Below are 56875 nucleotides of genomic sequence, written 5' to 3'. Positions count from 1 at the left end.
CGGGGCCGGTGGTGCCCGCCTCGGCGGTGGAGGACCTGTGGTCGTCCCCGCTCGCGTCGACCGCGCCGCCGTCGTTCCCCTCGGCCTGGCCGGACCCGCCCGCGATCGACCCGTGGACGCCGCGCCGGCTGGAGCCGGTGGAGAACACCCAGGCCCTTCCCGTGGTCGAGGTGCCGCCGACGGAACCGGAGCCCGAGGAGTTCCTGCCGATCTTCGAGGCGGTGGGATCCGACTGGTTCCGCCGCAGCGCGCCCATCACTCCGGAGCCCGAGCTCGAGCCGGAACCGGAGCCGGAGCCGGAGGTCAAGCCGCGGCCGATGGAACAGCGGGTGAGGCGGGGTCCGCAGGGCCTGGAGACCCAGAACATCCCGCAGATCACGCATTCCACGCCGCCGCCCGCGCAGCAGGCCCAGCCGTTGCCGCAGCGGACGCCGCAGCAGCCACAGGCGCAACCACTGCCGCAGCGGACGCCGCAGCAGCAGGGGCAGCCGTCGCGGCCGGCCGAGCCCGCGGCCGAGAGGCAGCCGTGGAGCACCCCGTCCGACCAGGGCTGGGCCGCCGCCGAGGTCGCGAAGAAGCCCGTCGAGGGTGGCGTGACCGGAGCGGGCCTTCCCAAGCGGGTACCCAAGGCGAACCTTGTCCCCGGAGCCGCCTCGGCGGCCCAGGCGGCTCCGGCCCCCCCGATGCCGCCGATATCGGCGGAACGGGTACGCAGCCGTCTGTCCAGTTTCCAGCAAGGCGTACGGCAGGGGCGCGCTGAGATGAGCGAGCGAGCCAACGCCGTCGAGGGAGAGAACCAGCAGTGAACAACCAACTCAGCCAGGCCGCTCGCGGCTTCAACTGGCTGATCACCGAGTTCGTGAAGGAGATGCCCGGAGTCGCGCACGCGGTGATCGTCTCCACGGACGGACTCCCGCTGGCCTACTCCCAGGGTTTCCCCAAGGACAGGGCGGACCAGCTCGCCGCCATCACGGCCGGTCTGATCAGCCTCACCCAGGGTGCCTCGCGGGTCTTCGAGGGCGGTCCTGTGGTACAGACGGTGATCGAGATGCAGCGGGGCCTCCTGCTGACCATGTCGATCAGCGACGGTTCCGCGCTGGCCGTGCTGGCCGCGCCGGATTGCGACATGGGCCTCGTGGCCTACCAGATGACACTGCTCGCAGAGCGTGCCGGCCAGGCGCTTACGCCTGCGCTCCGGGCCGAGCTGCAGTCGGTTCAGCGATAGGGGGGTGATATGGACGCACCAGGTTGGCGTGGTCCGGGGGACGACCCCCCGAGCACGCCTCAGGCCAAGAGCGGACGAGATCGTTTGATTCGCCCGTACGCTGTGACCGGGGGCAGGACCGCTCCCCGGATGCAGCTCGCTCTCGAGGCGCTGGTTTCCTCGGCGACGTTCGCGAGCGTGGACCCCACCACGCTCTCCACGGAATATCAGGCGATCATCTCGCTGTCCCGGCAGGTGCGCTCGGTTGCCGAGCTCTCCGCTCTGTTGCGCATGCCTCTCGGCGTGACCCGGGTGTTGATCGCGGACATGGCGGCCGAGGGCCTGGTGCAGATCCACCAGCCGTCGCTGGATGCGGGTAAGCCGGATCTCAATTTGCTTGAAAGGGTGCTCAGTGGGCTTCGCAGGCTCTGACGCCGGAATGACGTCGACGAAGATCGTTGTTGCCGGCGGGTTCGGTGTCGGCAAGACGACCTTCGTCGGTGCGGTCTCCGAGATCATGCCGCTGACCACGGAAGCGGTGATGACGGAGGCGAGTGCGGACGTCGACGACCTCTCGCACATTCCCACGAAGCGGACCACCACGGTCGCGATGGACTTCGGCCGTGTCTCGCTGGACCGTGACCTGATCCTGTACCTGTTCGGTACGCCGGGTCAGCACCGGTTCTGGTTCATGTGGGACGACCTCGTGAAGGGCGCGATCGGTGCGATCGTGCTCGTCGACACCCGGCGGCTGGCCGACAGCTTCCCGGCGATCGACTACTTCGAGGAGGCCGGCCTGCCGTTCGTCGTGGCCCTCAACGGGTTCGGCGGATCGCACGTCCACGGTGAGGAGGAGGTGCGGGAGGCTCTGACGATCTCCCCGCACATCCCCATCGTCCGGACCGACGCCCGGTCCCGCGACGCCGTGAAGTCGACCTTGATCACCTTGGTCGAGCACGTCCTGACGCTCAGGGTCTGACGTCACCGGTGCGGGCCTCGTCCCTTCGGGGGCGGGGCCCACACCCGTCTTCGCCCGCGGTCCGACGGCACGCGCCGTCAATCGCTCATGTGGCCACCGATTTCACGGTGGTCATTTTCTTTTTGTGCGAAAAACGGCGCCGGACGAAAGCCGGGCGGTGCGAAAGGCGGGTCATATGACGGTGATCCGGATGGGAAGGGCCTCGCGCGAAAACGGCCTGCGAAAACGATCCCGGGTGAAAGGCGGTCGCGGGTGGAAGAGGTTCCACCTGAAAGGCGGACAAAACAGCGACGGCCGGTGGCGTGAACCTCACGCCACCGGCCGTCGTTCGCATTCCTACATCGGCAGAGCCTCGATGATGGAGGAACCGGCGGTGAGTTCTATCTGCCGGTTGAGCCGGAAACCCGACTTGCCCAGGAGTTCCGCGTACTCGTCGGTGCTGCGTTCCATCCCCTCGCCGAAAAGGGCGAGCATCCGCATGTCGACGTCCTTGCTGATGTGCGGCCGGTCGTCGTCCGGGACCACGAACTCCACGATCAGCACCCGGCCGTCGTCGGGGATGACCTCCCTGATGCTGCGCAGGATCCGTACGGAGTCCTCGTCCGACCAGTTGTGGATCACGCTGCTCAGCAGGTAGGCGTCCGCGTCGGCGGGCACGGAGACGAAGAAGTCGCCCTCGACGAAACTGCACCGATCTTCAAGACCGGCCTCGGCGAAGAACCTGCGAGCCCCGCTGACCACGCGTTCCCGGTCGAACAACACCCCGCTGAGATCTGAATACTCCTTCAGTACCGCGGCCAGGATGTGCCCCTTGCCGCCGGCCACGTCCACCAGGGTCCGCAGGCCGGAGAAGTCGTAGCGGGAGGCCACCGCGTCCGCGAACGGCTGTGCCCTGGCCACCATGTAGTCGTCGAACAGCGCGCCCGCCTCGGGGTGGGCCCCGAGGTATTCGTAGAGGGGGCCGTGCCGCTCCACGAAGGCCGACTTTCCGCTGCGAACGGTCTGCGGGAGCTTGCCCATGCCGTACCAGAAGCCGTCCTCGGCGATCATCCGTACGGCGGAGCGCAACGAGCCGGGTGTGTCCTCGCGGAGGACGGCACCGGCCTCGGTCAGCTCGTACGTGCCGGGCGCGACCGTCGTGACCATGCCCATGGAGGCGAGCTGGCGCAGCACCCTGCCCAGCGCGGACGCGTCGGCGCCGCAGCGCAGCGCGAGCTCGTCGACGGTGAGGGCGCCGTCTCGCAGGTGGTCGGCGCAGCCCAGCTCGGCCATCGCGGCCAGGGCGGCGAAACGGGATACACCGCCGATCGCATCCCAGACCGGTGCCTGTGGGTCGCTCATGAGAATCCTCTCTTCTCCGGGGTGGGGCCGGAGGGGGAGCCGTGTTTGCGAAGGTCGTGTCGTCTTCAGGAGGCCGAGGCCGACGGGCTGCGCATGCCGCGCACCAGACGGCCGACCTCGGCGCGCAGGTGTACGAAGTCGGGGTGCTCGCGGGTGGTGATCTGGTCGCGGGGGCCCGGCAGATCCACGCGCAGGTCGCCCACGATCCCGGCGGGGGCCTTGGACAGGACCACGACGCGGTCACCGACGTAGACGCTCTCGTCGATGTCGTGGGTGATCAGCACGATCGTCATGTTGTGCAGGCCGCGAACCCGCAGGGTGAGGTCCTCCAGATCCTCGCGGGTCTGGGCGTCGACGGAGCCGAAGGGTTCGTCCATCAGCAGCAGGGCGGGCCGGTAGGCGAGCGCGCGGGCGATGGACACCCGCTGCTGCATGCCGCCGGAGAGCTGCCACGGGTATTTGGCCGCGGCGCCCCGCAGGCCGACCTCCTCCAGCGCCTCCAGCGCCGACTGCCTGCGCCGCTGCTTGTCCAGCCCCTTGCGGCGCAGCGGGAGCGAGACGTTGTCGGCCACCGACATCCAGGGGAACAGGGACCGGCTGTAGTCCTGGAACACCACGGCCAGATCGTCGGGGGTCCGCTCCACGCGGGCGCCGTTGAGCGTGACCTGGCCGCCGCTGGGCCGGAGCAGCCCCGCGATGGAGCGCAGCAGGGTGGACTTGCCGCACCCGGAGGGGCCGACGACGCACACCAGCTCGCCCTGGGCGACCTTCAGGTTGATGCCGCCCAGCGCGTTGTGCGCGCTCGGACCGCTGCCGTAGGTATGGGACAGGTTCGTGATTTCGAGCACAACAGGTCCTCAGGTCGTCTGCTTGGCGGATCGGTGCCAGGACAGGGCACGTCGCTCGGCCGCGAGGAACGCCGAGTTGAGCGCGTATCCCAGGACGCCGAGCACCACGATGGTCGCCCACACGCCGGGGAAGTCGTACGACCTCTGGGCGTCCAGGAGCTGGAAGCCGATCCCGTCGACGCTGCCGATCAGCTCGGAGAGCACCATGAGGATCAGCGCGAGCGACAGGCTGACCCGGAGACCGGCGAAGATCTTCGGCATCGCCGAGGGCAGGATGATCCGGAACAGTCGCTCGCGGCCCGACAGCCCGAAGACGCGCGCGGTGTCCAGGTGCTGACGGTCGACGTGCCTGGCGCCGTCGCAGGCGTTGATCAGGATCGGCCAGACGATGCCGAACGCGATGAAACTGATCTGCATCCGGGGGCCGATGGCGAACAGCGCCAGGAACAGCGCGAGCAGCATGGGGGGAGGGATGGCGCGGGCGAACTGGACGAGCGGATCGACGAGACGGAAGAGCAGCGGGGAGCGGCCCAGGGCGACCCCGAGGCCGATCCCGACGATCCCGGCCAGCACCCATCCGGCCAGCAGACGGCCGACGCTCGCCGGGAGGTTCTCCAGCGCCGCGTCGGTGAGCCAGAGCTGTTCCGCGGGGCCGGTCAGCCACATCGTGTATCCACTCGCGGCGATCTGCGACGGGGGAGGGAAACTCAGCATCTCCAGGTAGCGGGTGACCAGCTCCCACAGCAGCACGACGACCGGCACCGGCCACAGCCGGCCGACGGCACGCATCGCGCCGTTCATCACACCACCTCCGTACGGGCGGTGTGCCAGCGGAAGAGCCGCCGCTCGGCGAGCACGAACAGGCCGTTGGTGACCACCCCGATGACACCGGCCCAGATGGCGGCGGCGATGACGTACTCCGTCGTGTCCACCGCGCCCGCGCTCTCCAGGACGTAGCTGCCGATGCCGTCGGAGCCACCGCCGATCAGCTCCGTGCTGATCGCCACGATGAGCGCGATCGCCGACGCCAGCCGGACACCGGTGGCGATGAACGGCGCGGTGCTCGGCAGGGAGACCCGCCACAGCACGGCCGGCTTGCCGAACCCGAAGCTGCGGAGCGTCTCCTTGGCGAGCGGGTCGACGTCCTTGAGGCCGTACATCGTGTTGATCAGGACGGGCCAGGTCGCCGCGTAGACGACCAGGGTGACCTTCATGTCGAACCTGTCGGAGAACACGGCGAGCGCGAGGGGGATCAGCGCGATCGACGGGATCGGGCGCAGGAACTCCACGATCGGCCGCAGCGCGCTCTCCACGCGGGGCAGGCTGCCGAGCAGGAACCCGGCGGGCACCGCGATCGCGACCGTGAGCAGCAGCCCGGTCGCCCACGCGCCGAGGGTCGAGGCGACGTCGGAGAGGAACTCCCCGTCCGTCACGAGAGCGGCCGCCCGGACGAGCACCGTGGAGGCGAGCGGGAACGCGAGCGGGTCGATCAGCCCGGCCCGGCCCGCCGCCTCCATGACGCAGAACAGCCCCGCGACGCCGAGGGCGCCGCAGAGCAGTCTGTTGTCGAGCGGGTTGCGCCGTGTCACCCGAGGTTTCCGGGAAGGATGGACTTGGCCTGGATGGGGCTGGTGAGGTAGCCCTGCTCAAGCATGAGGTCGGCGACCCGCTGCAGGCGGGTCTCGTCGAGGCTCGTGGGGAAGGACCCGAGCGTGATGACGGCCGCGGTCGCCGCGTCGATCTTGGTGTAGGTCGGCAGGATCTCCTCGACGGCCTTGCGGTCGGTGGCGGCGATCTGCTGGGCCTTGGCGATCGCCCGCTGGAAGGCGGCGACCGTCTTGGGGTTGTCGGCGGCGAACTTCTCGGTGACGGCCACTCCCGCGATGGGGAAGTCGGCGGTGGAGTCGACCATCGTGTCGGCGAGCTTCTGGGCGCCGATGACCTTCTGCGACGCGGTGAGGGCCGGCTCCGTCATCCAGGCGGCGTCGACGACCCCGCTCGCCAGCTGGGCCCCCATCTCGGGGAAGGGGAACTCGACGAACTCCACGTCCTTCTCGGAGAGGCCGTGCGTCTTGAGCACCGTGGTCACCGCCAGGGTGCCGATGTTCTGCTTGCTGTTGACCGCGATCTTCTTGCCCTTGAGGTCCGCCGGCGTCTTGATCGTGGAGTCCTTCGGCACCATGAGGTTGAAGGAGTTGGGGGCGGCCTGGTAGAGGTCAGAGATGATCTTCATCTTCTGGCCCTTGGAGACGGCGAGGAAGGTGGAGACGTAGTTGGTCTGCGTGGCGTCCAGGCTGCCGCCGATGAGGCCCTGCTGGGCCTGGGCGCCGCCGGGCACCGGCTCGATGTCGACGGTGAGCCCCTCCTCCTTGAAGAACCCCCTCTTGTTGGCGATGTAGAGTGCGGCGGAGTCGGGAATCGGCAGCGCCCCCATCTTGAGGCTGGTCTTCTCCAGGCCACCCGCGTTCGCCGCGGTGGTGTCAGTGGGGGTGTCAGATCCTCCGCAGGCGGTGAGCACGAGGGCCGCGGCCACTCCCGCGACGACGGCCCGGCTCGCAAGTTTGAACCTCATGGGTCTCCTTAGCTGCGTTTGACCGCCCTTGCCGGAACTCGCGATAACTCAACGGGCGACATGGAGAGGGTCCCGGGAGGCATGTTGGTCAAAGGGGGGTATGCCGACCGCGGATCAGAGTAGCGGAGTAGATCAGTCAAATTACAAATATCACCTCTTTCGCCCCTATCGCCCCGAAGCCACAAAGCGGTCATAGCTGTCTCGGTTGTCACATGCGTATCAATCAACCGGGTGAGCGGATGTAGCGGGCATAGCGAAAGATGTCAATAAATATGTTTGGCAACTTTGTGGAAGTTTGCGGTTACAGGGCGGAGAGTCATCGCCCGGTTACGGGTGCTGTGTACCCGTTAAGTGAAGAATGCGAGTTATGTGCTGTTGGCCGAACTGATCCGGCTGTGCTCCAATAACCCCTACCCCATGGATGCGTCGGCGTCACTCGCACATCATTTGCGTGACGCGATCCCCTCCAAGCAGACGATCCGAGGAGAGGCAGCGGAGGCCAGTGAGGACAGCGTCAATCCCCAGCGAACGCGAATCCGGGCCGGCACCTGCCCTGGGATTCGACAACCAGGGGGGGCGGCCGCGGAGCGGCCCGGGTCAGGACCTCGACGGTCGCGACTCCGAGGAGTCCGCGAGAAACGGCAGCAAGCTAGCGCTCAAGAACTGGCGGGTGAGGTCGCGGCTCATCGCGCTCATCGTCGTTCCCACGGTGGCCGCGATCGTGCTGGGAGGCCTGCGGGTCACCGGCTCGATCAGCAGCGCCGCCGACTACGAGCGCGTGCGCACCACCGCCGAGCTCACGGCGGGTCTCAGCGACCTGGTCGACGAGCTGCAGCTTGAGCGAGACCTGTCGGCCAGGTTCGTGGCGCAGGGCCGTCCGTCCACCGGCAAGCCGAACCTGCGCAAGCAGTACGAAGAGGTCGACGAGGCCGTCGGGCAGGTGAGCCCCCGCGTCAACGCCGCGATGGCCGACAGCGGTCTGCTGGAGACCCTCGGCACCCGGGGCGAGACCGAGCTCACCCAGATCCGCCGTCGCATCGACGAGATCAAGAGCGTGCGCGAACTGGCCTCGGGGGAGAACACCCAGCTGCCGGCCCAGCCCACGATCGCCATGTACTCCCGTACCATCGCCGACCTGCTCGCCCTGCACGACGAGATCATCCAGGGCGTCTCCGACCAGGAGCTCGCCGGTGGCGCGGTCGCGTTCGCCGCGCTGGCGAGGGCGAAGGAACAGGTGTCCAGGGAGCGGGCGAACCTCGCCGTCGCCCTCGCCGTCAGGGGGTTCAGCGCCGAGGGCCTCAACGCCATGCTGGCCGCCCGCGCGCAGTTCGACGGAGAGCTCGCGACCTTCCGCTCCGAGGCGTCGGTCGAACAGCGCCAGTTCTACGACGACACGGTCAGCGGCCAGAAGAAGGACCGCGCGGCGGCGATGCGCGCCCGCGCCGTCTTCATGGCGCTCAACGGCCAGCCGCTGAGGAACGTCGACGTCTCGAAAAGCGCGCTCACCGATCAGGCGACCTGGCTCGACGCCTCGAACCACGTCGTCGAGCGCATGCGCACGGTGGAGGAAGAGGTCGCCGGCGCCCTCATCATGCAGAGCGAGGTCCTGCAGGCGACCGAGCAGCGCGGCGCGTTGATCGCCGCTGGGCTGAGCGGACTGCTGCTCCTCCTGGTCCTGATCATCACCGCCGTCATGGCGCGCTCGCTGGTCAGGCCGCTGCGCAGGCTCCGCACCGAGGCGCTGTCCATCGCCGGCCAGCGTCTTCCCGAGACCGTCCAGACCATGCGCGAGAGCGGCGAGGTCTCGACCACCGACATCACCCCGATCGGCGTCGCCTCCGACGACGAGATCGGTGAGGTGGCCCGGGCCTTCGACGAGGTCCACCGCGAGGCCGTGCGACTGGCGGGCCAGGAGGCCACGCTGCGGAGCAACGTCAACTCGATGTTCGTCAACCTCTCCCGGCGCAGCCAGACCCTGGTCGAGCGCCAGCTCTCCCTCATCGAGAGCCTGGAGCAGGGCGAGCAGGACGAGGGCCGGCTCGGCAGCCTTTTCCGCCTCGACCACCTCGCCACCCGCATGCGCCGCAACTCCGAGAACCTCCTCGTCCTCGCGGGCCAGGAGCCCGCCCGCCGGTGGAGCCAGCCGGTCCCGCTCATCGACGTGGTCCGCGCCTCGCTGTCGGAGGTCGAGAACTACGAGCGGGTCGACCTGCAGCTGTCCGCGGGAGTGTCCGTGGCGGGCACCTCCGTCAACGACGTCGTCCACCTGATCGCGGAGCTCGTGGAGAACGCGATCTCCTTCTCCCCGCGTGAGACCAAGGTCATCGTCTCCAGCAACCGCATCGACGGCGGCGGGGTGATGGTCTCGGTGACCGACATCGGCATCGGCATGACCGCCGAGGAGCTCTCCCAGGCCAACTGGCGACTGGCCAACCCGCCGGTGGTGGATGTCTCCGTCTCCCGCAGGATGGGCCTGTTCGTGGTCGGCCGCCTCGCCCTGAGGCACGGCATCCGCGTCCAGCTCAGGCAGCAGGACAGTGGCGGTCTGACCGCGATGGTCCTGCTCCCGGAGAACCTGCTCGCCGTCGCCAACCGTCCGGGCGGACCTCCCGGTGGCATGCAGAGCGGCGACTGGGCGGGGTCGATGGCCTCCATGGACCGCCCGCCCGTGCTGGCCAGCCCCGCGGCCCCCCCGATACCCTCCTTCGCCTCGTTCGAGGCCGCCCACCAGAACTCGTTCGCCTCCTTCGACCTGGGGCAGCAGTTCAACTCCTTCGACGCCTCGCAGCCTCCCCTCGGAGGCGGCCAGTTCGGGCAGGCGCCCGTCGACACCCCCTGGCCGGGACAGGTACCGCCGCCCGGCGCCGATCCCAACGGCTGGCCGAACGTCTCCCAGCCCGACCCCCCGGGGTGGCAGGGACGGGGCGGACCCCGTGGCGAGGTGGGGACGTGGTCGGCGGGCCAGAGCGCGCCCGCGCGTGGCGACGCCCCCGTCTGGCCCGGCGGGCAGCAGAGCAGGGACAGCGGCTCCGACGTCTGGTCGGCCGCCTCGCGCGGCGACTCCGGGGGATGGCCGTCCACCGGCGACTCCGGACCGTTCGGGCGGCGCGTCTTCGACCCGGCGGACAACACCGGCCCGCTGCCGGTGATCCCCGACTCCTCGCCCATGGAAGAGGCGAAGGAGGAGTTCCTGCCGATCTTCGCGGCCGTCGAGTCCGACTGGTTCAGGAAGGTCGAGCCGGCTCCGGCCGTTCAGGAACGGGCCGAGGCGGCCCCCGAGACCCAGGTCGCCCACGAGACCGTCCAGCTCTCGCAGCCGGCCGCCCCCTCCCAGGGGAACGGCTGGTCGTCGCCCGCCGACGTGGGCTGGCAGGCGGCCAAGGCCGCCAGCGAACCCTCACTCGGGGGGATCACCGGTTCCGGGCTGCCCAAACGGGTGCCCAAGGCGAACCTGGTACCCGGTACGGCCGCGCCCGACCTGAGCGCGGCACCCCAAGCTCCCGTGCACCGGCCGACGATCTCCCCGGAGGCGGTGCGCAACAGACTGGCGAGCTTCCAGCAGGGAGTACGGCAGGGGCGCGCGGCCGCCAGGGGCGGAGCCGGAGACGGGCGGCCGTATCCCGACTTCGGCCGGGACGTTGAAGGAAACAAGGAGGACCGGTGAGCGAGCTCATCATGGTCGCCAAGGAGGATGACACGTGCGCGAAATGAGCCAGGCCGCCCGGGGGGTCAATTGGCTGATCACTGACTTTGTGAACAACGTCCCGGGTGTGGCGCACACGGTCGTCGTGTCAGCAGACGGTCTGCCGTTGGCGTATTCGGATGGATTCCCCAGGGACAGGGCAGACCAGTTGGCCGCGGTAGCGGCGGGTTTGATCAGCCTGACCCAGGGGGCGTCCCGGGTTTTCGAGGGCGGAGCGGTCACCCAGACCGTGGTGGAGATGCAGCGAGGGCTGCTTCTCATCATGTCGATCAGTGACGGTTCCTGTCTGGCGGTGCTGGCCGCCGCTGACTGTGACATGGGACTGGTGGCCTACCAGATGACGATGCTCGTCGAGCGGGCGGGCCAGGTGCTGACTCCTGCCGTTCGCGCTGAGCTGCAGTCTTCCCATTCACGGTAACGGCGATGACGCGAGGAGGCTGCCGTGGCAGGCCGTGGTTGGATCGGTGAGGGGGACCCGCACGGCGGGTATCCCTATCAATCAATGGACGACCCCCATCGGCAACAGGGCGGTCCCTATCAATCGATGGACGACCCCTACCGGAATCAGGGCGCTCCTTCGCATCTCATGCACCCGGCGCCGTCGGAGCAGAGCTCCCTCGTCCGTCCGTATGCGGTGACCGGGGGGCGCACAGCCCCCCGGACCCAACTCGCCCTGGAGGCCCTGGTCTCCTCGGCAACCTCCATACATCATGATTTATCCACCCGCACCCCGGAGTATCAGGCGATCAGCGGCCTGTGCCGGCAAGTGCGTTCGGTCGCTGAGATCTCCGCGATGCTCCGCATCCCGCTCGGCGTGACCCGGATCCTGGTGGCCGACATGGCCGCCGAGGGCCTGGTGCAGATCCACCAGCCGCAGCTGGACGCGGGTAAGCCGGATCTCAACCTGCTGGAAAGGGTGCTCAGTGGACTTCGCAGGCTCTAGCCGCGGCGGCGGCCTGACATCGACGAAAATCGTCGTCGCCGGTGGATTCGGTGTCGGCAAGACCACCTTCGTGGGGGCGGTGTCGGAGATTCTGCCGCTGACCACGGAGGCGGTGATGACCGACGCCAGCGCCGGGATCGACGACCTCGGCCTCACACCGAACAAGACGACCACCACGGTCGCGATGGACTTCGGCCGTGTCTCGCTGGACCGTGACCTGATCCTGTACCTGTTCGGTACGCCGGGTCAGCACCGGTTCTGGTTCATGTGGGACGACCTGGTGCGCGGCGCGATCGGTGCGATCGTGCTCGTCGACACCCGGCGGCTGGCCGACAGCTTCCCGGCGATCGACTACTTCGAGGAGGCCAAACTCCCCTTCGTCGTCGCGGTCAACGGCTGGGACGGCACCTACCTCCACGGTGAGGAGGAGGTACGCGAGGCTCTGACACTCGCGCCTCACATCCCCATCTCCCGGACCGACGCCCGCTCGCGCGACGCGGTGAAGGCCACGCTCATCACGCTTGTCGAGCACGCGCTCACCATGCGGATGGCCGTCCCCGGCTGGGGTCGCTGACCGAGGGAGGGCGTCAGTCGCACCTCCCAGCGGATAGGCTGGGAGGTCGAGTCGCAGACCTGTAGCGCAGAGGCTGGCCAATCACGTGTTCGAGACGCTTTCCGACCGGCTGACATCGGTCTTCTCCTCCCTTCGATCCAAGGGTCGGCTGTCCGACGCCGACATCGACGCGACCTGCCGCGAGATCCGTATCGCGCTGCTCGAGGCCGACGTCGCGCTGCCCGTGGTCAAGGCGTTCGTCGCCCAGGTCAAGGAGCGCGCCCGCGGCGTCGAGGTCTCCCAGGCGCTGAACCCGGCGCAGCAGGTCGTGAAGATCGTCAATGACGAGCTCATCGAGATCCTCGGCGGTGAGACCCGGCGGCTTCGCTACGCGAAGAACCCGCCGACCGTCATCATGCTCGCGGGCCTGCAGGGCGCGGGCAAGACGACCCTGGCGGGCAAGCTCGCCCGCTGGCTGCGGGAACAGAGCCACACGCCGCTGCTCGTCGCCGCCGACCTCCAGCGGCCCAACGCCGTCCAGCAGCTCTCGGTCGTGGCCGAGCGCGCGGGCGTCGCGGTCTACGCGCCCGAGCCGGGCAACGGCGTCGGCGACCCGGTCGCGGTGGCCCGTCAGTCGATCGACCACGCCAAGCGGCAGCAGCACGACATCGTCATCATCGACACCGCGGGCCGCCTGGGCATCGACCAGGAGCTGATGAAGCAGGCGGCCGACATCCGCGACGCGGTCTCGCCCGACGAGGTCCTGTTCGTCGTCGACGCCATGATCGGCCAGGACGCCGTCTCCACGGCCCAGGCATTCATGGAGGGCGTGGGCTTCGACGGCGTCGTGCTGACCAAGCTCGACGGCGACGCCCGCGGTGGCGCCGCCCTGTCGGTCCGCCACATCACCGGCAGGCCGATCATGTTCGCCTCCACCGGTGAGAAGCTCGAGGACTTCGACGCCTTCCACCCCGACCGGATGGCGTCGCGCATTCTCGACATGGGTGACATCCTCACCCTGATCGAGCAGGCCCAGAAGACCTTCGACGAGGCCGAAGCCGCCAAGATGGCGAGCAAGCTCACCTCGGGCGAGAACTTCACCCTGGAAGACTTCCTTGAGCAGATGATGATGGTCCAGAAGATGGGCCCCATCAAGAACCTGCTCGGGATGATGCCCGGTATGGGGCAGATGCGTGATCAGCTCAACCAGGTCGACGACCGCGACCTCGACCGCATCGCCGCCATCATCCGCTCGATGACCCCCGCCGAGCGTCACAACCCGAAGATGATCGACGGCTCTCGCCGAGCCCGCATCGCCAAGGGCTCCGGTGTGACGGTGACCGAGGTGAGCGGCCTGGTCACCCGCTTCTTCGACGCCCAGAAGATGATGAAGCGGATGGCCGGCGGCATGGGCATCCCCGGCATGCCGGGTGGTCGCAAGGGTGGCAAGGCCGCGCAGAAGAAGGCGGCCAAGGGGCGCAGGGTCAGCGGAGATCCGCGCAAGGCGGCGCTCGGCAAGGCCGCCCCCGGCAAGGCCGACGAGCCCGCGCCCTCCGCGGGCAACGGACTCCTCGGCAAGCTGGGCTCCCGGCAGCAGCTGCCGCCCGGCATGGAGCTGCCGCCGGGCTTCGACCCCTCGAAGTTCAAGTTCCCCGGCCAGAAATGAGCGACGACGGCTTCCACGCGCGCGCCAGGTGGATCTGGGTGATCATCGTCGGGGGGTTCATCCTCGTCGCCGTGCTCGAACTCCTCGGGGTACGCCCCAGATAGTGTTCCCACCTCGGCGCCCCGGCCTCCCCCTCGCGTGGTGAGTACAGCGGGAACGGCGGGGGGAGCGGCACAGGCGCCAACGGCGAGAGCGGGGGTGCCAGGGACGGCCAGGACGGCGGGGACGCGACTCGCGCGGGTGCCCCCGGTGGGATCGGGATACCCCACGGGGGCAGAAGCCCCAGCGGGGCCGAGTCCTCCAGCGGGACCGGGATCACCGGTGAGGTGGGCGCTCCCCGGTTCTCCGGGCTTTCCGCGGCTCCCGAAGGTCCTGCGAAGGTCCTGGCGGAGCTGTCGGCAGAGCCGCCGGTGGGGGACGAGACGGGCGCCGGGAACACGTCGGCCTGGCCCGCCGGAGTCGTCGCCCTGATGGCCAGCACCGTGCCCAGCACGGCGATGGATCCGGTCGCGGTCAGCAGCAGGGATCTGAGGGTGGTTGCCACGGCGGCCATTTAGCGCACCAGGCCGCCCCGGAGGGGGGCCCGGACACACGGGGATTACCGAGATTTGCCCTCCGGCCGCCGTACCGGATGGCCGCGAGTTGGCAGGGCACCCCCGCACGTCTGGCACAATGACATGTTGGAACATCGTGACACGCGGTTGCCCTCTCACTCCCGCGTGCCATGCCTGTCCCTTGGACGGTCCTCTCCTCGTGCCCCACTCGATGAGACGCCGCTCACCCACGCTCTAATGCAGGAGAGACCACACCAGTGGCAGTCAAGATCAAGCTCAAGCGGCTCGGCATGATCCGCAACCCGCAGTACCGCATCGTCATCGCCGACAGCCGCACCAAGCGTGACGGCCGGGCGATCGAGGAGATCGGCCTGTACCACCCGAAGGAGAACCCCTCGCGCATCGAGGTCGACTCCGACAGGGCGGCCTACTGGCTGGGTGTCGGCGCGCAGCCGACCGAGCCCGTGCTCAAGCTCCTCAAGCTCACCGGCGACTGGCAGAAGTTCAAGGGCGAGCCGGCTCCGGCCCCGCTCCTGGTCGCCGAGCCCAAGGCCGACCGTCACGCCGTCTACGAGGCCGCGGCCAAGGAGTCGCTCTCCCTGGAGGCCGCCACCACGCCGAAGAAGTCGACCCGCAAGTCGGCTCCCAAGGCTGAGGAGGCCGCTCCCAAGGCCGAGGCCCCCAAGGCCGAAGAGGCCGCCGCCGAGACCCCGGCTGAGCCCACTGCGGCCGCCGAGGAGAAGCCGGAAGGCGAGGCCTGAGGTGCTCGAGGAGGCCCTCGAGCACCTGGTGAAGGGCATCGTCGAGCATCCTGACGACGTCCAGGTTCACGCTCGCCGCATCCGCAGCGGGCGTGTGCTTGAGGTCCGGGTCCACCCCGAGGACCTCGGTAAGGTCATCGGCCGCGGCGGTCGGACGGCCAAGGCGCTTCGCACGGTCGTGAACGCCCTTGGTGACGGCAAGTACGTCCGGGTCGATCTTCTCGACCTGAACGAGGCCCGCTAGCCGGCGAGACGCGTCCATCGAGCGAACGGGCCACCCGCCCAGTGTGGGTGGCCCGTCCGTTTTTCACAGACACCATTACGTGAGGAGGCGGGCGTGCAGCTCGTCGTAGGCCGGATCGGCCGCCCGCACGGACTCCGCGGGGACGTGTCCGTGGAGGTGCGCACCGACGAGCCGGACAGGCGCTTCGCCCCGGGCACCGCACTGGCCACGGACCCCGCGTCGACAGGCCCGCTGGTCGTCGAGTCCCGCCGCTGGCACTCCGGGATCCTGCTGGTCAGGTTCGAGGGTGTGACCGGCCGCGACCGGGCCGAGGAGCTCCGCGGCACCATGCTCGTCATCGACTCGGACGACATCCCGCCCCCCGAGGATCCGGACGAGTTCTACGACCACCAGCTCATCGGCCTCACCGTGGTCAAGCCGGACGGCGAGCCGGTGGGAGAGGTGTCCGACGTGCTCCACCACGGCCAGGACCTGCTCGTCGTACGGCGCGGGAAGCCGGGGGCCAGGGCTGCCGGGGCCGCCGAGGTCTACGTGCCGTTCGTCAAGGCGCTGGTCCCGGAGATCGACCTCGCCAAGGGCCTCCTCGTCGTGGACGCCCCTGCCGGACTGCTCGACCCGGACGAGATGGTCTGACATGCGGGTCGACGTCATCTCCATCTTCCCCGAGTACTTCGCCCCCCTCGACGTCTCCCTCATCGGCAAGGCCCGTGAGCGCGGCATCCTCGACGTCCACCTCCACCAGCTCCGCGACCACGCCCACGACGTGCACCGCACCGTGGACGACACCCCTTACGGCGGTGGTCCCGGCATGGTGATGAAGGCCGGCCCGTGGGGGGAGGCCCTCGACGCGGTCCTCGCCTCGGGCCCGGCCGGAGTCCCGAGGATGATCGTGCCGACCCCCAGTGGCGTGCCCTTCACCCAGAGGCTGGCGATGGAGTACGCCGCCGAGCCGTGGCTGCTGTTCACCCCGGCCCGCTATGAGGGCATCGACTCCCGGGTGATGGCCGAGTACGGCGCCCGCATGCGCGTGGACGAGGTCAGCGTCGGCGACTACGTGCTCGCCGGGGGTGAGGTGGCGGTGCTGGTGATGATCGAGGCCGTCGGGCGGCTGCTGCCGGGCGTGCTTGGCAACGTCAACTCGGCGGTGGACGACTCCTTCGCGCCCGGCGCGATGGAGAACCTTCTTGAGGGCCCCGTCTACACCAAACCGCCCGAGTGGCGGGGGCACGAGGTGCCGGAGATCCTTCTCTCCGGGCACCACGGGAAGATCGCCAGGTGGCGGCGCGACCAGGCGCTGCGCCGTACCGCGAGAAACCGGCCCGAACTCCTGGCGGCGCTCGACCGGGAGAGCCTGGACAAGCACGACAGGCAGGTCCTGGCGGAGCTGGAGCTGCCCGAGGCGGGCCAGGCCGGTTCGGCCGCTCTGACCGGTTGATTTCCGGTCGGTCGGGAAAATATGGCAGACTGAAGCGTTGCCGCCGACTGCCCATCCGGTCCCCAGACCGGTTTCATCGCGGCCGGTCGGCCGGCCAGTCCCGAGACATAGTCCACTTCAGCACGCGTGTCCATCGCGACGCCGCTCCGTCGCGGCCGGATGGACCTCCGGGTGCGTTCGTAAATGAGGTACCACTGCCATGCACACGCTGATCAGCGAGCTTGAGAAGTCCTCGCTCCGCACCGACGTCCCGGACTTCCGGCCCGGTGACACTCTTGAGGTCCACGTCAGGGTCATCGAGGGCAGCCGGTCCCGTGTCCAGGTCTTCAAGGGTTTCGTCCTGCGCCGTCAGGGCGGCGGCTCCCGTGAGACTTTCACCGTCCGCAAGGTCAGCTACAGCGTGGGCGTCGAGCGGACCTTCCCGGTGCACAGCCCGGTCATCGAGAAGATCGTCCTGGTGACCCGTGGCGACGTCCGCCGCGCCAAGCTCTACTACATGCGTGACCTGCGCGGCAAGGCCGCCCGCATCCGCGAGAAGCGCGAAGCCCGCTAGGCGCGTCAGCGCCCGTCGGCCTGGCCCGTGCCCCCTTCACCGGGGAGCGGGCCAGTCGCATGTAAGGAGGTTTGACCTCCTATGGCAATACGCATGGCTATGCGGTACCCCGTCACTCAAGCACTTGGTACCGCCCATCATCTAGGCTCGTCAGCGATGACTAGCGAGGACCGGGAGTACGGCGCGGTTTCGCGTCGACCTGTCGAGGACGAGGTGGACGTGGTCGCCGAAGACACTCAGAAGAGCGCCGAGGACGGCAAAGGCAAGAAGAAGGGCTCCTTCTGGAAGGAGTTGCCCGTCCTGGTCGTCGTGGCGTTGGTGCTTGCCCTCGTCATCAAGACCTTCGTGATCCAGGCGTTCTACATCCCGTCGGAGTCGATGGAGAACACCCTCCTCACGAACGACCGGGTGCTGGTCAACAAGCTCGTCTATCACGTCCGTGACATCGAGCGCGGCGACGTGGTGGTCTTCTCCGGGGTCGACTCCTGGGACCCCGAGGTTTCCATCGAGGAGCCGTCCAACCCGGTCGCGGGGTTCTTCCGCTGGGTCGGTACCGCCTTCGGGGTGGTTCCCGGTGAGAAGGACTACATCAAGCGGGTCATCGGCGTCCCCGGCGACACCGTGAAGTGCTGTGACGACAAGGGCAGGGTGACGGTCAACGGGGTTCCTCTCGACGAGGATTACCTCTACCCGGGCGACGTGCCGTCCCAGAGCTTCTTCGAGGCCAAGGTCGGTGCGGGCCGCCTGTGGGTGATGGGCGACCACCGGATGGTGTCCCTCGACTCCCGCTCCCACCTCGGCGACCCCGGTGGCGGGACGATCCCGGTGGACAAGGTGATCGGCCGGGCCTTCGTGATCGTGTGGCCGTTCTCCAGGGCCACGACCCTTCCCATTCCCGACATCTTCGGCCAACCGGCCCTCAAGGCGGCCGCGGCCGTGGGAGGGGCGACACCGCTCCTCGCGGGTTTCGCGGGAGCCGCGCCGCTGGTGCTGTGGCGTCGTCGCCGGCTCTCAAGGCGGTAGCCGGATCTCATGACCGTCGAACCCGAGGCTGAGAAGAAAAAGAAGAACGGTAAGGGCGGTGGCCTGCGCGAGTCACTGTTCCTGCTGGTGTGCGGGGTGGTGGTGGCGCTGCTGTTGCAGGCCTTCGTCTTCCAGTCGTTCTACATCCCGTCCGAGTCGATGGAGAACACCCTTCTGGTGGGCGACCGGGTGGTCGTCAACAAGTTGCACGGTGACTCCGAGCGCGGCGATCTTGTCGTTTTCAAGGGCTGGAACAGCGAGGACACCATCAAGCGGGTCATCGCGGTCGGCGGTGACACGGTGAAGTGCTGCGACGCCAAGAAGCGGATCACGGTCAACGGGGTGCCGCTCGAAGAGGGTTCCTATCTCCACCCTGACGACTTCCCCTCGGGGGAGTCGTTCGAGAAGGTCGTTCCCAAGGGGCGGCTGTGGGTGATGGGCGATCACCGCACCGCCTCCGCCGACTCGCGTGCCCACGAGGAGAGACTGGGGGAGGGGACGGTCGCCGAGAGTGACGTCATCGGCCGTGCCGTCGCGATCTACTGGCCGTTCTCCAGGGCCGCCGTTCTCAGCAGACCGGAGAGCTTCCTGAAGGTGAGATAGCGGTACCGAATGCCCCGTAGGGGGCGTACTCTCTGGTCATGGTCGCTGTGCTACCCGTGGTGCCATGACGGTCGCGTTTCGCCCCAGACCCAGCGTGGTCCGGCGGGATTCGGGACTGTACGGCTACGAGCGGGCTCTCGGCCGCCGCGGGCTCGGTCCCGTGGCGGGGGTCGACGAGGCCGGTCGAGGTGCCTGTGCGGGGCCGCTGGTGGTCGCCGCCGTGGTGCTGGGCGGCCGGATCGACGGCCTGGACGACTCCAAGCTGCTCACGGCCTCCCGGCGCGAGTCGCTGTACGAGCGGATCATGGCGACCGCGCGGGCGGTGAGCGTGGTGGTGATCCCGCCGGGTGAGATCGACGCCCAAGGGCTGCACAGATCCAACATCGGAGGAATGCGCAGGGCGGTGGCGCGACTACCCTGTCACCCCGGCTACGTTCTGACCGATGGGTTTCCCGTCCCCGGCCTGCCCGCACCGTCGCTGGGTGTGTGGAAGGGAGATCAGGTGGCGGCCTGCATCGCCGCGGCCTCGATCGTGGCCAAGGTGACGCGGGACGAGATGATGGTGGCGCTGCACGAACGCCATCCCCGGTACGGCTTCGCCGTGCACAAGGGGTATGGCACCGCCGACCATCGCAGGGCTCTCAGAACCTACGGCCCGTGTCCGGATCACCGCTTCTCGTTCTCGACGGTGGCGCGGTCAGGAGCGGGCGAGGTGATGGGTGAGAATGAAGTGGGGGCCGGTGCCGTCTGATCGGGCGGGCCGGGGTGGGCGTTTAACAGGAGGACCGGTATGAGCGCAGAGGATCTCGAAAAGTACGAAGCCGAGATGGAGCTGCAGCTTTACCGTGAGTACCGCGACGTTGTCGGACTCTTCACCTATGTCGTGGAGACCGAGCGGCGCTTCTATCTCACCAATTCCGTCGATCTTGACGTGCGCACCGCCGAGAACGGTGACGTGTTCTTCGACGTGAAGATGCAGGACGCCTGGGTCTGGGACATGTACCGCCCGGCGAGGTTCGTCAAGAACGTCCGTGTGGTGACCTTCAAGGACGTGAACGTCGAGGAGCTCGCCAAGCCCGACCTGGAGATGCCAAAGGAGGGTTTCTCCTCCTGAGCGGCTTTCCTCGACGGCCTTGAGGGGGTTCGCCCACGGACGGTCGGGGGCTCCAGGGGGCTCTTGAGGCTCAGAGGGCTCTTGAGAACAGGTGAGGGCAGCCGAGCGACCTGAGGCACCGTACGTGATCGAGTGGACACGAGAGGTTGTCCACAGGCGTGCGCGCTGCCCGGCCGGTTTTCCACAGATCCGCATTCGGTTCCTCGACGGTGCGGTGAGCTGAGCGAAGGTCTGGAACCGGAGGTGGTTCCATGGCCGCGAAGGACGAGCTCGGCAAACACGGCGAACAGCTCGCCGTCGACTATCTGCTCGCACACGACCTGCAGATTCTGGATCGCAACTGGCGGTGCCCCAACGGGGAGATCGACGTCGTCGCCCGAGAAGGGGACACGCTCGTCGCGGTGGAGGTGAAGACCCGCTCGGGTCGCAGTCACGGCACCGCCTTCGAGGCGGTCACGGACGCGAAGATCTCCCGCCTGCGCAGACTCGCGGCCAGATGGCTCGCCGAGTGTGAGGACCGGTGCCGGTTCGACGCGATCCGCGTCGATGTCGTCGCCCTGGAGCGGTTCGCCGGGGATTTCGTCGTCCGCCACGAGCGGGGGGTGTGCTGATGCCTCCCCGACTCTCAGGGGCTCCGGAGGCTCCCGGCCTGTCATGGATCGTTCGCTCCCCTCGGGGGGTGAGGTGAGTGGCCGTCGCGCGCACGCGCTGTGTGGCCCTGGTCGGGGTGACCGGCCGTCTCGTCGAGGTCGAGGCCGATGTCGGCAGCGGAGTGGCGGGTCTCCACCTCATCGGGATGCTCGACACCGCGCTGAGCGAGGCCCGCGACCGGGTCCGTTCCGCGCTGGTCAACAGCCGATACGCCTGGCCCGACTCCCGGATCACGGTGAGCCTGTTCCCCGCCAGCCTGCCCAAACGCGGAAGCCTGTTCGATGTCGCGATCGCGATGGCCCTGCTCGCGGCGGCGGGATTCGTGCCCGCGGCGAGGGTCGCCGAGCCGTTCTTCCTGGGCGAGCTGGGCCTGGACGGCTCGATCAGGCCGGTGCGGGGCGTGCTCCCCGCCGTGCTGGCGGCCGTCGCCGCCGGTGCCCGCACCGTCGTCGTTCCGGCTCGTAACGCCGCCGAGGCCGGTCTCGTGCCGGGGGTGACCGTGGTTCCGGCGACCACGCTGAGCGCGCTGGTGAGCTGGTTGCGGACCGAAGGGCCGGTAGGGGGCCTCCCGCCCGGTTCTGGAGGAGCCGGTTCCGGTGGGGGCGGGGGAGGCGGGGCCGGTGCCGCGGATCGCGATTCGAGAGCCGGGGGTCCTGCCCTGCGGGGACTTCCCGGCGCGGCGGGCCCCGAAGACGCCTGCGGTGCGGGGGAGGAGTCCGGTGACGTCCCCGATCTGGGAGACGTCGCCGGGCAACCTCTCGCCCGTCGCGCGCTGGAGATCTGCGCCGCCGGCGGGCACAACCTCTGGATGCTCGGTCCTCCGGGGACGGGAAAGACCATGCTCGCCGAGCGGTTGCCGACTCTGCTCCCCACCCTGGAGCGGGACCAGGCGCTGGAGGTGACCGCGATCCACTCGGTCGCCGGTGTGCTGCCCAAGGACCGTCCCCTGCTGGTCCGCCCGCCGTTCGTGGCGCCCCACCACACCGCGACCGTCGCGTCCGTCATCGGCGGGGGCAGTGGGATGATCCGTCCGGGGGCCGTCTCGCTGGCTCATCGGGGGGTGCTCTTCCTGGACGAGGCCCCCGAGTTCTCGACGACCGTTCTCGACGCGCTCAGACAGCCGCTCGAATCGGGGCAGGTGACGGTCTCCCGGGCGCTGGCCACGGTGACCTTCCCTGCCAGGTTCGTGCTGGTGCTGGCGGCCAACAGGTGCCCGTGCGCGCGGCCCTCCACCCCGGACGACCCGTGCGCGTGCGCTCCTGCGGCCCGCCGCCGCTATCTCGCCCGGCTCTCCGGCCCACTGCTCGACCGGGTGGACATCAAGGTCGGCCTGTTCCGTTCGACCAGGCGCGAGCTTCTCGCCGACCGCCGCTTCATCGAGCCGAGCCGGGTGGTGGCCGAGCGGGTGCTGCTCGCGCGTGAGCGGGCCGCCAAGCGGTTCGCGAACACGCCGTGGCGCTGCAACGCGGAGATGCCCGCCCGTGCCCTCCATACCGAATACCGGCCACCGGCAGTGGCGATGTCCCCGCTGCTCGGGCATCTCGACAGCGGCCGGTTGAGCGCCCGGGGCCTCGATCGGATTCTCCGGGTGGCCTGGACCCTCGCCGATCTCGCGGACAAGGATCGGCCGGAGCTCCACGAGACCCAGTCCGCGCTCGGGCTCTGGCTGGGGGAGGAACGATGAGCGACAGACTGGCACGACTCACCCTGATGCGCCTGGCCGAGCCGGGCGACACCGTGATGGGCGCCCTCGTGGCCCTACGCGGTCCCGAGGCCGCCGTCGCCCTGATCCGCGAGGGCGCCGCGGGCGTGGATCTCACCCGATGGTTCGCCGACGCCCACGGCCGCCCGGCCGGAAACCCCGGTCCACCGGTTGGAGATCCCGGCTCGCCGGTCGGAGACCTCGGTTTTGGAGATCTCGGTTCATCGGCTGCAGAGCCCGGCTCGGCTTTTGGAGGCCCCGGTTCTGGAGGCCCCCGCTCACCTGCCGGCAACCCCGGCTCGCCGGGTGGGGTCACCGGCCTATCGGTCGGGAGGCTCGATCTGTCCGGCGGTGTCCCGTCCGGCGGTGTCCTGTTCGGCGGTCGCTCCGAATGCGGTCGCTCCGAATGCGGTCGCTCCGAAGGCGAGTGCTCTGAGGCGGGTGACGGCTCGGGGGCGGTGCGGGATGGGCGGCTCGCGGCCAGGATCGACAGGACGGTCGCCTCCTGGGCGGCCAGGCTGAGGACGGCCGACCCTGAGCGCGACCTGGCCGAGGGCGAGCGGATAGGGGCGAGGCTGGTGACTCCCGGTGATTCCGAATGGCCGACCCAGCTGGACGACCTGGGAGACTCCCGGCCCCACGCCCTCTGGCTCCACGGTGACGCCGACCTGCGGTTCTCCTGCCTCAGATCCGTCGCGGTCGTCGGTTCCCGAGCCGCCACGCCGTATGGCGCGCACGTGGCGGCGGAGCTCGGAGCGGGGCTGAGCGAGCGAAGGTGGGGGGTCGTCTCCGGCGGTGCGCACGGCATCGACGGGGCCGCCCACCGGGGTGCCCTCGCCGGTGAGGGGCCGACCGTCGCCGTGCTCGCCTGCGGCGCCGACGTCGCCTATCCCAGCGCGCACCAGCAGTTGTTCGCCGCCATCCGGTCGCAGGGGGTGCTGGTCAGCGAGTGCCCCATGGGTGCGCACCCGACCAGGCCGAGGTTTCTCATCAGAAACCGCCTCATCGCGGCCCTGACCAGGGGCACCGTGGTCGTCGAGGCGGCCGTGCGAAGCGGGGCGCTCAACACCGCCGGACACGCGATCGCGCTCAACCGTCATCTGGCCGCGGTGCCGGGCCCGGTGACCTCGGAGTTCTCCGTGGGGTGTCATCGGCTGATCCGCCAGGGCAGGGCCACCTGCGTCACCGGTCCCGAAGAGGTGATCGAGCTCGTCGGAACGATGGGCACCGACCTGGCCCCGGAGCCGCGCGGCCCGGTGCTTCCCCGAGATCGGCTCGACCCCGAGAGCCGGAAGGTCGTCGAGGTCATGCCCACCCGGGTCGGTGTGGGGCCCGCGACGATAGCCGTTGCCGCGGGCGTCGACCTGGAGACCGTGCTCTCCTGCCTCGGAGGTCTGGCCGCCGCGGGTTACGTCGAACGCGTCTCCCGGGGCTGGCGTCTCCGCCCCGACCGCCCTCCCGGCGGGTGAAGCCCTCTTCTCGGTGGGGTCATGGGGGCGGGGTGGGCCGGGTGGCTTCCAGCCGATGGTGACGGTCAGCGCGGTCTCGGTGGGGTCATGAGGGCGGGGCGGGCCACACGGGAAGCAGACGGACCTGGCCGTGGCCGAGGAGGAGTAACGGGTCGAGATAGGCGCGGTCACGGAGCAGGCCCCAGTGCAGGCAGGTGGCGGGGCAGTGCCCGGGGGCGTCCTGAAGGGTGCCGATCACCTCGCCGACGGCCACCGCCTGCCCGCGCCGCACCGAGGGCTGGACGGGCAGGTAGGTGGTCCGCAGGCCACCGGGGTGGAGCACGGTCACCACGCCCCGGTCCGCGAGCGGCCCGGCGTAACCGACCGTTCCCGTTCCCGCGGCGCGCACCTCGGCTCCGGGAGACGCGGAGAGGTCGGTGCCCCGATGACCGGCCAGCCACGGCTGGGCGGGTGGCGCGAAGCCCCTGAGCACCCGTGGCCGTCCGCTGAGCGGCCATTCCCAGAGGGAGGACTCAGAAGGAGAGGACCCTCCGGAAGGGGGAGCGGACTTCCTGCCACGGGATCCCCCTGGAGCGATGGAAGCGGACTCCCCGGAAGGGAAGGTGACGGGTGCTCCAGCGGGGGGTGTCGTCCCCGCGTGGCCGTGCGCGGCCGTGCGGGCGGTCGCGGGGGTGCTCATGGGAGCCGCCGTGCCATATGCGCGGCCGGTCGCGTCTACGGGGGGTGCGAGGGAGGTCACGCGGTGGGCGCCAGCCGGTGTGGCCAGGACCAGTGAGCACAGCAGGGCTCGCAGCCCCACGGGGTGGACGGTCTTCATGTCGGCAAGCATGAAGACCCGTGCTGCGGCGGAGATGGACCGAACGGGATTCTGTGGACAGTGGGCGGTAGACGTGGCCAAGCCGGGAGGCGTGACTGAGGATGGGGAGAAAGGACGGCCCAGGACGTCGTGAGAGCGGGGATCGCGTGGTCGAAGAGCGTATTCGCGAGCTGGCGGCGGAGGTGGGCGTCGAGTTGCCGCCGGTACGGGTGAGCGGGGACGATCCGGTACTGCCCTCCGTCTTCCGGGTGGGCACCGCCGCCGCCGTCGCCGTCGGGGCCGCCACCGGGGCGGCGGCCGCGCTCAGAGGAGGCGGAAGCCGGGCCGCCGTGGACGTGCGGGAGGCGGCGATCGCCTTTCTGGACGAGCGCCACTTCAGGATCGACGGAGCGGCCGTGGATCCGTGGGCGCCCCTTTCCGGTGACTACCGCACCGCCGACGGCTGGGTTCGGCTGCACTGCAACTTCGACCATCACCGTGACGCGGCCCTCGCGGCGCTCGGACTGCCCGAGGGGGCGGACGGGGACGCCGTCGCACGCGCCTGCGCGAGCCGTGGCGCCGTTGAGGTCGAGGAGGCGGTGACGGCCTCGGGAGGATGCGCCGCGGCCATGCGCGACCACGCCGGGTGGCGTGGGCATCCGCAGTCACGGGCGGTCGCCGCGTCACCGCTGGTCCACCTGACCCGGGTCGGAGCCCGGGGTGGTGCGAGGACCGGCGCCTCGAAAGGTGGGGAAGGGCGGGCGCTCGACGGGGTGCGGGTGCTCGACCTGACCAGGGTGATCGCCGGACCGGTGGCGACCCGCGCTTTGGCCGCCCACGGTGCCCAGGTGCTCCGGGTGGGTGCCGGGCACCTTCCCGAGGTGCCGGGGCTGGTGGTCGGCACCGCGTTCGGCAAGCGCTCCTGTCATCTCGACCTGAGGACCCCGGCCGGGCGCGCCGCACTGCGCGACCTGGTGGCGGGGGCCGATGTGTTCGTGCAGTCCTACCGTCCCGGGGCTCTCGAGGCGCTGGGGTTCGGCCCCCGGAGGCTGGCGGAGATCAGGCCGGGGATCGTGTGCGTCGACGTCTCGGCGTACGGAGGGCAGGGGCCGTGGGCGGGCAGGCGCGGGTTCGACAGCCTGGTGCAGATGGTGTGCGGCATCGCTCACGAGGGCGGCGACGGGGCGCGGCCCCGCCCGCTGCCCGCCCAGGTCCTCGACCACGCCACCGGTTACCTGGCCGCCTTCGGCGCGATGGCCGCACTGCTCCGCCGATCCGCCGAGGGGGGCTCCTGGCGGGTGGAGCTCTCCCTGGCCCGGACCGCGCGATGGCTGGACGACCTCGGCAGGGTCGACGGAGCGGTCACGCCGGAGCCCGATGTCACCGGCATGATCGAGGAGATGGACAGCGCCTTCGGCCGCCTGACCTATCTCCGGGCGCCAGGAACGATCGACGGTGTGTCGCCGTACTGGTCGAGCCCGCCTCCGGAGAGGGGCGAGCACCCGCCCACCTGGTGGTGAGGTCTTCCGCGGGCTCTGGAAGGCGAGTCAGGGGGAGGGTGAGGTCATCGGGTTCGGGGGGCGGAGGGGTGGCGCAGCGGGGAGAGCCAGATCCACGCGGCCGCGGTCAGCACCCCGGCCGCGGAGATCCAGAACACCGGGCGCAGTCCGAGCAGTTCACCGGAGAGGCCGCCCGCGAGACCGCCGAGGGTGAGGACACCCTGGATCATGAAGGCCTGCGTGGCGTTGACCCGGCCGCGCAGTTCGGCAGGGGTCTCGCGCAGGGTGATGGCGCCCATGCAGACGGCGAAGGCCACGACGGCCACGCCGGAGATCACCGCGCTGACGGCCAGGAGAAGGAAGCTGCGCCACACCGGTCCTGAGGTGAGCGCGACGATCACGAAGTCGACGGGGAAGAGCAGTACGGAGCAGGCCAGTATGCGGTTCTCGCCGTACCGTCCGGTCAGGCGCGAGACGACGGCCGCGCCGAGCAGGCCGCCGACGCCGAAGAAGGCGGTGATGGCGCCGACCAGCCCTCCGGCCAGGTCGAGCTCGTTGAGCGCGTAGATCACGAACAGTGCCATGTAGGCGCTGCCGAAGAAGTTGATCGTGATACCGGCGCCGCAGAGCGCGCGGAGCGTCGGGTGTCCGGCCACCGTGGCCAGGCCCTCGCGGATCTCGGTCCACATGCCACGCCGGGGAGCGGGAGCGTGGTTCTCCGGCGCCTTGATCGATCTGATCAGGAACGCCGAGGCCAGGAAGGACACCGCGTCGACCAGGAGCGCGAACGGCGCCGTGATCAGCTGGACGAGCAGTCCGGCGAGACCGGGGCCGGCGACGGTCGCCACGGCGAAGGCCGACTGGAAACCCGCGAGGGCTTCGGTCCGCTGACTCTCGTGGACCACCGTGACCAGGTGCGGGAAGTTGACCGCCCGGAAGATCACCGAGCAGGTGCCGACGACGAACGCCACCGCGATCAGCCACGGCACGCTCAGCGACCCGATGATCCAGGCCGCGGGGATCGTGGCCATGGCGACGGCCGAGACCGTGTCACAGGCGACCATGACCGGCCGGTGCCGCCTCAGCCGGTCGGCGAGGGCACCCGCCTGGAGACCGATCAGCAGGTAGGGCAGGGAGGTCGCGGCGGTGAGCATGCCCATCTGGGCCGGGGACGCGCCGAGCAGGACGGCGGCGGTCAGTGGTACCGCGAGCCGGGAGATCTCCGTGCCGGTCTCGGTGACGGCACGGGCGGAGAGCAGGAGCCGATAGTCGCGTTGTCTCCGCAGGGGCCCCGGCTTGACCGCGGAGGACTCGGGAGCGGTGGGGGACAGGGAGGGCTCGGGGGGCGTAGAGCGCGCGGAAGGCGCGGAGTCGTCAGGGGTGACGGGGGTGGTGGAGGTCACGGTGACCCGTCCCCTTTCCGCCTCCGAAAATTTTGAAAGGAATGCTTCATAACTGTGAAGATAACCCTTCATAGTTATGAAGGCAATGCTTCACGTATGGAGTGGGTACGGTCTGCACATGACCGAGGCATCGACGCGCAAGTCCCTCACCGATCCCACCGCGATGCGCGCGCTGGCGCACCCCGCGCGGCTCGCGATCCTGAACCGGCTCCAGGCCGAGGGGCCCTGCACCGCGACCGAGGTCGCCGAGGTCGTCGGGATCACCCCCAGTGCGGCCAGCTACCACCTGCGCATGCTCGCCAAGTACGGCTTCGTCGAGGACGCGCCCGTGCGCGACGACGGCCGCGGTGACGGCAGGGAGCGTCTGTGGCGCTCCAGCGCGACAGGCTTCAGCGTCAGCCCAGACCCGGACGACGGCCCGGACGTGCGCGGTGCCAAGGAGTTCCTGATCAAGGCGTATCGGGAGCAGGCGGCGGACGAGGAGGGCAGGGCGCTGGAGAATCTTGAGCGGGAGTCGCGTGAGTGGCGCGAGGCCGCGTTGTTCGGTCGGTTCCTCCTGCTGGTCGACGCCGAGGAGTTGAAGGCGCTGAACGAGCGGATCGAGGAACTGCTCGCCCCCTACAAGACCACCGTCAGGGATCGAGAGGACGCCCCGCCCGGGGCGCGGGTCTCCGAGGCGCAGGTCAGCCTCTTCCCCCGGGCCCGGCGCCGGCCGCACGGCCTTCCACGCGACGCGTAAGGGGTGCTTGACATCCCAAGGTCGGGGAGAGGCGCGGTTACGGGTACACTTTTTGGTGGCCTGTGAGTCATGGGCCGACTTCGCATGCCCCGTCAAGAACCGGGATCCCTCGGTCCGGGCGAGAGCTCGGCTGGATCCGGTTCGGGGCATCAGGGCGACAGCCGAGGGCTGTCGCGTCCAACCGAGAACAGCGCCCAGAGATGGGTGCCCCGATCTGGAGGACGATCAATGTCCACCCCCGTCGTCACCATGCGACAGCTGCTGGAAAGCGGCGTTCACTTCGGCCACCAGACCCGGCGCTGGAACCCGAAGATGAAGCGCTTCATCTTCACCGAGCGCAACGGCATCTACATCATCGACCTCCAGAAGTCGCTGGCCTTCATCGACAGGGCCTACGACTTCGTCAAGGAGACCGTCGCGCACGGCGGCACGATCATGTTCATCGGCACGAAGAAGCAGGCCCAGGAGGCCATCGCCGAGCAGGCCGCCCGTGTCGGCATGCCGTATGTCAACCAGCGCTGGCTGGGCGGCATGCTCACCAACTTCTCCACCGTGCACAAGAGGCTCCAGCGCCTGAAGGAGCTGGAGGAGCTCGACTTCGACAACGTGGCCGCCTCGGGGCTCACGAAGAAGGAGCTCCTCATGCGCCGCCGCGAGAAGGAGAAGCTTGAGCGCACCCTCGGCGGCATCCGGGACATGTCCCGGATCCCGAGCGCCGTGTGGGTCGTCGACACCAAGAAGGAGCACATCGGGATCAGCGAGGCTCGCAAGCTTCACATCCCGGTCGTGGCCATTCTCGACACCAACTGCGACCCCGACGAGGTCGACTACCCGATCCCGGGTAACGACGACGCGATCCGCGCCGTCGGTCTGCTGACCCGCGTCGTCGCCGACGCCGTCGCCGCCGGTCTCATGGCCCGCGCCGGCGCCAACCGTGGCGGGGACGACAAGCCGGCCGTCGCCGGTGGCGCCGAGCCGCTGGCCGAGTGGGAGCAGGAGCTGCTCGCGGGCGGCGCCGACAGCGCTCCGGCCGCCGAGGCCGAGACCGCGGAGGCCCCGGCCGAGACCACCGAGGCCCCCGCCGAGGCTGCGGAGGCTCCCGCCGCCGAGGTCGCGGACGCTCCGGCCGCCGAGGCCGAGTCCACCGAGAAGCAGGCCTAGGTCACTTCCGTACGGCTCCTTCGGCCGTACGACCCGCAAGACCCTTCCGGGTGGGTGCCGCTCAGTTGGGGCACCCACCCGATCCACGACGATTCCCACGAGGAAAAGACAATGGCTTCCGTGAACATGGCCGACGTCAAGCGGCTTCGTGAGCTGACCGCCGCCGGCATGATGGACTGCAAGAAGGCTCTCGAGTCGTCCGAGGGCGACTTCGACCGCGCGGTCGAGATCCTCCGCCTCAAGGGCGCCAAGGACGTCGGCAAGCGTGAGGCCCGCACCGCCTCCAACGGCCTGGTCGCCCTGAAGCAGGAGGGTGACTCCGCCGCCGCGCTGCTCGAGCTCAACTGCGAGACCGACTTCGTCGCCAAGGGCGAGCGTTTCCAGGAGCTCGCGGCCCAGGTGGTCGACCACATCCTGGCCACCAAGCCGTCCGACGTGCCCTCGCTGCTCGACTCCGAGCTCGCCGGCAAGACCGTCAAGACGCACCTCGACGAGGCCAACGCCGCGCTCGGCGAGAAGATCGAGATCCGTCGGTTCGCCGTGCTCGAGGGCGGTTTCATCGGCGCCTACATGCACAAGACCGACCCTCAGCTCCCCCCGGCGGTCGGCGTGCTCGTGCAGCTCGACTCGCCGAACGGCGACGTCGCCAAGGACATCGCGCAGCACGCCGCGGCGATGGCCCCGAAGTACCTCAGCCCCGCCGAGGTCCCGGCCGACGTCATCGAGAAGGAGCGCGCGCTCTTCGAGGAGATGACCCGCGAGGAGGGCAAGCCCGAGGCCGCCATCGGCAAGATCGTTGATGGCCGGGTCAACGGCTGGTACAAGGACTTCACCCTCCTTGAGCAGTCCTTCGTCAAGGACAACAAGAAGTCGGTCGCGAAGTTCGCGGACGAGAACGGCGTCAAGGTCCAGGCCTTCGTCCGCTTCAAGGTCGGCCAGGCCTGATCCCTGACATCCGCTCTTCAGGCAGAGCATCAAACGAGGAGGCCGCCGCCGTGCAGGAGAACACAGGACCCGCTACGCCGGCGGTTTCTTCGTACTCGGATCCGCTTCGCTGGAAGCGGGTGATGTTGAAGCTGTCCGGGGAGGCGTTCGCCGGCGGTGAGCCGCTGGGCATAGACCCGGGCGTCGTGAGCCACCTCGCGGACTCGATCGCCGAGGCCGTCCGCGGCGGCGTGCAGGTCTCGGTCGTCGTGGGCGGCGGCAACATGTTCCGGGGCGCCACCCTGTCCGAGCGCGGCATGGACCGCGCGAGGGCCGACTACATGGGCATGCTCGGCACGGTCATCAACTGTCTGGCCCTCCAGGACTTCCTGGAGAAGCGGGGGATCGACACCCGCGTTCAGACGGCGATCACCATGCAGCAGGTCGCGGAGCCGTTCCTGCCCCGCCGTGCCATCCGCCACCTGGAGAAGGGCCGCGTGGTCATCTTCGGGGCGGGGCTCGGCTCGCCGTTCTTCTCCACCGACACCTGCGCCGCCCAGCGAGCGCTGGAGATCGGCGCCGAGGCGCTGCTCAAGGGGACCCAGGTGGACGGCGTCTACGATGCCGACCCCCGTAAGAACCCTGACGCCGTCCGGTTCGACCATCTCGAATACGGTGAGGTGCTGACCCGTGGCCTCGGGGTCATGGACGCCACCGCCATCAGCCTGTGCATGGACAACAACCTTCCCATCGTGGTCTTCGACCTCATGGGTGAGGGCAACATCATGCGGGCGGTACGCGGTGAGAAGATCGGCACGCTGGTGAGCCCGGCACGGTGACGAACCGGCACGGGGCCGACACGGTGCCAGGGTCGGCACGGTGACGAGCCGGTAGCGCAAGAAGCGAGCCCGACGTAGCTGGTGGAGTGGTACGCGAGGTAGGAGCGTCCCGTGAAGCGAGCGAGGAGTGGTGAGCGACCAGAGGACGGGAAGCGAGCCCGACGTAGCCGGCGGAGTGGTACGCGAGGTAGGAGCGTTCCGTGAAGCGAGCGAGGAGGGCGCGTGACCGAGAAGACAGGGTGCGAACCTGACGTAGCGAGCCGAGCGGTACGCCATTGTGGTGGTCCGGTGGACCTCCGGCGTGATGGCCTCCCGCGAAGTGCGTGAGGATGGGGAGTGACCGAGAAGACAGGGAGCCGCTGTGATCGACGAAACCCTCCTCGAAGCCGAGGAAAAGATGGACAAGGCTGTGTCGGTGGCGAAGGACGACTTCGCGGGCATCCGCACGGGTCGGGTCACCCCGTCGATGTTCAACAAGATCAGCGCTGAGTACTACGGGACACCCACCCCCATTCAGCAACTCGCCTCGTTCCACGTGCCCGAGGCGCGCATGGTCATCATCCAGCCTTTCGACAAGAGCTCGATGGCCGCGATCGAGAAGGCGATCCGCAACTCGGACCTCGGTGTGAACCCCGGTAACGACGGAGCGGTGATCCGGGTGGCCTTCCCCGAGTTGTCGGAGGAGCGCCGCAGGGAGTACATCAAGGTCGCCAGGAACAAGGCGGAGCACTCCAAGGTCTCCATTCGCAACATCCGGCGCAGCGCCAAGGAGACCCTGGACAAGATGATCAAGGATGGCGAGGCCGGCGAGGACGAGGTGCGCCGGGCGGAGAAGGAGCTCGACGACCTCACCCAGAAGCATGTCGCCAAGATCGACGAGCTGCTCAAGCACAAGGAAGCCGAGCTGCTCGAGGTTTGAGCCATGATCCTTGTCCCGCGCGGGCCGTCCGTGCGGGACAAGGATTTTGTGTAGGTATGAAAGTAGGACCCCCTGTGGAACCCGTGGCGGGCAGTAGCCGTACCGGCCGTAATCTCCCCGTCGCGGTGGCGGTGGGGCTCGCCCTGGCGGCGATCATCATCGCCTCCCTCTACTTCGTGAAGGTGCTCTTCCTCGCCGTGGTGGTCGCCGCGGTGGGTATCGGAGTGACGGAGCTGGTCCGCTCGTTCGAGGCCAGAGGCATCAAGGTCCCCCTCGTCCCGGTGCTGGCAGGCATGGCCGCGATGCTGGCCGCGGCCTACTGGGGCGGGGATCTGACCGGCTCGGCCTGGGGCGGGACGGCCTGGCTGGTCGGCGTCTTCGCGATGACCGTGCTCGGGCTGATGATCTGGCGGATGTTCCTGGGCACGGAGAACTACGTCCGCGACACCGCCGCGACCATCCTGGTCGTCGTCTATCCCTCCCTGCTCGTCGGGTTCGTGGCGCTGTTGCTCGCCAACCCCGACCAGGGTCCCGACCGGGTGGTCGTCTTCATCGCCACCACCGCCGCGAGCGATATCGGCGGATATTTCGCCGGAATTACCTTGGGCAAGCACAAGATGGCCCCGGTGATCAGCCCGAAGAAGACCTGGGAGGGCTTCGCGGGGTCGGCGCTGGCCTGCATGGCGGTGGGCGGCTGGCTGGTGGCGTGGCTGCTGGAGGCCGACATCTGGAAGGGCGTCCTGATCGGCGCGGTCGTGGTGGTCTTCGCCACGCTCGGCGACCTGATCGAGTCGGTGATCAAGCGAGATCTCGGGGTCAAGGACATGGGCAGCGTGCTTCCCGGCCACGGCGGCATGATGGACCGCCTCGACTCCCTCGTCGCCACGCTGATCCCGGTCTGGGTACTGCTCACCCTGCTGGTCTGAGCCCGCCCCGGTCGGGCCCCGCCCCGGTCCGGACCTGCCCTGCTCTGAGGCCGCCCGTGGTATCCCGCCCGGGCGCGGTGCGGTCGTCACCCGTACGAGTCAGGGAGGGCGTCGATCATCCCGCCCCGGTGAGCCGGGTCGCGGACAGGCGCGGCAGCACCGCCCGGTAGCCCTCGGCGGAGACCAGGCTCAGCTCGTCCGGGGTGATCGGGACGAGCCAGAGCCACTGGACGGAGTCGCCGCCGAAGGAGAAACCCGACAGGTCGGGCAGTCCCGGCAGCCCGGTCAGCATCATCACACCGCCGTAGGCGGAGCCGAGCGGGAAGGTCTCAGGGCGGTGATACCACCTGGCGGTGTGGCCGTGCCCCAGCCAGGTGACCGAGTGCCACGGATACTGCCCCAGCCACAGGAACAGCCGGGCCGCGTCGCGGGCGTCACCAGGGGAGGCGACGGCGAGCTCCACCCGCGCGTACGCGTCCGGACGGTCGATGTACTGCTCGACGGTGGGCATCCGCTGGCAGCTCATCCCGACCGTGGACAGGATCGTGTGCTCCCTGCCGCGTTCCGGTGGGCGTTCCGTGACGCCCACCGCGGGCATCCGCTCGCCCCCCGCGTCCCAGAATCTGCCCGCGGTGCCGACCTTGCGGTCCAGGTGACCCATCACGAACTGCTGGAACGAGGCCCAGGCCCCGTCTCCGCCACGCCACTCCCAGTAGGCGCGAGCCTTGGAGATCCGAGGGGCCAGGCCGTCGTGGGCATCCTCCAGCGACCAGGCGAACGGGGACTCGCCCAGAGCGTCACGGGAGTAGCCGGGCATTCCCCGGCTCATGTCCGCCCATCCAGGAATGACCGCGAGCAGCTCGTCGTTCTCGTACAGGGCGACGCCGTCGCCCTCCTCGAACCACAGCGATCGCAGCGCGCCCAGGGGTCCTCTGCCGCCGGGGTGACGGGTGTTCGCCCTGGGGGCGACCGGTGGTAGTTCGGCCTCCAGGCGGTCCTGGTCGATTCCGTCCGGGGCCGGGCCGTGGTTGGCCAGCCAGACGGCTCCGTGCACCGTCCCTCCCGGCCCGCACAGGTAAGCTACCGAGGAAGTCTCGTCACGTTCGACCACCAGGGTGCGGCTTCCGTAGGGATTGATGTCGGTAAGCACGACCTCGACGCCGTCTCCCCGCTCTCCTGCGGGGCCCGTGGGGCGGTTTGTCGCCATACCTCCGGACTCTAGATCACTGTCGGGCACCGCTTCGAGCAATCGCGTAACCGTTGAGAGAAGGCGTTGGACTTGTCGACCGTCAGCCCGTCCGGGACCCCCGCACCCGGCCAGCTCACCTTCGTGGCGCCGCGCCGGGCCAAGCCCGCCCGCCACCTGGCCGACCTGACCATGGCCGAGCGCCGCGCGGTCGTCGCCGAGCTGGGTGAGAAGCCGTTCCGCGCCGACCAGCTCTCCCGGCACTACTTCGAGAAGCTCAACGGTGATCCCGAGCTGATGACGGACCTTCCGGCCGCGGCGAGGGAGAAGTTCGCCACCGCGCTGTTCCCCAAACTGCTCACCTCGGTCAAGGAGATGACCACCGACGCCGGCACCACCCGCAAGACGCTGTGGCGGCTCTTCGACGGCGCGTTGGTCGAGTCGGTCCTCATGCGCTACAGCGACCGTACGACGATGTGCGTGTCGTCGCAGGCCGGATGCGGTATGAACTGCCCGTTCTGCGCCACGGGCCAGGCGGGTCTGACCCGTAACATGACCACCGCCGAGATCGTCGAGCAGGTCGTCGCCGGGGCCCGCGCGCTCGCGGCCGGTGACGTCCCGGGTGGTCCGGGACGGGTCAGCAACGTGGTCTTCATGGGGATGGGCGAGCCGCTTGCCAACTACAAGGCCGTGATCGGGGCCGTGCGCCGCATGGTCGAGCCCGCCCCCGACGGCCTGGGCATCTCCGCCAGGGGCGTCACCGTCTCCACGGTCGGCCTGGTCCCGGCGATCGGCAAGCTCGCGGCCGAGGGCCTGCCGGTGACGCTCGCGCTCTCGCTGCACGCCCCCGACGACGAGCTCCGCGACACCCTGGTGCCGATCAACACCCGCTGGAAGGTCGCCGAGGTCCTCGACGCGGCCTGGGACTACGCGGCCAGGACCAAGCGCCGGGTCTCCATCGAGTACGCGCTGATCAAGGACATCAACGACCAGGAGTGGCGCGCCGACCTGCTCGGCAAGCTGATCAAGAACAAGCTGGTGCACGTCAACCTGATCCCGCTCAACCCGACCCCGGGTTCCAAGTGGACCGCCTCCCGTCCGGAGGACGAGCGGGCCTTCGTCCGGCGCCTGGAGTATCACGGCGTGCCGGTGACGGTCCGCGACACCCGAGGCCGTGAGATCGACGGCGCCTGCGGCCAGCTCGCCGCCGCCGAGTAGCCCTCACCGTGTAGGAAAACCTCGGTTCAGGGGTTCAGGGGTTCAGGCGGCGCAGGCGTGTGTACAGCAGGAGGCTCGCGGCGGTCCAGAAGAGGGTGGCGGCGGAGATGGGGAGCAGGACCTCCCCGAGCAGGCCGGCGTTGGCGGCGCGCATCCAGGGCATGATCGGCACCGCGAGGTGGCCCGCGGGGGTGAGGCTGATCAGCAGCAGGGCGAGATAGCCGCCGAGGAGGGCGAGCATCGAGACGGCCGGGGAGGCGAGGATCGGGCGGCTGGTGAGGGCGCCCAGGGCCGTTCCCGCGCTCACGCCGAGCCCGTGCAGCGCGACGCCGCTCGCCAGGTCGGCGGGGGCGGGCATGGCGGCGAAGCCGTGCAGCAGCGGTAGCCCGACCGCGATCGCCGCCATGCCGAGGTTGACGGTGAGCGCGGCGAGCAGCCCGGCTCCGATCTCGCGGCCGGGACGTCCGGCGGCCGTCATGGAGATCAGCCGCTGCGTCGGAGGTTCGGTGTCGAGCAGCCCTCGGGCGGCCCAGGCGAAGACGAGGATCAGCAAACCGGCCGAGTCCGCGTACGCGGGCAGCTCCTTACCCGGCGGGGCGAGCGTCGAGTAGAAGACGAACAGCATGGCGAAGAGCCCGATCGTCGGCTGGAACAGCCGGTGTGACCGGGCGTAGGCGGAGAGCTTGAAGCGGACGAGATGGATCACGATGACCGCCTGGTGAGGTAGCCGTCGGCACGGAGCTTCTGCTCCACCTCGTCGGCGTCGCCCGCGTCCACGATCACCTCGATCACCACCTGCGAGGATGAGCTTTCCGAGGGGGATCGAGGGGGCGGCGAGTGCTCCTTCGCGGTGTCCGGGGAGGGCCGGGTTTCCGGGGTGTCTCGCGGAGCGGGGGAGTCCTGCGGAGCGGGGGAGTCCTGCGGAGCGGGGGTGGGAAGTGCCGCGGAGTCGCGGGCGCCGACGGTGACGTCGCCGTTCGCGACGAGCCAGTGATCGGCGCCGGGGAAGTGCCGAAGTTGGTTCTGGTGGTCGCTGACCACGACCGTACCGCCGCGCGCGGCGATCTCTTCGATGATCACGGGGAGTTCGGTGCGGGTCTGCTCGTCGAGCCCGGCGAAGGGCTCGTCCAGGATCAGCAGGTCCGGTGGGGCGAGCAGCGACTGGATGAGCCCGATCTTCTGCGCGCTGCCCTTGGACAGGTCACCGAGCGGCTGGTCCAGCAGATGGGCCGCGTTCAGCCGCTCCGCCAGGTCCCCGGCCGCGGAGGCGGAGGAGGAGAGCCCTCGGATCCTGCGCATGTGGGCGAGGTAGGCGGCGACGGTGAACGGCTGGTCCACCGGGAACACGTCGGGGGCGTAGCCGATGACCTCGGGCCGGTCGGCGATCGAACCTTGGGACGGAGGGACGAATCCCGCCATCAGCCGCAGCAGCGTCGATTTTCCGGCGCCGTTGCGGCCGGTGACCTCGATGACGGAACCGGGGCGGACGGTGAGCTCGACGTCCCGCAGGATCCAGGGGCCGCGCCGCGAGTATCGAAAGGACACCGTGGAGAGCCGCATGAACCGCAACATTACCGGTGATCATGCCGGAGTTCGCCGTTGATCGCCGGCCGTGATGCGATCTGCCCCCTGGAAGCGGGCTCGACCTGATAGACAAGAAAATAAGAGGATTTCCAGGAAGCCGCGCTCGGTAGGTCACCCGGCTCACCACGCTCGATTTCTCGGCCTCTCCCGGTTCGCCGCCACACGGCGGGGGAGTGCTCGGGGGCCTGTCAGCGGGTACCCCAGGAGTAGGTTTGCTTGTGAAGCTTGAGATAGACGAAGGTCTCGGTGGCCCTGACGGTCGGGATGGCCCGGATCTTGCCGAGGATCTCCAGAAGATGCTGGTCGCTCTCGCAGACGACCTCGACCATGATGTCGAGCGACCCCGCGGTCAGCACCACGTAGTCGATCTCCCTGATGGCGGACAGCTCGTCGGCCACCGTCTCCAGGTCGCCTTCGCATTTGATGCCGATCATGGCCTGACGGGGGAAGCCCAGGGTGAGCGGGTCGGTCACCGCGACGATCTGCATGACTCCGGCGTCGAGCAGGCGCTGCACCCGCTGGCGTACGGCGGCCTCGGAGAGCCCCACGGCCTTGCCGATCGCGGCGTACGGCTTGCGCCCGTCCGTCTGCAGTTGCTCGATGATCTGCTTGGAGATCTCGTCGAGGACGACGGGGCCGGGCCTGGCGTCGTTTTCGCGGCGAACCTTGGGCGGCGTCGTCATGGGCGCTCCCTGGCGTCATGTTGCGGGGCTGTTGCCGGCATGTTGCGGCTCCGATGCGACATGCTGTCAGTTCCGGCGCCTCTGTCAAGCGATTTCGTAGCAATTTGGTATCTTAACAACGAAATCCCTTGTCGTGGGACTCTCGCTCTGTAAGAGTCGCGACAACTCAGCCCCGATCCATAGGAGGCCGACGGTGACCACCCCGGTTGAGACCAACGAACTCCCCCGCCTGCGGAACTACATCGACGGCGAGCTCGTGGAGGGCAGGAGCGGCCGGTTCTCCGACGTCATCGATCCGTGCACCGGCGAGATCTACCTTAAGGCCCCCGTCTCGGGCACCGAGGACATCGACGCGGCGTACGCCGCGGCCGCCGCCGCGTTCGAGTCATGGAGCCAGGCCACCCCGGGCGAGCGCGCCAACCTCCTCCTCAAGGTGGCCGACGCGATCGACACGAGGGCCGATGAGCTGAACGAGGCCGAGTGCCTCAACACCGGCAAGCCGCGCGCCCGGATGGCCGAGGACGAGACCCCGGTCGCCTCCGACCACTTCCGCTTCTTCGCGGGGGCCGCGCGCACGCTGGAGGGCCCGACGTCCGGCGAGTTCCTCGCCGACCACACCTCCGTCATCAGGCACGAGCCGATCGGCGTGGTGGGCCAGGTCACCCCCTGGAACTACCCGATGATGATGGCGGTCTGGAAGATCGCCCCGGCGCTCGCCGCGGGCAACACCGTGGTGCTCAAGCCCTCCGACACCACCCCCGTCTCCACGGTCAAGCTGGCCGAGATCATCGGAGACGTCCTGCCCAAGGGCGTCTTCAACGTCGTCGTCGGTGACCGGGAGACCGGCGCGCTGGTCGTCGGTCACCCGACCGCCTCGATGGTCGCGATCACCGGTTCCGTCGGCGCGGGAATGGCCGTGGCCAGGAGCGCCGCCGAGGACCTCAAGCGGGTCCACCTGGAGCTGGGCGGCAAGGCGCCCGTCATCGTGTTCGACGACGTCAAGGACCTCAAGTCCGCCGCGGAGTCCATCGCCACCGCGGGCCTGTACAACGCGGGGCAGGACTGCACCGCGGCCTGCCGCGTGCTGGTCCACGAGGACGTCCACGACGAGTTCGTGGCCGCGCTCACCGAGGCGGCGGCGAGCACCGTGACCGGAGACCTCTCCGAGGAGAGCGCCCTGTACGGCCCGCTCAACAACGCCGACCAGCTGGCCCGCGTCACCGGCTTCATCGACCGGGCCCCCGGCCACGCCAAGGTCCTGACCGGCGGGAACCGGGTCGGCGACCGCGGTTACTTCTTCGCCCCCACCGTCGTCGACGGCCTCAGGCAGGACGACGAGATGGTGCAGAACGAGGTGTTCGGGCCGGTCATCACCGTCCAGACCTTCACCGACGAGGCCGACGCGGTCGCCAAGGCCAACGGCGTCAAGTACGGCCTGTCCGGCTCGGTGTGGACCTCCGACCACGGCCGGGCGATGAGGGTGTCGAACCGCCTCGACTTCGGCGTGGTATGGGTCAACACCCACATCCCGTTCGTCTCGGAGATGCCGCACGGAGGCTTCAAGCACTCCGGTTACGGCAAGGACCTGTCCGTTTTCGGCCTGCACGACTACCTGCGCGTCAAGCACGTCATGCACTACATCGGCGAATAGCCGCGAACAGAGGGATAAGCCTGGCATGACCGAAATTCAGGCGGGCACGGAGACGGCAGACGCCGTCTCCCACTCGTCCCACGTGCCCGCGATCGAACTCGACGGGGTCGTCAAGGAGTACGTCTCCCACGGCGAGGTCGTCCAGGCGGTCAAGGGTGTCACCCTGTCGATCGCCGAGGGGGAGTTCTTCTCCCTCCTCGGCCCCTCGGGCTGTGGCAAGACCACCACCATGCGCATGATCGCCGGGTTCGAGGATCCCTCGGGTGGCACCGTACGGCTGCACGGTCAGGACGTCACCGACGTCCCTCCCAACCGGCGCGACGTCAACATGGTCTTCCAGTCCTACGCCCTCTTCCCGCACATGAACGTCTGGGAGAACGTCGCGTTCGGCCTCAGGCGCAAGAAGGTCGCCGAGGCCGAGATCAAGCGCCGGGTCGGCGAGATCCTGGAGATCGTCGACCTCACCGGGCGCGAGAAACGCCGCCCCAGGGAGATGTCCGGAGGCCAGCAGCAGCGGGTCGCCCTCGCCCGCGCCCTGGTGAACAACCCCCGTGCCCTCCTGCTGGACGAGCCCCTCGGCGCCCTCGACCTCAAGCTTCGCCAGGCCATGCAGATCGAGCTCAAGCGCATCCAGCGCGAGGTCGGCATCACCTTCGTGTACGTCACTCACGACCAGAGCGAGGCGCTCACGATGAGTGACCGCATCGCCGTCATGAACGACGGCATGGTCGAGCAGCTCGGCAGCCCCAGAGAGATCTACGAGCGGCCCGCGACCGCCTTCGTGGCAGGGTTCATCGGCACGTCCAACCTGCTCAGCGGCACTGTCGACCGGTTCCGGTCAGGTTTTGCGGTGCTTAAGCTGGGTGAGGACGACCATGTCCTCACCGAGGGCGGATCGTTCGGAGCCGGGGAGCCGATCGCGATCACGGTACGCCCGGAGAAGATCAGGATAACCACGGAGGAGCAACCCGTCGGAGACCTCAGCGTCGTGCGCGGCACCGTCTCAGAGGTGGTGTACCTGGGGCTCTACACCAGTTACACGGTCTGCCTGGCACACGGCGAAGAGGTGACCGTCTTCCAGCAGAACGCACTGGACAGCGCGAGTACGGCGGAGCGTGGAGACGCCGTCTGGCTGTCGTGGCTGCCGCACCACTCGTACGCGATCGGAAGTTGAGCTCGATATGGACCCCCGCACGAACCCCGCCTTTCTGCGAGGCATGACGCAGAGCCGCTCCGTAACCCGTCGTGACGCCCTTCGCCTCGGCGGGATGTCGGCCGCCGGCCTCGCCCTCGCCGCCTGCGGTGTGCAGGGCAAGAAGGTGGAGGCCGTTCCCCAGAAGGACGCCCTCGCCGAATACTGGGGCTCCAAGCAGAAGAACAACACGCTGCGCTTCGCCAACTGGCCGCTCTACATCGACAAGGACGGCAAGCGGTATCCCTCGCTGGAGCTGTTCACCGCCGACACCGGCATCAAGGTGGAGTACCAGGAGGCGATCCAGGACAACAGCACGTTCTTCGGCAAGGTCCAGCCGCTGCTCGCCGCCAACAACGACATCGGCTACGACCTGATGGTCCTCACCAACGGCCTCCAGCTGAGCAAGGCCCTCGCGCTGGGCTATCTCGTCCCCCTCGATCACTCCAAGCTGCCGAACTTCGCGGCGAACGCGAGCTCCGCGGTGAAGAACCCCACCTGGGACCCGAACAACGCCCACACGATCCCGTGGACGGTCGGCGTAACCGGCATCGCCTACAACCCCAAGTACGTGGACGAGGTCAAGAGCATCCACGACCTCTGGAACCCCAAGTACAAGGGCAAGGTCGGCATGATGCTCGACACCCAGGAGGTCGCCAACTTCAGCATGTTCGCCCTGGGCATCGACCCCGACAAGTCGACCGAGGCCGACTGGAAGAAGGCGGGGGAGAAGCTCAAGGAGCAGCGCGACGCGGGTCTGGTGCGCAAGTACTACGAGAACGACTACGTCGACGCCCTCGCCAGGGGCGACATCTGGATCACCATGGCCTGGTCGGGCGACATCTTCCAGCAGGTCGCCGAGGGCAAGGACCTGAAGTTCGTGGTGCCCGAGGAGGGCGGCACGATCTGGACCGACAACATGTGCATCCCGAAGACCGCGCAGAACCCGGTCGACGCGCTCACCTACATGGACTACGTCTACCAGCCCAAGATCGCCACGATGCTGGTCGAGTACATCAACTTCATCACCCCGGTCTCCTCCGCGAAGGATCTCGTCCTCGCCGACGCGGCCAAGGCGACGGGGGAGGAGAAGAAGACGCTGGAGCAGATCGCCGAGAGCCCGCTGATCTTCCCCTCGGAGGAGGACATGGCCAAGCTGCGGTCGTACAAGACGCTCACCTCCGCGGATGAGAAGATCTTCGAGGACATCTTCCAACCCGTCACGCAGGGCTAGGCGGATGAGAGAGCGAATCGGACCGGAAGGGGTCATCGGCCGGTGAAGCGCCTCACCCCCTACCTGCTCATCCTGCCCGGCGGCCTCTGGCTCGCGATCTTCCTGGTGGTACCGATGGTCTTCATGGCCTCGGTGTCCACCCAGGAGGGCAACGTGGTCGACGGATTCATCCAGACGTTCAACTTCCCGGTGTACGGCGAGGCGCTGGCGCAGTACCAGACGCAGTTCCTGCGCTCGGCCGGGTACGGCCTGACCGCGACCGTCGTCTCCATCGCGCTCGCCTACCCGATGGCGTACTGGATCGCCTTCAGGGGCGGCAGCCGCAAGTCCACCTACCTGCTGCTGGTGCTGCTGCCGTTCTTCGTCTCGTTCGTGCTGCGCACGGTGTCGTGGAGGTTCCTGCTCGCCGACGACGGAATGCTGCTCGGACCGCTGAAGTCGGCGGGGCTGCTGCCCGAGGACTTCCACGTGCTGCAGACGACGTACGCGGTGATCGGCGGACTGGTCTACAACTACCTGCCGTTCATGATCCTGCCGATCTACGTCGCGCTGGAGCGGGTGGATCCCAAGGTGGTCGAGGCCGCCCAGGACCTGTACGCGGCCAAGCGGGAGGCGTTCACCAAGATCGTGCTGCCGCTCTCGCTGCCGGGAGTGTTCGCCGGGGTGCTGATGACGTTCGTCCCGATGACCGCCGACTACGTCAACGCGGGCATCCTCGGCGGCCCGGAGAACACGATGATCGGCAACATCATCCAGACCGAGTATCTGGTCAACAACGACTACCCGACCGCCGCCGCGCTGTCGTTCACGCTGATGGCGGCGATGCTGATCGGCATCTTCGCCTACGCCAAGGCGCTCGGCACCGAGAACGTCCTGGAGGCGGCGGCCCGATGAGCGGCACCATCGACGTCACGGAGAGCCCGGAGAGCACGACGACGAGCGCGCCCGCCGGGCGGCGGACCCCGCGCAGCGGCAGGCGGCTCGGCGACCGGCTGCTCCTCGGCTACGTCTGGTTGATCATCGCCTGGCTGTTCCTGCCGATCTTCGTCATGATCCTGTTCGGCTTCAACGACACCCAGAGCAAGTCGAACGTGACCTGGCAGGGTTTCACCCTCCGGTGGTGGGGCCGCCTGGACGAGTACCCCCAGCTGCTTGACGCGGTGCGCAACTCCATCTACATCGCGGTGCTCTCCACGATGATCACGACGGTGCTCGGCACGCTCATGGGGCTCGCCCTGGGCCGCTACCGGTTCCGCGGGCAGGGCGCGACCAACCTCGTGATGTTCGCCGCGATCGCCTCGCCCGAGCTCGTGATGGGCGCCTCGCTGCTGTCGCTGTTCATCAGCGTCGGCGTGCAGACCGGCTTCGCGACCGTGGTCGTCGCGCACGTGCTGTTCTCGCTCTCCTTCGTGGCGATCACCGTGCGGGCCCGGGTGATCGGGCTCGACCGGTCGATCGAGGAGGCGGCGCGCGACCTCGGCGCGTCCACGTGGATCACGTTCTGGCGGATCACCTTCCCGATGATCCTGCCCGGCGTCCTCTCCGGCGCGCTGCTCGCCTTCGCCCTGTCCATCGACGACTTCGTGATCACCCAGTTCACCAGCGGAGCCACCCAGACGTTCCCCCTGTGGATCTGGGGGGCCACCCGTATCGGGGTGCCGCCTCAGGTCAACATCCTCGGAACGCTTATATTCGCGGTAGGCGTCGCCATCGCCGTGGTCAACACGGTCACTGCGCGCCGCCGCACCTAGCCGCCGTCGATCCCCGTGCCCTCACCGGGCCACGGGGATTCGGTGTACCCGGATCACCGGTGACGAGGACTCCGGCGGACAATGTCCCGCAGGAGAGCGAAATCCGGTAAAGACCAGGATCCGGCAGAGGCAGAATCCGGCAGAGTACAGATTCCCGGCACAGAACAGGGAGGCGAGATCGGACTCAGGCGGGGGGAACCCGCGCGTGATCTCCACGACCACGCGATACACACAAAGACAACCTGACTCACGTAGGGAAGTGAGATTTGTGGATCCGCTGAAGGCTCTTGCTGACGCGGAGCGCAAGCCGTACTGGCTCGACAGTCCGGCGAAACCCGAGCCGCAGGCGCGGCTCTTCGGCGAGACCGGCGCCGATCTGGCGGTGGTCGGCGGAGGCTTCTCGGGGCTCTGGACCGCCCTGATGGCGAAGGAACGCGACCCGTCGCTCGACGTCGTCCTCCTTGAGGGGCGCAGGATCGGCTGGGCGGCGTCCGGTCGCAACGGCGGCTTCGCGATGGCCACGCTGACCCACGGCATCGCCAACGGGCTGGAGCGCTGGCCCGAGGAGATCGACACGCTCGAACGCCTCGGCGTCGACAACCTCGACGAGATCGGCGAGGCGGTCGCCGCATACGGCATCGACTGCGGCTACGAGCGTACCGGCGAGCTGCACGTGGCCACCGAGCCGTGGCAGCTGGAGGAGATGAACCGCAACCTCGGCATCGCCCGCGACCTGGGCGTCCGCTTCGACGTCCTCGACACCGAACAGGTCCGGGCGGAGGTGAACTCGCCCACGTACATCGGCGGCCACTGGGAGCGCGACGGCTGCGCCATGCTCGACCCCGCCCGGCTGGCCTGGGGGCTCCGGCAGGCCTGCCTCTCGCTGGGCGTGCGCATCTACGAGCGCACGCCGGTACGGACGATGAGGGACACCCCGACCAGCCTGGACCTGATCACCCCGCATGGCAGTGTGAGGGCGCGCAGGGTCGCGCTCGGCACCGGCGTGTTCCAGCCGCTGCTGCGGCGGCTGAAGCACTTCCTGGTGCCGGTCTACGACTACGCCCTGATGACCGAGCCGCTCTCGGCCGACCAGCTGGCCTCGGTGGGCTGGCACAACCGGCAGGGGGTCGGCGACGCGGCCAACCAGTTCCACTACTACCGGCTGACCGAGGACAACCGGATCCTCTGGGGCGGTTACGACGCGGTCTACTACAACGGCGGCATGATCAAGCCCGAGTACGACCAGCGCGACGAGACCTTCGTCAAGCTGGCCGAACACTTCTCCACCACGTTCCCCCAGTTGTCCGGGCTGCGCTTCACCCACAGGTGGGGCGGGGTCATCGACACCTGCAGCCGCTTCAGCGCCTTCTACGGCCAGTCGCACGGCGGGCGCCTCGCCTACGCCGCCGGATACACCGGCATGGGTGTCGGCGCGACCCGGTTCGGGGCGAACGTCATGCTCGACCTGCTCGCCGGAGAGCGGACCGAGCGGACCGAGCTCAGGATGGTCAAGGAGAAGCCCGTCCCGTTCCCGCCCGAGCCGGTCCGCTCGGCCGGGATCCAGATGACCCGCTGGTCGATCGCCCAGGCCGACCTGCACCAGGGCCGCCGCAACCTCTGGCTGCGCACCCTGGATCGGATGGGGCTCGGATTCGACTCCTGAGGCCCGGAAGATCCTGGTAAGTCCCGTCCCCGTTCCCGCTTCCGGCTCAGGCCGGACGAGCGGGAACGGGCCGGCCCGGAGACACCCGGGGGTGTGGAGACAGCGGAGGTCCGCGGGTGTGCGGGGGCGGCGGGGGGCTCGTTGGCTTCCGCGGCGCGGACCGTACAGACTTGGAGCATGTCGGAAAAGGTGAAGTTCACCGCCGGAGGGATCACCCTCTTCGGCGACCTGCGGATCCCGGCGGGGCCGGGCCCGCACCCCGGCGTGGTCCTCACGGGCCCGTTCACCGGCACCCGCGACCAGGTCACCGGCCTGTACGCCGCCCGGCTCACCGGCGCGGGATACGCGACGCTCGCCTTCGACCACCGCAACTGGGGGGAGTCGGGCGGACAGCCACGCAACCACGAGGACCCCCAGGGCAAGCTGGAGGACCTGCGGGCCGCGGTCTCGCTGCTGCGCTCGCGCCCGGAGGTGGACGGCGACAGGATCGGCGCGCTCGGGATCTGCCTCGGCGGGGGCTACGCGCTCAGGTTCGCCGCCTTCGACCCCCGGGTGAAGGCGTTCGCGGGCGTCGCGGGGGCCTACAACAACCCCTACGGCATGCGCGCCGGAATGTCCCCCTCGGGATACCAGGAGGCGCTGGCCTCGTTCACGGAGGTGTTGGAGCGCCAGGACGGGGGTGCTGAGGTGGAGTATCTCCCCGCGGTGGCCGAGGAGGGGGAGGCGGCGATGCCGGGCGACGAGCCGTTCGCCTACTACGGCACCTCCAGGGGGGCCTCGGAGCACTGGCGCAACGAGGTCACCCGGGCCTCCATCCGCGAGTTGATCACTGTGGACAACATGATGGGCGCCGACTTCCTCTCGCCCAAGCCCGGTCTGATCGTGCACGGCCTGGTCGACCGCTTCTGCTCACCCGAGGGCGCCGAGGAGGCGTACCGGCGGATGGACGACCCCAAGCGGATCGTCTGGCTGGACGCGAGGCTGCACATCGACCTCTACGACACCGAGCCGCACGTCACCCGGGCGGTCGAGGCCGTCACCGCGTTCTTCGGCGAGCATCTCTGAGCGCGATGTACGTCCTCGGGCTGGACGTCGGCGGGACCTCCTCGCGGGCGCTGCTGCTCGACGCCTCGGGACGGCGGGCCGGGTACGGCAGGGCGCCGGGCGGCAACCCCGCGGCCCACGGCAACGCCGCCGCGGTGGCCAACATCGGCCGGGCGCTGGGGCTCGCGCTGCGCGGGATCGACCCGGGCCTGGTGAGCGGGGCGGTCATCGGGCTGGCGGGTGGCGGGGCGTTGGACCGCCTGGTCTTCGACCCCATGTGGGCCGCCGCCGGTCTGCGCGTCCCGCCCCGGCTCACCGGCGACCTGGGCATCGCCTTCGCCGCGGGGACGGCGGAACCGCGCGGCACCGCCCTCATCGCCGGTACCGGGGCGATCGCCGCCAGGATCGAGGACGGCGAGCCGGTGATGATCGCCGACGGGCTCGGCTGGCTGCTGGGCGACGCGGGCTCGGGGTTCTGGCTGGGCAGGAAGGCGGCGTCCGCCGCCGTCCACGCCCTCAGCAGGGGCGACGCGGGCGGCAGGCTCACCGGCCTGGTCATGGGCGCCCTGCTGGAGGGCGAGCCGCTTTTTTCGAACACGGTGGACTCGGGCACGCCCGCCTCGGGCACGGTGAAGGCGGGTGCGGTGGAGTCGGGGGCGCTCGCCTCGGGCGCGCCCGTCTCGGGCACGGTGGAGGAGCTGAGGGCGCTCGCGATCAGGCTGGTGGTCCGCGCGCAGTCGCGGCCCCCGCTGGAACTGGCCAGGCTCGCCCCGCTCGTCAGCCGGGCGGCGACCGAGGGCGACCCGGCCGCCCTCACGATCGTGTCCGGCGCGGCCCGGCTGCTCTGCGAGACGGTCGCAGAGGTCCGCCGGGCGGGCGAGACGAGCCCGATCGTGCTGGCCGGGAGCGTGCTGACCAGCGAGGGGCCGATCGCCTCCGCCGTACGGGAGAGGCTGGGGCCCTCGGCGGTCCTGGCGGGCGACGGCGCGGGGGCGGCGGCGTGGCTGGCCGGCCGGGAGGCGTTCGGCTGGGACCCCGCGACCGCCGTCCGGCTGCACGCCCGCGTCGTCTCCGGCGACTGACGGGAGCCGCCGGGTCGGCTGCCCGGGCGGACCGGCCCCGTTCTCCACGGGTGCCGCGGGCCGGAGACGGCATCCGGTGCGGCGTGTGATCACTCCGGGGCGATCGCGCACGCGCCGAGCACGGGGCCGACCGTACCGGCCGCGGGGACCGGGTGGGGAGCACGGACCTCATGGACCGGAATCCGGGCACGGTACATACATCGATGTACGTCCCGAATGGGTCTGCGAGACGATGTCCGCGGGCCCGCGGGACGGGATCGTGAAGGAGTGACAAGTCGTCGTATCGAAGTGCTCGACCTGCTCAGAGGCATCGCCATCGCCGGCACCCTGGGCACGAACATCTGGATCTTCACCGATCCCGGCGGTCCTGCCGACATCATCGGGGCGCTGGGGCAGCCGGGAACCGTGGAGACCTTCCTCCGCTTCCTCACCAACGGCAAGTTCCTCGCACTGCTCACCCTGCTCTTCGGGGTCGGGCTCGAACTCCAGTACCGTTCGGCCGCACGCCGTGGCGTACCGTGGCCCGGCTGGTATCTGTGGCGGGCCGGGTTGTTGTTCGTCGAAGGTCTGATCCACTACCTGCTGATCTTCGAGTTCGACGTGCTCATGGGCTACGCGCTGACCTCGATCATCGTGGCGTACCTGATCGGCAGGAGCGACCGCGTGATCAGGGTGTGGATGATCACCGTCGGGTCGGTGTTCGCCGCGCTGATCGGGTTGCTCACCGTCGGCACCAGCTCGGCGAGCCTGGACACCGGGGCGGAGTCGTCCACGCTCTTCACCGACGGCACCTACCCGCAGCAGGTCGCCACCCGGATCGAGATGATCGTCCTCTACCGGCTGGAGATCCTCCTCATCGTTCCGATGGGCATCGTGCTGTTCCTGCTCGGCTCCCAGTTGATGCGCGCCGGGGTGTTCGAGGACTCGGAGCGGGGCGCGGCACTGCGCCGGAGGCTCATGGTCGGCGGACTCGCCGTGGGCCTGCCGCTGAACCTGGCCACCGCGTTCGCCGGTCCGGGCTGGTTCCTGGTGGACCGGTACCTGCTGCCCCCGCTGGTGGCGCTGGGGCTGCTCGGTCTCGTCGCCACCCTCGCGCGGCGGGCGAGCGGTGCCCCCGGCATGTTGAGACGAGGGCTGACCAACGTCGGTCGTACGGCCCTGAGCTCCTACATCTTCCAGAACCTGGTCGCCTCGGCGCTCTGCTACGGCTGGGGGCTCGGCCTGGCCGCGACGCTCGACGGCCTGCGGCCGTGGTGGGTCGTGGCGGCCTGGGCGGGAGTCTGCGCGCTCTTCATGACGCTGTCCACGCTCTGGCTGCGGCGCTTCGAGCGGGGTCCCGTCGAGACTCTCTGGCAGTGGGCGTACCTGGCGCCGCAGGGGCTTGCCGGGAGATCCGGCAAGGCTCAAGAAACCCCGACAAGACAGTAGGGGGTTTCCACGGATTACCCCCGCCCCCCGCTCCCGCCGCCGCGATGACGAGCACGCCCGCTCCGACGAGCCACGGTCACGGAAAAGCCGCGGCTCCGACCGGTGAGGACGTGTCCCACAGGATCACCGTCCTGTCGTCACTCGCGGTGGCGAGAGACCTGCCGTCGGGGCCGAAGGCGACCGACCACACCGACCCGGTGTGACCGGTGAGCGGATCGCCGGCCGGTCGCCAGGTCCGCGTGTTCCACAGCCGGATGACGGGGCCGGTGCCGACGGCGAGGATGTCGCCGTCCGGGCTGAACGCGAGAGCGTGGATCTCGCCAGGATGTGGGAGGGGGTCTCCGACCGGACGGCGGGTCGCGAGGTCCCACACGATCGCCGTCTTGTCACTGCCGCCGCTGACGAGGGTTGTGCCGTCGGGGCTGAAGGCGACCGGCCACACCGGCCCCGTGTGACCGGTGAGGGGGGCTCCGATCTGCTGCCAGGTCGTCGTGTCCCACAGGATCACCGTCGCGTCGTCGCTCGCGGTGGCGAGGATCTTGCCGTCGGGACTGAAGACGGCCGACTGCACCCAGTCGCCGTGGCCGGTGAGAGGGTCGCGGATCGGCTGCCAGGTCGTCGTATCCCACAGGATCACCGTCGCGTCAGCACTCGCGGTGGCGAGGATCTTCCCGTCGGGACTGAAGGCGACCGACCGTACCCAGTTGGTGTGGCCGGTGAGGGGGTCGCCGACCTGCCGGCGGGTCGCCACATCCCACAGGATCACCGTGTGGTCGCCGGGTTCGGTCCCCTCGCCGTTGTTGCCGCCACCGGCCAGGAGCCTGCCGTCCGGGCTGAACGCGATCGAGTCCACCGCCCTGGTGTGGCCCTTCATCGGTTCGCCGATCGGTCGCCGGGTCCGCGCGTCCCACAGGATCACCGCGCCGTCACCGCCGCCGGCGGCCAGCGTCTCGCCGTCCGGGCTGAACGCCACCGTGTTCACCGTTTCCGTGTGCCCTCTGAGCTGTGCGAGAGCGGTCACCTTCCTGGGACCCGTCGCGGGCCAGAGCAGGTAGGCCACGACGGCGGCCGTGGCGAGGAGCGCCCCGGCCACGGCGACCACCGGGAGGAGCCGGCGCCGAGGGGGACGCGCCGCGCTCTCCGCAGCCGCGACCTCGGACGCGGAAGCGGCCTCGGGGGCGGCCTCGGATACGGACGCGAGCGCGGGTGAGGTGACCGGGGCGGTGGACGACAGGGGAGCGGGCGGCAGGGCCGAGGGGGACAGCGCAGGCGACACAGCGGGTGACACAGCGGGTGGCGCCGTGGGCGACACGGCGGTGAACCGCAGGGTGTCGGGGCTTGCCTCCTGGGTCTCCTGGGCCTTTCGGGTCTCCTGGTGTGCCGCGGTGTACGGCTCGGTCGGCGGCGAAGGAGCCGATGTGCCGGGAGCGGGCCGGTCGGCGATCCGGGTGTCGCCCTCGTCCGGATCCGGCCCGGTGGAGGATTCCCCGGGGTCCGGCGTGGCGGCGATCTCGGCGAGGACGGCGGCGGCCTGGGCTCCGGTGAGGCGGAGGGCGGGTTTCTTGCGCAGCAGTCCCTCCAGGAGGGGGGCGAGAGGACCGGCGTGTACGAGCGGGGCGAACGGCCGGGTGGCGATCGAGACGTAGATCGATCCATGCGTCGTACCGGCGAACGGCCGGCGGCCCTCGACCGCGGCGTACAGGGTGGCGCCCAGCGACCACAGGTCCGACGCGGCGGTGGCGGGGTGGCCGTTGATCTGCTCGGGGGAGATGAAGGCGGGGGTGCCCAGGGTGACGCCGGCGCCGGTGAGGGTGATGTCTCCCTCGACGGCGGCGATCCCGAAGTCGGTCAGCACGACCCGCTCACCTTCGAGCAGGACGTTCGCGGGCTTGATGTCGCGGTGGGTGATCCCGGCGGCGTGCGCGACCCGCAGTGCCGCGAGGATCTGCGCGCCGATCGCCGCCACCCGCCGGGGCGGCAGGCGCCCCTGGGTTCTCAGCAACTCGTCGAGGGAGGGCCCGTCGATGATCTCTGTCACGATCCAGGGGCGGCCGTCGGCCTCGACGACGTGGTCGTGGACGGTGATGATCGCCGGATGTTTCAGCTGAGCCGCGGCGCGGGCCTCGCGCCCCATCCGCCGGTAGAGGGTCTCACGTGCGGCAACGTCCAGGTAGTCGGGGAGGATGAGCTCCTTGATCGCTACCTGGCGCTCCAGGCTCTCGTCCCGTGCCCGCCACACCGTGCCCATCCCGCCGCGGCCCAGCACGTTCATCAGCCGATATCGCCCGGCGACCAGCATGCCCGCTTCATGCGCCACGCTGAAACCTTAACGATGACACGGTGCGATAAGCCGTAAAAGGGAACGGATTGTGACCGTGATGATGCCGAGCGTCGGCCCTCCGGGACCTACCCGTCCGCCGTGGTGCGGCGTCCGATGACGGGGCGCAGCGCGTCCAGCACCGTCGCGTCCTCGATGGTCGAGGGAACGGGCTCGTCGGAGCCCTCCGCGATCCCGCGCATGGTCTTGCGCAGGATCTTTCCCGACCGGGTCTTCGGCAGGGCAGGGACCACGTCCACCTGCCTGAAGGCGGCCACGGCGCCCACCTGCTCGCGAACGGCGAGGACCAGCTCGGCCCGCAGGGTCTCGGGGTCGATCTCCGTCCCGCTCTTCAGCACCACGAAGCCGCGCGGCACCTGCCCCTTCAGCTCGTCGGCGACCCCGATGACCGCGCACTCGGCCACCGCCGGATGCGCGGCCAGCACCGCCTCCATGGACCCGGTCGACAGCCGGTGCCCGGCCACGTTGATCACGTCGTCGGTGCGGCCCATCACGAACAGGTAGCCGTCCTCGTCGAGGTGGCCGCCGTCGCCGGTCAGGTAGTAGCCGGGGAAGGCCGTGAGGTAGGACCGCACGTAGCGCTCGTCGTCCTGCCAGAGCGTGGGGAGCGTGCCCGGCGGGAGCGGTAGCCGGATGCAGATCGCGCCCTCCTCGCCGGGGGCGCACTCCTCGCCCGAGGCGCGCAGCACGCGCACGTCGTATCCGGGGACGGGCACGGTGGGGGAGCCCGGCTTGACCGGCATGGGCTCCAGCCCGCGCAGGTTGGCGGCGACGGGCCAGCCGGTCTCGGTCTGCCACCAGTGGTCGACGACCGGCACGCCAAGCCTGTCCGCCGCCCAGTGGTAGGTGTCGGGGTCCAGACGCTCACCGGCGAGGAACAGCGTCCGCAGCGACGAGATGTCGTACCCGTCGAGCAGGGCCGCCTGCGGGTCGGCCCTCCTGATGGCACGGAACGCGGTCGGCGCGGTGAACAGCGCGTTCACCCGGTGCTCGGCGATCACCCGCCAGAACGCGCCCGCGTCGGGGGTGCCGACCGGCTTGCCCTCGTACAGCACGGTCGTGGCGCCGCGCAGCAGCGGCCCGTACACGATGTAGGAGTGCCCGACGACCCAGCCGACGTCGGAGGCCGCCCAGAACACCTCGCCCGGCGCGATGTCGTAGACGTTGGCCATGCTCCACAGCAGCGCCGTCGCGTGCCCGCCGTTGTCGCGCACGACGCCCTTCGGCAGGCCGGTGGTGCCGCTGGTGTAGAGGATGTAGAGCGGGTCGGTCGCGCGCACCGGCACACATTCGGCCGGGTCGGCCTTCGCGCTCGCCCAGTCGACGTCCCGCCCCTCCACCAGCTCGGCGGGGGACTGCTCGCGCTGGAGGATCACGCAGTGCGCGGGCCGGTGCCCGGCCAGGTCGAGCGCGGCGTCGAGCATCGGCTTGTACGGCACCACGCGCGAGGGTTCGATCCCGCAGGAGGCCGACACGACCACCTTGGGCCGCGCGTCGTCGATCCTGGCCGCCAGTTCCTTGGGCGCGAACCCGCCGAACACCACCGAGTGCACCGCCCCCAGCCGCGCGCACGCCAGCATCGCGATCACCGCCTCGGGCACCATCGGCAGGTAGACCACCACCCGGTCGCCCTGCTCCACCCCGAGCGAGCGCAGCACCCCGGCGAACCTCGCGACCTCGTCGCGCAGTTCGGCGTACGTGTAACGCCTGCCGGTGCCCGTCACCGGGCTGTCGTAGATCAGCGCGACCCGGTCACCGTGCCCGGCCTCGACGTGCCGGTCCAGCGCGTTGTGGCAGGTGTTGAGCTCCCCGTCGGGAAACCACCGGTAGAAGGGCGGCGCCCCGGCGTCCAGGACCTCGCGCGGCGGCCTGCTCCAGGTGACGGCCTCGGCGGCCTCGGCCCAGAAGTCCTCGGGATCGGCGATGCTGCGGGCGAAGGCGTCAGCGTACGACATCCAGCCATCATGCTCTTTCCCGGACTGCCAGGTCGAGGCCCCTCTCCGACCTTCACACGTGAAGAACGGTTACCGGCGGATCCGCGGACTTTTGATCCGGACGTACTGACGCCGTCCATCAAGGGTGACGGTCTCGGTGAAGTCACATGCAGGCATGGCCTCGGCTTGGGAACGTAGGAAGTCGGCACAGGTGGTGGTCGCCCGCTCGGGTGCCGGATCGACCCATCTCGCCCGGGGATCTCCCAGGGCGCGAACGCCACGACCGTGATGCCGAGAGTGGTGAGCCCTCCGTGTACTCTCCCGTGGCCGAGGCCGAGCTTGATCAGTCGACGCACACCGCCTGGTGAGTGACCTGGAAGACCCACGTGCCGCCGCCCGGGGACATATAGGTCAACATGGCGGAATAGGTCCCGGGGGTGCAGTCGTGGCCGACCGCGAGGACGGCCGCCCGTGCCCGCTGCTGGGCCGCCGCCAACCCCTCCGCGTAGGTGTTTCCCGCCCCCACGACGGTGGCGCTGCGGGGAGTGTCGTAGCCGTCGGCGTGCGCGGCCACGGGCGCGGTCGCCAGGCCGGCCGCCACCACCGCTGAGACGAGACCGAGCCGGCGGAGCCGAGTACCTTTTCGCATGATTCTCCTACAGGGCCGGATCATTGGATCGACCGAGGATAAATTTCGAACGGACCAAGGTAAAGACGGCATTGACCACTCGATCGCCAGAACCTGGCCTGTCATGCGGTTTCTTCGTGATAGGGAATGTAATTTACATTCTTCATGGCGGGGCATGTAATTTGCGGCCGTACGAACATTGAATCGCGTCGGAGTGCATCAAAGTCTCCAGCGACCCCGGTGCGGTTCGCCCGAAGGAGCATTACGGAAGCCTGGAGAAGGTGGAAGCCGACAAGAAAAGGGCGTCCGCCTTAGTGCAGGCCAGCACCGCGGAGTTCGCAACGCGTGTCAGCGGTGGTGGCCGTGGGATGTCCGTGACGGTGTCGGGCGGGGTCACGCCGTCCGGCACCGTCACGGATCGGCCCGAGGGTCAGGAGGTGATCCCGCTCGGTTCCGCGGGGGCGGTGTAGCGGGCCTCGATGAGCTCGCGCACTCGTTTCCTGGCCTCGTCGACGGAGTCGCCGGGATCCTGCTCGACTTCGGCCACCTCGGCCGAGAGGTCCTCGTCCTTGACGCAGTCGGCGAGCCAGCGCGAGTAGTCCCCCTGGCGCAGGTGGTGGTTCCAGGTGTCCTCGTCGACGCCGTCGGCGATGCGGCAGAACGTGATCAGGTTGCCCGCTCGCAGGTTCAGCGCCCCCTCGGGGCCGCGGAAGTAGAAGCTGGCGTCCTCGCCGAGTTCGCCGGCCGCGTACTTGCGGCGGTGCCTCTGGCGTTCCTCCTCGGGCGGGGCGAGCCGCACCTTGACCGGCTCCTCGCCGAGCCTCCAGAACAGCAGTTCCCCGGTCGGCAAGTCGGGGAGGTCGCGGTCGGGAGCGTCGTTGCCGGTGGCGGCGGCGAACGCGCCCAGGACGCCCCCGGGCTCGTCCCCGACCGTGACGACGGTGTTGAGGGTCTGGACGACCGCCTCGCTCACCGCCTCGGGGTGCACGGTGACCAGCAGGAGCCCGCCCACCTCGCGCAGCAGCTCAACCGAGCGCAGCTTGAACCCGTCGGGCATCAGGTGGTGGGCCTCGTCGACCACCAGCCAGTGCGGGTGCCCGGAGCCGGCCGGCAGTGCCAGCAGGCGGGGCAGGAAGTCCTGGAAGAAGCCGGGCCGGTCGTCGAGGGGGATGCCCAGCAGGTTGACCACGACGCTCTGGCCGGGGTCGCCCAGCACCTGGAGGATCTCCTCCTGGGTGGGCGCGCGCTGGACGTCGCCGAGCACGGCCGCGCCCTCGATCCCCTCGGTGTAGTCGCCCTCCGGGTCGACCAGGCAAAACTGGTAGCCGGCCTTGGCGATCCGTTCCAGCAGCGCGGCGGTGACGGTGGACTTGCCGCTGTGCGAGGGGCCGGCGACCATCACGCGCATGCCGTACGGCGAGAACCGCACCTCTCCGGCGTCGTCGGTGCCCAGCAGCAGATGGTGGCGTGTCACGTCCACGTCGGCCAGGTCGTTCTCCAGGATCCGGTCGATCAGCTCGACGACCCCGGCTCCGTGCTCTCCCTCGGTCACCAGGTCACACCGTTCCTTGACGGCGGGCAGCGCGTTGGCCACCGCCACCGCGCACTCGCAGGCGGCGAGGAACGCGTGGTCGTTCTCGGCGTCGCCCACGCCGATCGTGCTGTGCGCCGACATCTCCAGCTCCGCCAGGGCGGCGGTCAGGCCGGTGGCCTTGTTGATCCCCGAGGGCAGCACCATCACCGCGCCCTTGTTGAAGATGACCTGCATCTCCAGGCCGAGTTCGCGGATGGCGTCGAGAACGGTCTCTGCGTGCGGTTCCGTGGTGGCCACGATCGCCGAGCCGACACTGAGCGGCTCCACGTCCAGCTCGCGCAGGCGTTCGACGAGGGTCTCGGGCGGTGCCTCCGCGAGGGGCGAGCTCTCCTGCTCCTCCGGGTTGTGGAGCACGGCTCCGTTCTCGGCGACGACCAGGTCGAACAGGTCGAGTCGCGGGAAGTCCCGGGTGAGGGAGTCGACCTGCCGGCCGGTCACCATGACCAGTCGCCGCCCCGAGCGTGCGAGGCGTTCGAGGGCGTCCAGGGTGTCGTCGTCGACGCGGCCCTCGGTGGCCAGCGTCTCGTCGTAGTCACAGGCCAGAACGTGATAGCGCATGCCGGGTCGACTACCCCGCGTCGGCGGGGGAAACGGGACGTGGGCCGGGACTTCTCAGGCCGGGAACGTTCCGGCGGCGGGCCGGGGGCCGGGCGGGGCATCCTCCGGCCCGCCGCCGGAACGTTCCCGACGCGCGCTGTCCTCGACTCTCAGACCCTCGGGCCACGCAGGGTCAGCCGGAAACGTTCCTGCGGCGTACGAGAACGAACATGACCCCGATGGCGGCCAGCGCGGCGGCGGCGATGACGCCGATCTGGAGGAACAGGTCGTCCGACGAGCTCTCCTGGGCACGCTGGGCCAGCTGGGCGCGCTGGGCCAGCTCCGTGCTGGACGCCGGCTGGATGTCCGGGGGAAGCACGATGTCCTGTACCTTCACGCTCGCCGACTTGCTGACCTTGGCGGGCTTGGTGACGGTCACGGCGACCTTCCACTCACCCACAGGGAGCGGTTCTGCCGCGTTGTAGAGGTTCTGTCCCTCGGGCGCCGACTTCAGCGGGATCGGGCCGAAGGTACGGCCGTCGGGTGCCGTCGCGAGCAGGGTCGCCGCGACGATCTCGGTGACCGGGCGGCTGTCCTTCTTCCAGGTGACCAGCACGTTGACGTTGCGGCCGCCGTCGCCGACGACCTCCAGCTTGAGGGGTGACTTGGGTGCGGCGGAGGCGGCCGGGGCGCCGAGCAGCAGCCCGAGCCCGGCCAGCATGATGGCCGCGGCGTATCTGAGGGCCTTGTTCACGGGTCGTGATTCCCTTCCGGGGGTGGCGGCGGGGCACGGCGGGTGCCCGCCACCGAAGCGCGAATGTCTCATCGTGAACATCCGGGACGTACGCCAGGTTCGCACACGTCCCGGACACGCACAGCGGGCGGTGGCGTCCTGCCTCCGCCGTTGGTTCAGGACTGGTTGAACAGCGAGAGCGTGAGGGTGGAGTTGTACTCGCCGGCGGTGACGTCGACGGGGGTGCGCAGGGCGAGGTCGGCGTTGACCT

General features: G+C 69.5%; 55 protein-coding genes (1 of these 55 cut by a window edge). 38 read left to right on the top strand and 17 right to left on the bottom strand.

What is annotated here, in order from left to right:
• The 4 genes in view from ACFY3V_RS13420 to ACFY3V_RS13405 are tightly spaced (at most 9 nt apart) and all read left to right on the top strand, a layout consistent with a single transcriptional unit that may run on beyond the window.
• Positions 1–806, top strand: partial view of a nitrate- and nitrite sensing domain-containing protein gene (locus tag ACFY3V_RS13420; RefSeq protein ID WP_362897693.1) — the 3' end only. Its footprint begins 2161 nt before the window's first position; the window shows 806 of its 2967 coding nt (coding positions 2162–2967); the start codon falls outside the window, past its left edge; it ends in the stop codon at positions 804–806.
• Positions 803–1225, top strand: a complete 423-nt coding sequence (locus ACFY3V_RS13415) for a roadblock/LC7 domain-containing protein (protein WP_350948708.1) — start codon at positions 803–805, stop codon at positions 1223–1225. The genes ACFY3V_RS13420 and ACFY3V_RS13415 overlap by 4 nt, the downstream gene beginning before the upstream one ends.
• A 9-nt stretch (positions 1226–1234) precedes the next feature.
• Positions 1235–1636 (top strand): DUF742 domain-containing protein, encoded by a 402-nt coding sequence (locus ACFY3V_RS13410; RefSeq protein WP_350948707.1) that lies wholly within the window; start codon positions 1235–1237, stop codon positions 1634–1636.
• Between the two features lie 7 nt (positions 1637–1643).
• A complete protein-coding gene (locus tag ACFY3V_RS13405) occupies positions 1644–2183 on the top strand; it encodes an ATP/GTP-binding protein (RefSeq protein WP_350948706.1) in 540 nt (179 codons plus the stop codon).
• A 336-nt stretch (positions 2184–2519) separates the two neighbouring features.
• Here the strand turns inward: ACFY3V_RS13405 and ACFY3V_RS13400 are convergent, their stop codons facing one another.
• The 5 genes from ACFY3V_RS13400 to ACFY3V_RS13380 form a co-directional block, all read right to left on the bottom strand.
• Positions 2520–3524, bottom strand: a complete 1005-nt coding sequence (locus tag ACFY3V_RS13400; protein WP_350948705.1) for a methyltransferase — start codon at positions 3522–3524, stop codon at positions 2520–2522.
• Positions 3525–3589: 65 nt separating this feature from the next.
• Positions 3590–4372: an ABC transporter ATP-binding protein gene (locus tag ACFY3V_RS13395; RefSeq protein WP_362897697.1), complete on the bottom strand. Its 783-nt coding sequence runs from the start codon at positions 4370–4372 to the stop codon at positions 3590–3592.
• A gap of 9 nt (positions 4373–4381) precedes the next feature.
• The gene (locus tag ACFY3V_RS13390; RefSeq protein WP_389773041.1) at positions 4382–5173 is read right to left on the bottom strand and encodes an ABC transporter permease; all 792 of its coding nucleotides are present in this window, start codon (positions 5171–5173) and stop codon (positions 4382–4384) included.
• Complete coding sequence (locus ACFY3V_RS13385) at positions 5173–5961, bottom strand: ABC transporter permease (RefSeq protein ID WP_350948702.1); 789 nt, start codon at positions 5959–5961, stop codon at positions 5173–5175. Before ACFY3V_RS13385 ends, ACFY3V_RS13390 begins: the two co-directional genes overlap by 1 nt.
• Positions 5958–6944 (bottom strand): ABC transporter substrate-binding protein, encoded by a 987-nt coding sequence (locus tag ACFY3V_RS13380; protein ID WP_362897700.1) that lies wholly within the window; start codon positions 6942–6944, stop codon positions 5958–5960. The genes ACFY3V_RS13385 and ACFY3V_RS13380 overlap by 4 nt, the downstream gene beginning before the upstream one ends.
• A 502-nt stretch (positions 6945–7446) precedes the next feature.
• On the opposite strand from ACFY3V_RS13380, the gene ACFY3V_RS13375 reads away from it, so the two are divergent.
• The 5 genes from ACFY3V_RS13375 to ffh all read left to right on the top strand — a co-directional run bounded on the left by ACFY3V_RS13375 (position 7447) and on the right by ffh (position 13809).
• Complete coding sequence (locus ACFY3V_RS13375; protein ID WP_362897702.1) at positions 7447–10608, top strand: nitrate- and nitrite sensing domain-containing protein; 3162 nt, start codon at positions 7447–7449, stop codon at positions 10606–10608.
• A gap of 43 nt (positions 10609–10651) precedes the next feature.
• A complete protein-coding gene (locus tag ACFY3V_RS13370) occupies positions 10652–11065 on the top strand; it encodes a roadblock/LC7 domain-containing protein (RefSeq protein WP_326646986.1) in 414 nt (137 codons plus the stop codon).
• Between the two features lie 168 nt (positions 11066–11233).
• Positions 11234–11590 (top strand): DUF742 domain-containing protein, encoded by a 357-nt coding sequence (locus tag ACFY3V_RS13365; protein ID WP_386201755.1) that lies wholly within the window; start codon positions 11234–11236, stop codon positions 11588–11590.
• Positions 11571–12164 carry an ATP/GTP-binding protein gene (locus ACFY3V_RS13360; RefSeq protein ID WP_012888558.1) on the top strand — a complete coding sequence of 198 codons (594 nt, stop codon included), beginning with the start codon at positions 11571–11573 and terminating at the stop codon, positions 12162–12164. Before ACFY3V_RS13365 ends, ACFY3V_RS13360 begins: the two co-directional genes overlap by 20 nt.
• An 85-nt stretch (positions 12165–12249) precedes the next feature.
• A complete protein-coding gene (ffh, locus tag ACFY3V_RS13355) occupies positions 12250–13809 on the top strand; it encodes a signal recognition particle protein (protein WP_350948698.1) in 1560 nt (519 codons plus the stop codon).
• Here the strand turns inward: ffh and ACFY3V_RS13350 are convergent.
• Positions 13787–14362 carry a hypothetical protein gene (locus tag ACFY3V_RS13350; protein WP_389773035.1) on the bottom strand — a complete coding sequence of 192 codons (576 nt, stop codon included), beginning with the start codon at positions 14360–14362 and terminating at the stop codon, positions 13787–13789. The two genes, ffh and ACFY3V_RS13350, sit on opposite strands and share 23 nt — an antisense overlap.
• 258 nt (positions 14363–14620) lie before the next feature.
• On the opposite strand from ACFY3V_RS13350, the gene rpsP reads away from it, so the two are divergent.
• The 12 genes from rpsP (at position 14621) to dprA (ending at position 23918) form a co-directional block, all read left to right on the top strand.
• On the top strand, positions 14621–15124 hold the full coding sequence (rpsP, locus tag ACFY3V_RS13345) for a 30S ribosomal protein S16 (protein WP_350948696.1): 504 nt from the start codon (positions 14621–14623) through the stop codon (positions 15122–15124).
• 1 nt (position 15125) lies between these two features.
• Complete coding sequence (locus ACFY3V_RS13340) at positions 15126–15368, top strand: RNA-binding protein (RefSeq protein WP_329091253.1); 243 nt, start codon at positions 15126–15128, stop codon at positions 15366–15368.
• 93 nt (positions 15369–15461) lie between these two features.
• Positions 15462–16001, top strand: coding sequence for a ribosome maturation factor RimM (gene rimM, locus ACFY3V_RS13335; protein WP_362897706.1), 540 nt, complete (start codon positions 15462–15464; stop codon positions 15999–16001).
• Position 16002: 1 nt separating this feature from the next.
• On the top strand, positions 16003–16803 hold the full coding sequence (trmD, locus tag ACFY3V_RS13330) for a tRNA (guanosine(37)-N1)-methyltransferase TrmD (RefSeq protein WP_362897708.1): 801 nt from the start codon (positions 16003–16005) through the stop codon (positions 16801–16803).
• Between the two features lie 199 nt (positions 16804–17002).
• On the top strand, positions 17003–17356 hold the full coding sequence (gene rplS, locus ACFY3V_RS13325) for a 50S ribosomal protein L19 (protein WP_350948693.1): 354 nt from the start codon (positions 17003–17005) through the stop codon (positions 17354–17356).
• A 156-nt stretch (positions 17357–17512) separates the two neighbouring features.
• Complete coding sequence (gene lepB, locus ACFY3V_RS13320) at positions 17513–18379, top strand: signal peptidase I (protein WP_362897711.1); 867 nt, start codon at positions 17513–17515, stop codon at positions 18377–18379.
• A 9-nt stretch (positions 18380–18388) separates the two neighbouring features.
• Positions 18389–18982, top strand: coding sequence for a signal peptidase I (gene lepB, locus ACFY3V_RS13315; RefSeq protein WP_362897713.1), 594 nt, complete (start codon positions 18389–18391; stop codon positions 18980–18982).
• A gap of 64 nt (positions 18983–19046) precedes the next feature.
• Complete coding sequence (locus tag ACFY3V_RS13310; RefSeq protein WP_389773028.1) at positions 19047–19733, top strand: ribonuclease HII; 687 nt, start codon at positions 19047–19049, stop codon at positions 19731–19733.
• 39 nt (positions 19734–19772) lie between these two features.
• A complete protein-coding gene (locus ACFY3V_RS13305) occupies positions 19773–20096 on the top strand; it encodes a DUF2469 domain-containing protein (protein ID WP_350948689.1) in 324 nt (107 codons plus the stop codon).
• Between the two features lie 251 nt (positions 20097–20347).
• Complete coding sequence (locus tag ACFY3V_RS13300; protein ID WP_389773024.1) at positions 20348–20707, top strand: YraN family protein; 360 nt, start codon at positions 20348–20350, stop codon at positions 20705–20707.
• 77 nt (positions 20708–20784) lie between these two features.
• Positions 20785–22431, top strand: a complete 1647-nt coding sequence (locus ACFY3V_RS13295) for a YifB family Mg chelatase-like AAA ATPase (RefSeq protein WP_389773021.1) — start codon at positions 20785–20787, stop codon at positions 22429–22431.
• Positions 22428–23918: a DNA-processing protein DprA gene (gene dprA / locus ACFY3V_RS13290; RefSeq protein ID WP_389773018.1), complete on the top strand. Its 1491-nt coding sequence runs from the start codon at positions 22428–22430 to the stop codon at positions 23916–23918. Before ACFY3V_RS13295 ends, dprA begins: the two co-directional genes overlap by 4 nt.
• Before the next feature lie 85 nt (positions 23919–24003).
• On the opposite strand, the gene ACFY3V_RS13285 is transcribed toward dprA, so the two are convergent.
• A complete protein-coding gene (locus ACFY3V_RS13285) occupies positions 24004–24390 on the bottom strand; it encodes a murein hydrolase activator EnvC family protein (protein WP_389773015.1) in 387 nt (128 codons plus the stop codon).
• Between the two features lie 491 nt (positions 24391–24881).
• Between ACFY3V_RS13285 and ACFY3V_RS13280 the strand changes: the two genes are divergently transcribed.
• Positions 24882–26234, top strand: coding sequence for a CoA transferase (locus tag ACFY3V_RS13280; protein WP_389773012.1), 1353 nt, complete (start codon positions 24882–24884; stop codon positions 26232–26234).
• A gap of 44 nt (positions 26235–26278) precedes the next feature.
• On the opposite strand, the gene ACFY3V_RS13275 is transcribed toward ACFY3V_RS13280, so the two are convergent.
• Positions 26279–27616, bottom strand: a complete 1338-nt coding sequence (locus ACFY3V_RS13275; protein WP_389773009.1) for an MFS transporter — start codon at positions 27614–27616, stop codon at positions 26279–26281.
• A gap of 118 nt (positions 27617–27734) precedes the next feature.
• On the opposite strand from ACFY3V_RS13275, the gene ACFY3V_RS13270 reads away from it, so the two are divergent.
• The 6 genes from ACFY3V_RS13270 (at position 27735) to ACFY3V_RS13245 (ending at position 33124) form a co-directional block, all read left to right on the top strand.
• Entirely contained in the window at positions 27735–28355 is a 621-nt protein-coding gene (locus ACFY3V_RS13270; RefSeq protein ID WP_362897729.1) for a metalloregulator ArsR/SmtB family transcription factor, read from the top strand.
• 228 nt (positions 28356–28583) lie between these two features.
• The gene (gene rpsB / locus ACFY3V_RS13265) at positions 28584–29516 is read left to right on the top strand and encodes a 30S ribosomal protein S2 (protein WP_389773006.1); all 933 of its coding nucleotides are present in this window, start codon (positions 28584–28586) and stop codon (positions 29514–29516) included.
• Positions 29517–29627: 111 nt separating this feature from the next.
• Entirely contained in the window at positions 29628–30461 is an 834-nt protein-coding gene (gene tsf, locus ACFY3V_RS13260) for a translation elongation factor Ts (RefSeq protein ID WP_362897733.1), read from the top strand.
• A 50-nt stretch (positions 30462–30511) separates the two neighbouring features.
• On the top strand, positions 30512–31279 hold the full coding sequence (pyrH, locus tag ACFY3V_RS13255) for a UMP kinase (RefSeq protein WP_386201145.1): 768 nt from the start codon (positions 30512–30514) through the stop codon (positions 31277–31279).
• A 361-nt stretch (positions 31280–31640) separates the two neighbouring features.
• Entirely contained in the window at positions 31641–32198 is a 558-nt protein-coding gene (gene frr / locus ACFY3V_RS13250; RefSeq protein WP_362505019.1) for a ribosome recycling factor, read from the top strand.
• 56 nt (positions 32199–32254) lie between these two features.
• Positions 32255–33124, top strand: a complete 870-nt coding sequence (locus tag ACFY3V_RS13245) for a phosphatidate cytidylyltransferase (RefSeq protein WP_389773001.1) — start codon at positions 32255–32257, stop codon at positions 33122–33124.
• 115 nt (positions 33125–33239) lie between these two features.
• Here ACFY3V_RS13245 and ACFY3V_RS13240 read toward each other — a convergent pair whose 3' ends face one another.
• Positions 33240–34331, bottom strand: coding sequence for a suppressor of fused domain protein (locus tag ACFY3V_RS13240; protein ID WP_389772998.1), 1092 nt, complete (start codon positions 34329–34331; stop codon positions 33240–33242).
• 72 nt (positions 34332–34403) lie between these two features.
• Between ACFY3V_RS13240 and rlmN the strand changes: the two genes are divergently transcribed.
• On the top strand, positions 34404–35528 hold the full coding sequence (gene rlmN / locus ACFY3V_RS13235; protein ID WP_362897739.1) for a 23S rRNA (adenine(2503)-C(2))-methyltransferase RlmN: 1125 nt from the start codon (positions 34404–34406) through the stop codon (positions 35526–35528).
• Positions 35529–35562: 34 nt separating this feature from the next.
• On the opposite strand, the gene ACFY3V_RS13230 is transcribed toward rlmN, so the two are convergent.
• From ACFY3V_RS13230 to ACFY3V_RS13220, 3 genes are all read right to left on the bottom strand, one after another.
• Positions 35563–36234 (bottom strand): hypothetical protein, encoded by a 672-nt coding sequence (locus ACFY3V_RS13230; protein WP_389772995.1) that lies wholly within the window; start codon positions 36232–36234, stop codon positions 35563–35565.
• Complete coding sequence (locus tag ACFY3V_RS13225) at positions 36231–37100, bottom strand: ATP-binding cassette domain-containing protein (protein ID WP_389772992.1); 870 nt, start codon at positions 37098–37100, stop codon at positions 36231–36233. The genes ACFY3V_RS13230 and ACFY3V_RS13225 overlap by 4 nt, the downstream gene beginning before the upstream one ends.
• 200 nt (positions 37101–37300) lie before the next feature.
• On the bottom strand, positions 37301–37795 hold the full coding sequence (locus ACFY3V_RS13220; protein ID WP_329091340.1) for an Lrp/AsnC family transcriptional regulator: 495 nt from the start codon (positions 37793–37795) through the stop codon (positions 37301–37303).
• A 193-nt stretch (positions 37796–37988) separates the two neighbouring features.
• On the opposite strand from ACFY3V_RS13220, the gene ACFY3V_RS13215 reads away from it, so the two are divergent.
• The 9 genes from ACFY3V_RS13215 to ACFY3V_RS13175 all read left to right on the top strand — a co-directional run bounded on the left by ACFY3V_RS13215 (position 37989) and on the right by ACFY3V_RS13175 (position 48840).
• Positions 37989–39446 carry a gamma-aminobutyraldehyde dehydrogenase gene (locus ACFY3V_RS13215; RefSeq protein WP_389772989.1) on the top strand — a complete coding sequence of 486 codons (1458 nt, stop codon included), beginning with the start codon at positions 37989–37991 and terminating at the stop codon, positions 39444–39446.
• A 25-nt stretch (positions 39447–39471) separates the two neighbouring features.
• Positions 39472–40620, top strand: a complete 1149-nt coding sequence (locus tag ACFY3V_RS13210) for an ABC transporter ATP-binding protein (protein WP_362897747.1) — start codon at positions 39472–39474, stop codon at positions 40618–40620.
• Between the two features lie 7 nt (positions 40621–40627).
• Complete coding sequence (locus ACFY3V_RS13205) at positions 40628–41872, top strand: spermidine/putrescine ABC transporter substrate-binding protein (protein ID WP_350948670.1); 1245 nt, start codon at positions 40628–40630, stop codon at positions 41870–41872.
• A gap of 42 nt (positions 41873–41914) precedes the next feature.
• Complete coding sequence (locus tag ACFY3V_RS13200; RefSeq protein ID WP_362897750.1) at positions 41915–42766, top strand: ABC transporter permease; 852 nt, start codon at positions 41915–41917, stop codon at positions 42764–42766.
• Positions 42763–43623 (top strand): ABC transporter permease subunit, encoded by an 861-nt coding sequence (locus ACFY3V_RS13195; RefSeq protein ID WP_362897752.1) that lies wholly within the window; start codon positions 42763–42765, stop codon positions 43621–43623. Before ACFY3V_RS13200 ends, ACFY3V_RS13195 begins: the two co-directional genes overlap by 4 nt.
• Before the next feature lie 268 nt (positions 43624–43891).
• On the top strand, positions 43892–45286 hold the full coding sequence (locus tag ACFY3V_RS13190) for an FAD-dependent oxidoreductase (RefSeq protein ID WP_350948728.1): 1395 nt from the start codon (positions 43892–43894) through the stop codon (positions 45284–45286).
• Between the two features lie 177 nt (positions 45287–45463).
• Positions 45464–46351 (top strand): alpha/beta hydrolase, encoded by an 888-nt coding sequence (locus ACFY3V_RS13185; protein ID WP_362897754.1) that lies wholly within the window; start codon positions 45464–45466, stop codon positions 46349–46351.
• Positions 46352–46356: 5 nt separating this feature from the next.
• Positions 46357–47412: a BadF/BadG/BcrA/BcrD ATPase family protein gene (locus ACFY3V_RS13180; RefSeq protein WP_362897756.1), complete on the top strand. Its 1056-nt coding sequence runs from the start codon at positions 46357–46359 to the stop codon at positions 47410–47412.
• A 267-nt stretch (positions 47413–47679) separates the two neighbouring features.
• Positions 47680–48840 carry a DUF418 domain-containing protein gene (locus ACFY3V_RS13175; RefSeq protein ID WP_389772980.1) on the top strand — a complete coding sequence of 387 codons (1161 nt, stop codon included), beginning with the start codon at positions 47680–47682 and terminating at the stop codon, positions 48838–48840.
• A 76-nt stretch (positions 48841–48916) separates the two neighbouring features.
• On the opposite strand, the gene ACFY3V_RS13170 is transcribed toward ACFY3V_RS13175, so the two are convergent.
• From ACFY3V_RS13170 to ACFY3V_RS13150, 5 genes are all read right to left on the bottom strand, one after another.
• Positions 48917–51157 carry a WD40 repeat domain-containing serine/threonine protein kinase gene (locus ACFY3V_RS13170; protein WP_389772977.1) on the bottom strand — a complete coding sequence of 747 codons (2241 nt, stop codon included), beginning with the start codon at positions 51155–51157 and terminating at the stop codon, positions 48917–48919.
• 89 nt (positions 51158–51246) lie between these two features.
• A complete protein-coding gene (locus tag ACFY3V_RS13165) occupies positions 51247–53133 on the bottom strand; it encodes a propionyl-CoA synthetase (protein ID WP_362897762.1) in 1887 nt (628 codons plus the stop codon).
• A gap of 322 nt (positions 53134–53455) precedes the next feature.
• Entirely contained in the window at positions 53456–53761 is a 306-nt protein-coding gene (locus tag ACFY3V_RS13160) for a hypothetical protein (protein WP_362897764.1), read from the bottom strand.
• Positions 53762–54170: 409 nt separating this feature from the next.
• A complete protein-coding gene (locus ACFY3V_RS13155) occupies positions 54171–55892 on the bottom strand; it encodes an HAD-IIB family hydrolase (RefSeq protein ID WP_389772972.1) in 1722 nt (573 codons plus the stop codon).
• A gap of 172 nt (positions 55893–56064) precedes the next feature.
• The gene (locus ACFY3V_RS13150) at positions 56065–56625 is read right to left on the bottom strand and encodes a hypothetical protein (protein ID WP_362897768.1); all 561 of its coding nucleotides are present in this window, start codon (positions 56623–56625) and stop codon (positions 56065–56067) included.
• Positions 56626–56875 lie beyond the last annotated feature (250 nt).

The sequence above is a fragment of the Streptosporangium sp. NPDC000095 genome, assembly GCF_042899335.1.
Classification (GTDB): Bacteria; Actinomycetota; Actinomycetes; order Streptosporangiales; family Streptosporangiaceae; genus Streptosporangium.
This window is presented reverse-complemented; position numbering and strand designations above follow the sequence as displayed.

Bases quoted from the DNA above. Each gene is read 5' to 3' on its own strand.
- tsf (WP_362897733.1), top strand. From the start codon at position 29,628: ATGGCTTCCGTGAACATGGCCGACGTCAAGCGGCTTCGTGAGCTGACC.
- ACFY3V_RS13305 (WP_350948689.1), top strand. From the start codon at position 19,773: ATGAGCGCAGAGGATCTCGAAAAGTACGAAGCCGAGATGGAGCTGCAG.
- ACFY3V_RS13195 (WP_362897752.1), top strand. From the start codon at position 42,763: ATGAGCGGCACCATCGACGTCACGGAGAGCCCGGAGAGCACGACGACG.
- trmD (WP_362897708.1), top strand. From the start codon at position 16,003: ATGCGGGTCGACGTCATCTCCATCTTCCCCGAGTACTTCGCCCCCCTC.
- lepB (WP_362897711.1), top strand. From the start codon at position 17,513: ATGACTAGCGAGGACCGGGAGTACGGCGCGGTTTCGCGTCGACCTGTC.
- ACFY3V_RS13365 (WP_386201755.1), top strand. From the start codon at position 11,234: ATGCACCCGGCGCCGTCGGAGCAGAGCTCCCTCGTCCGTCCGTATGCG.
- ACFY3V_RS13225 (WP_389772992.1), bottom strand. From the start codon at position 37,100: ATGTTGCGGTTCATGCGGCTCTCCACGGTGTCCTTTCGATACTCGCGG.
- ACFY3V_RS13210 (WP_362897747.1), top strand. From the start codon at position 39,472: ATGACCGAAATTCAGGCGGGCACGGAGACGGCAGACGCCGTCTCCCAC.
- ACFY3V_RS13205 (WP_350948670.1), top strand. From the start codon at position 40,628: ATGGACCCCCGCACGAACCCCGCCTTTCTGCGAGGCATGACGCAGAGC.
- ACFY3V_RS13400 (WP_350948705.1), bottom strand. From the start codon at position 3,524: ATGAGCGACCCACAGGCACCGGTCTGGGATGCGATCGGCGGTGTATCC.
- ACFY3V_RS13155 (WP_389772972.1), bottom strand. From the start codon at position 55,892: ATGCGCTATCACGTTCTGGCCTGTGACTACGACGAGACGCTGGCCACC.
- ACFY3V_RS13180 (WP_362897756.1), top strand. From the start codon at position 46,357: ATGTACGTCCTCGGGCTGGACGTCGGCGGGACCTCCTCGCGGGCGCTG.
- ACFY3V_RS13245 (WP_389773001.1), top strand. From the start codon at position 32,255: ATGAAAGTAGGACCCCCTGTGGAACCCGTGGCGGGCAGTAGCCGTACC.
- ACFY3V_RS13185 (WP_362897754.1), top strand. From the start codon at position 45,464: ATGTCGGAAAAGGTGAAGTTCACCGCCGGAGGGATCACCCTCTTCGGC.
- ACFY3V_RS13405 (WP_350948706.1), top strand. From the start codon at position 1,644: ATGACGTCGACGAAGATCGTTGTTGCCGGCGGGTTCGGTGTCGGCAAG.
- ACFY3V_RS13370 (WP_326646986.1), top strand. From the start codon at position 10,652: ATGAGCCAGGCCGCCCGGGGGGTCAATTGGCTGATCACTGACTTTGTG.
- ACFY3V_RS13380 (WP_362897700.1), bottom strand. From the start codon at position 6,944: ATGAGGTTCAAACTTGCGAGCCGGGCCGTCGTCGCGGGAGTGGCCGCG.
- ACFY3V_RS13300 (WP_389773024.1), top strand. From the start codon at position 20,348: ATGGCCGCGAAGGACGAGCTCGGCAAACACGGCGAACAGCTCGCCGTC.
- ACFY3V_RS13310 (WP_389773028.1), top strand. From the start codon at position 19,047: ATGACGGTCGCGTTTCGCCCCAGACCCAGCGTGGTCCGGCGGGATTCG.
- ACFY3V_RS13410 (WP_350948707.1), top strand. From the start codon at position 1,235: ATGGACGCACCAGGTTGGCGTGGTCCGGGGGACGACCCCCCGAGCACG.
- dprA (WP_389773018.1), top strand. From the start codon at position 22,428: ATGAGCGACAGACTGGCACGACTCACCCTGATGCGCCTGGCCGAGCCG.
- ACFY3V_RS13270 (WP_362897729.1), top strand. From the start codon at position 27,735: ATGACCGAGGCATCGACGCGCAAGTCCCTCACCGATCCCACCGCGATG.
- ACFY3V_RS13165 (WP_362897762.1), bottom strand. From the start codon at position 53,133: ATGTCGTACGCTGACGCCTTCGCCCGCAGCATCGCCGATCCCGAGGAC.
- ACFY3V_RS13220 (WP_329091340.1), bottom strand. From the start codon at position 37,795: ATGACGACGCCGCCCAAGGTTCGCCGCGAAAACGACGCCAGGCCCGGC.
- ACFY3V_RS13390 (WP_389773041.1), bottom strand. From the start codon at position 5,173: ATGAACGGCGCGATGCGTGCCGTCGGCCGGCTGTGGCCGGTGCCGGTC.
- ACFY3V_RS13160 (WP_362897764.1), bottom strand. From the start codon at position 53,761: ATGCGAAAAGGTACTCGGCTCCGCCGGCTCGGTCTCGTCTCAGCGGTG.
- rpsB (WP_389773006.1), top strand. From the start codon at position 28,584: ATGTCCACCCCCGTCGTCACCATGCGACAGCTGCTGGAAAGCGGCGTT.
- ACFY3V_RS13350 (WP_389773035.1), bottom strand. From the start codon at position 14,362: ATGGCCGCCGTGGCAACCACCCTCAGATCCCTGCTGCTGACCGCGACC.
- rplS (WP_350948693.1), top strand. From the start codon at position 17,003: ATGCACACGCTGATCAGCGAGCTTGAGAAGTCCTCGCTCCGCACCGAC.
- ACFY3V_RS13240 (WP_389772998.1), bottom strand. From the start codon at position 34,331: ATGGCGACAAACCGCCCCACGGGCCCCGCAGGAGAGCGGGGAGACGGC.
- lepB (WP_362897713.1), top strand. From the start codon at position 18,389: ATGACCGTCGAACCCGAGGCTGAGAAGAAAAAGAAGAACGGTAAGGGC.